The following is a 43,102-nucleotide window of genomic DNA, read 5'->3' on the forward strand; positions in this document are numbered from 1 at the left end:
CGGGTTCGCCGCCGGCCTGCTGCTGAGCGAGTTCCTCCGTACCCGGAACATCGGAAGCGCGGCGACCTCCAGCTGGGCGGCCCTTAAGGCCACCGGACTGGGGATGCTCACTGAATTCGGCCTGGCCTGCCTGGCAGCCAGCACCTGGGTGGTGGGTGTCTGGATCGCTGCCGCCGGCGGCTGAACGCTTGCAGCCCTGAGGCCGGAGGCGTAAAACGGCAGCATGATGGAGCACAGCGCTGCACGGGAATACGTCGGGGCGTGGATGGAAAACTACCAGACTGCCTGGACCAGCAACCGGCCCGAGGACATCCGCGCACTCTTCACCGGGGAAGCGCGCTATGAAACGCGGCCTAATGATCCCAATCCCTGGTTGGGTCACGACGGCATCGTTGAGGGCTGGCTGGAAGCCCGGGATGAACCCGCCAACTGGACCTTCACCTGGGAGTTGCTGGGAACGGACGAGGACACCGCGTTCGTGCAGGGTGTCACCACCTACTTAGGGGACCGTCCCACCTATGACAACCTGTGGGTCATCCGGTTTAACGGGGACGGCCGCGCCTCCTCTTTCACCGAATGGTTCATGGAGCGGGCATAAATCCCGACAAGGCGCGGCCTTTCCCGTCCAACTAGAGGCCCAGCCCTCCCAGCTTGTCGCCGAGGCCGCCGGGAAGTTTACCGAGCAGGTCTGCAGGGTTGATGCCAAGTTTGGACAGGAGCCCGGCGTGCTGCTCGGTATCCACCTGGTCCGGCAGTTCTGCCTCGGCCTGGGCGGCCTTGTCATTGTCTCCGTTGTTCCTGAGGAGTTCCAGAATCTGGGACTTGTCGATGTTCACGGGCTCTCCTTTGATGATGAGCGGAACTGCTAAGGGTCCTTACCACCCTTGCGGAAAATGCCTGCATGAACAAGTGGGCGCCGGTCTTCCCGTGCTGCCTGGGCTTCCCCGAATCACCCTGCGGCAGGCCGCCAGTGCCGCAGCAGCTCCCGGTTAACATGGAAAGATGACCGCCGGGGATACTGCACCGATCTATTGGGACAGCCGGGACCTCACCCCCTTCGGCCAGCCGCAACTGCGCACGCCGGTCCACGATCTGGCCGGGGGAGTCGGTGGCCTGCTGACGGGTGTGCTCGGGGCCCGGCACCCTGCCCTGTTGTCCATCGACGGGGAGATTCCCCGGCTCAAGCGGATGCTGCCCAAGCCGGCGAAGGTGGTCCACGAGGCGGTGTTCACCAGCCGTGAGCCGGAACGGCTGATCACCCTGGCCCGTGTCTACCCCGGCTGGGCGGGACTTTGCTACCTGATGTCCGGGCTGCTCGCCTACAAGCATGGCGGGTACCTCCGGGCTTCCGAGCTCCTGCAGCGCGGGCTCACCACAAGGAACGACGACGAAGCGAACCGCTACTCGTCCACCTACCTGACGCGCATTGTCACCAGGATCGAACTTGCCGAGCGGGTGGAGATCCCGGTCCTCTTCAGCGAGGAGTCGGTGTTCTTGGCCCTGGCCCATTCGCTGCGGGAAACAGGCCGCACCGAGGCGGCGCTGGACGCGCTTTCCGGCCTGCCGCCGTCGCTCCCCATGGCGCTCGCGAGGTGTTCGCTCGCGCTGGCCCTGGGCAGGAGCAGGACCGTGATCGACTGGACGGAGGGCCTGCTCAACGCCGACGACCTCTCCGCCGCCCTGCTGTTGGTTCGGGCGCGGGCACTGCGCCGCGAGGGGCGCCTGGAAGCGGCCAACCAGGCCCTGGCCGAGGTCCTGCGCCGGCGCAAAACACACATGACGTTGCGCAATGACGCCCTGACCGACCGCGCGCTGCTGCTCCTGGACTCCAGCCGGCGCTCGCTGAACCCCAGGGACTGGGGTCGGCGCCGCGTGGACCCCGAGCCGCAGAAGGAGATCGCCGCGCCGGTCCCCATCCGCAAGGACGAGGAAATGCGCCGGATTTGGGAGCAGGACTGGAAGAAGCTCAGCGACGACTAGGCGCAGGCAGCCAGTTCCGCTGCGCGGCGCCTAAGCGGCGCTGAACAGCGGCATGAGCTGATCACCGAGCAATGCCGCCCCCAGTGCCACCATGATGAGCCCGCTGGCAAGCGTCACAGCACGGGCGGTGCCCGGCCGGGTCTGCAGCAGCGTGCGGGACAAGAGGGCGACGGCGGTGTAAACGAGCCCTGCGAGCAGCACGAACGTCATGCCCAGCAGGCCCGACTGCACCGGGACCGGCAGGGGCGCTTCGGAGCTGACGAACTGTGGAACCAGTGCCACATAGAAGAGCAGGCCCTTCGGATTGATGCCGCTGGTGCCCATGCCCTGCAGGAACGCCCGCAGCCCGCTGGCGCCCTCGCTTCCTGCCCCGGCCGTGAAGCTGGCCGCGCGCCAGGAACGCAGGGTGCTGGCGCCCAGCCACATCAGGTATGCCGCGCCGGCCAGGGTGATCCACTCCAGGACGCCGGGCATTCCGGTGAGGACCGCGGCCAGTCCCGCCACCAGCAGGACCGTATGAAGCACGTACCCGCCGCATAACCCAGCCACCGCCGGCACGAAGCTGCGCTGCCGGAGCCCTGCAGCAATGGTGTACGCCCAGTCCACGCCGGGGGTGCAGGCCAGGGCGGCGGCCACCACTACGAAGGCCAGGAACAGCTCCGGATTCAAGGCGTCTCCCGTCTACCAATTCTTCTGGGGAAACTCTAGGAACTTTGACGCCGGAAGTGCTTGCCCTTTTTCGCTCCCTGCCGCCTCCCAACAGTAGGGTTGTTGCGTGATTGACCATATTGACAGGAATATCTTGCGCCACCTCAAGCAGGACGGGAGGATGACTGCCACCGCGCTCGCAGCCAAGGTCGGCCTGACAGTGGCTCCCTGCCACCGCCGGCTCCGCGACCTGGAGCAATCGGGTGTCATCCGCGGCTACAAAGCCGACATAGACCCCTCCGCCGTTGGGCTGGGTTTCGAGGCGATTGTCTTTGTGACGCTTCGCCAAGTCGAGCAGGCTTCGATGGAGATCTTTGAGAACCGGGTGGCGGGCAACCCGAACATCGTGGAAGCGCAGCGGCTGTTCGGTTCGCCGGACTACCTGCTGAAGGTCATTGCCGAGGACCTGCCTGCGTATCAGCGGTTTTACGACGCGGAGCTGACGTCCTTGCCCGGGGTTGAACGGCTGACATCCACGCTGGTGATGAAGAACCTGAAGTCCAACGCGGGACCGCCGGTTTAGCTGTTGAGCAGCCCGGTGGTGCGGTAAGGAATGACTTCCCGGAGGAACATGCTGGTGGAGGTGCGCACAATCCCCGGGCAGAGCCGGATCTCCTCGGAGACGCGGTAGAGGTCGTCAGGACTGGTGGCCACCACGCGGATGAGGAGGTCTGTATCTCCGGCCGGTGCATGGCACTCCAGGACTTCCGGAATCTCCCGCAGCGCTGCAATGGCCTCATTCAGGCGGCTCTGGTCCAGTTCGGCGCTCACGGATGCTGCCACCCCGCGGCCGAGCGCGCCGGGAAGCACCCTGCTGCTGTTCGGCCGCAGTGCTCCGGACGACGTCATCCGCTCCAACCGGGACTGCACGGTACCGCGGGCCAGGCCCAGCCGCTGGGCCAGCACCATGATGGGAACCCGCGGATCTTCATCCAAGGCCCTGAGGATGCGCTTGTCGGTGGGATCCAGTTCCTGCAATTTGCCCATTTCCTGTCGTGGTACGCGGCATGGACCAGTCAAAGTGATCAACGGCACTCCCGCCTGTTGCACCAACTGTAGGTCCCCTGCTGAAATGTTGGCAACGGAGAACGCCACCGCGGGCTCCTGCAGGCTACCGTTCCCCGGCACACCACCCGTAGGGCGCACACTGTTTCCCGCAAGGAAGCTGCCTTGATCGACTCTTGTTCACACCATGGTCTTTCTGCAAACACGGCAAGAGCCCCTGAACTACCGGCGCTCGGATTTCCGAAGTCAGCGGTAGCTGAGGGGCTCTTGTGTTGTTTCACGCAGGCAGACGGGCGCTGCGGGCAGCGCGCCCGGTGTGTCCGGACCGGCATAGGGTTGGTCCCATGACTTCCGCCGGCCGTTTCGCCCCCAGCCCCTCCGGTGAGCTGCATGTAGGGAATTTGCGCACCGCCATCCTCGCCTGGCTCTTTGCCCGGTCCACCGGCCGGAAGTTCCTGCTCCGCGTGGAGGACCTGGACCGTGCCCGGGCCGGCGCCGAGGCCGGACAGTTGCGCGACCTTGCTGCCGTGGGTGTGGCCTGGGACGGTGACGTGGTCCGCCAGACGGCCCGTGAACCGCTCTACGCCGCAGCGATCAACCGGCTGCAGGAGGCGGGCCTGACCTATGAGTGCTTCTGCACCAGGAGGGAAATCCAGGAGGCACCGTCCGCTCCGCACGCACCGCAGGGGGCCTACCCCGGAACGTGCCGGAACCTCGACCCCGCTGAGCTCGAATTCAAACGTTCCACCAGGCCTGCCGCCCTCCGGCTTCGCGCTGAAACCGGCGAATACTCCGTGCATGATCTTGTGCATGGAGGGTTCACGGGCGTCGTGGACGACTTCGTGCTGCGCCGGAACGACGGGGTGACCGCCTATAACCTTGCCGTCGTGGTGGACGACGCCGAGCAGGGCGTGGACCAGGTGGTGCGCGGTGACGACCTCCTCCCGTCAACCCCGCGCCAGGCATACCTCGCATCCCTGTTGCATATTCCGGCTCCGGAATATGCGCACGTTCCGCTGGTCGTTAATGCCGACAGCGTCCGGCTGGCCAAGCGCGATGGGGCCGTCACGCTAGCGGATCTTGAAGCAGCGGGACGGAGTGCCGACGCGGTGCGGGACCGCCTGCTGGAATCCCTTGGACTGCCACACGGACCCCTGGAGCGGGCGCTTGCTGTTTTTGACCCCGCGGTGCTGCCGCGGGAGCCATGGGTCTGGTCCGCCCCGTAGTCTGGAGGCATGCCTGAATCCCTGCACGCCCCTGCCGCCAGCAGTTTCACCCCCGAGACCGCCAGGGTACTTGCAGAGGTGGCGCACAACCGCCAAAAGGACAAATTGAAGCGCCCCTACAAGGACCACGTCCTGGCGGTAGGCGATGCGCTGGCGGACTTCGACGACGACATACGCATCGCCGGCTACCTGCACGACATTGCCGAGGACACCCCCATGACCCGGCAGGCCCTGCTGGACATGGGTGTCACCGAACGGGCCGTGCAGATCATCGAACTCCTCACCACCCGGCTGCACAGCAATCCGCACGACTACCAGGCTGTAATCCGCGAAATCGCACGGGACCATGATGCAGCCTTGGTCAAGATCGCTGATAACGCGCACAACTCCCTGCCGCAGCGCGTCCAGGCACTTGCGGAAAAGTGGCCGGACAAGCCGCCTGCCACGAAGTACCGTGACGCCCGCCCGGTGCTTTATGCGGCGGTCGAGGTGGAGGAGATCCGGAAAGTCCTGGCCCGCATCAATCCGTGGCTGCTGGAAGAACTGGACGACCAGCTCGACGAGGAAGACACGACTGACTACGAAAACCTGCCCTACGACTCCTAGCGGAAGCCGGGACCTATACCCTCCCCAGGGCGTCGATGTCCTCCAGGAACTCTTGGTGCACCTCCGGGCTCACCGTGGTGCGCGTGTCGCCGATGGCATCCAGGTAGTCCTGGGTGGAGGGCCCCTTCCGCACCGCCTCAAGGACGGAAAGCGTGCCGCCCGAAGCCAGACCGCCGTCGTCGTACACCGCCTTCTCCAGCGCCCGCTGGGAGGCGCTGCGGGCCGCGTACTCGATATCCGCCGGGGAGAAGCCCTCGGTGCGGTCCACCAGCAGTTCCACATCCACGGCGTCCACCACGGGTGCGGGGATGAAACGCTGCCACATGGCTTCGCGGGCCTGCCGGTCCGGGAGGCCGATGGGGATGACGTAGTCGAAGCGCCCATGCCGGAGGAAGGCGGAATCCAGTGCGCGGATGAAATTGGTGGCGCAGACCAGGAGCCGGCCGGGCTGTTCACGGAACGCGGGAATGATCTTCAGGAGCTCGTTGGTGACGCCCTGCAGCGGCGACGGCGGCTCGCCGGAGCGCTGCGAGGCGATTTCCTCCACCTCGTCGATGAACACCACGGCGTGCTCCAGCTCCGCGATTTCCAGGAAGGTTTCTCGCAGCGCCCCGGCCAGGCCCTGCGGGTCGGCGGCGAGGCGGGAAGGGAAGACCTCCACGAAGGGCCATTCGAGCCGGGATGCGATTGCTTTGGCGAAGGTCGTCTTGCCCGTGCCGGGCGGGCCGAAGAGGACGACGGCGCGCGGCGGCACCACGCCGAATTCATCCGCGAGGTCCGCCTCAGCCAGCGGCAGGACCAGCCTGCGCTCGAGCAGTTCCTTCTCCCGGCGCATGCCGGCGACGTTTTCCCAGAGGTCGCGGGCCAGCACCCGGCCGCCGAGCTGTCCGAGTGCGCCGAGCTCCTGGCGCTGGACGGGAATGGTGCGCTCAAAGTAGCGGAGGTTCTTCTTGAGGGCGAAACCGCGGCTCAGGAAAGCCTCCACCCGTGTTTCTGATTCGGGCATGAGGGCTGAAAGCTTGTTCAGTCCGTGGGGTGCCATGCGGTTTTCGACGGCGGCAAGAAGGGAGGTGCCGATGCCCCTGCCGCGGTATTCGGGCAGGGTGGCCAGGAATACGATCCAGCCCTGGTCGTGAGCGGCGCGTCCGATGGCGGCGCCCACCACCTGCTCGCCCTGCACCGCCACCACCGCGTGGTCTTTTTCACAGGACGCAAGCACCTCCGAGAGGGCGTACACGGGCTCCACCTTGCTCGACTTGAGGGTTTCCCAAAGATGCAGGATCCCGTCCAGGTCCGCCGAATGGAAATCCCGGATGCGCCAGTTGGTCATGGATTCTGCTCCTGGTGGTTCGTCGTTGAGCCAGCATGTTCTGCTCTGCCGAGCATAAGCGCTGACGCCCAGGGTGTGCGGCGTGTTCCGGAGTGTGTCAGCAGAGGCTGCAGCGCCGCCAGCTCTTTGAGTGGTCCCCGTACGAGGGGTAGCGTGTGTTCCATCTCACTTCCACCGCTGTCAGGAGCAACCATGCCACATCTGGGACGCAGGCTCGCTGCCGTCACTGCCGCGCTGGCGATGAGCGTGACTACCGGCGCCATCATCAGCCCCGCCGCTTCCGCCGATCCCCGGCAAACGGACAAGACCCCCACGGCCACCGGGTATGGCGGCGCCGTCAGCACCGTGGATCCGGAAGCGTCCGCGGCTGCCATCGAAGTCCTCCGCAAGGGCGGCAACGCAGCGGATGCCGCGGTTGCGGCAGCAGCCACCCTGGGCGTCACAGAGCCGTACAGTGCGGGCATCGGCGGCGGTGGTTACTTCGTGTTCTACGACGCCGAGAGCGAGGAGGTGGGCACCATTGACGGCCGTGAAACTGCACCTGAGGCGATGCCCAGGGACGCCTTCATCGATCCGGCCACCGGCAAGCCCTACCCCTTCCGCAAGCAGGCAACAAGTGGAATTTCAGTGGGGGTGCCCGGCACTCCGGCCACGTGGGAACGCGCACTGGAACGTTGGGGCAGCGTCAGCCTGGCGGAGGCGCTGAAGCCGGCCATCAAGGTGGCCAAACGCGGCTTCGTGGTGGACGAAACCTTCCGCCAGCAGACCCTGGACAACAAGGACCGCTTCGAACCCTTCACCTCCACGAGGGAACTCTTCCTGCCCGGCGGCGACGCGCCCGCCGTCGGGACCGTCTTCCAGAACCACGGACTGGCGGACACCTACAGGCTCCTGGCCAGCAAGGGCACGGATGCCTTTTATGAGGGCCGGCTGGCGGAGGAAATCGCCAGCACTGTCCAGGAACCGCCGATGGTTCCCGGATCCACGCTGCCGGGGCCGGCGGGGTTCATGACGGCCGAAGACCTGGATGACTACGAGGCCCTGGACCAGGACCCCACCCACGTCAACTACCGCGGCTATGACGTCTACGGCATGGCTCCCTCCAGCAGCGGTGGCACCACCGTGGGCGAAGCGCTGAATATCCTGGAGGTGTTCGACCTTCCCGGACTAAAGAAGGACGAGCCCGCCGTCCTGCACCACTACCTTGAGGCCAGCGCACTGGCGTTCGCGGACCGCGGCAAATACGTGGGGGACCCGGCCTTCGTGGAAGTTCCCACGGAGGAACTCCTGGACCCGGTGTTCGGCAAGGAACGTGCCTGCGAGCTTGACCCCCTGAAGGCGGCTGCGAAGCCTGTTCTTCCGGGGAACGTGGAATCGTACGACGGCGTCTGCCCCGTTGCGCCGGCGGCGCTCGCCGATGAGACGGACACCGAGAATATCTCCACCACAAACCTCACCGTCTCCGACAAGTGGGGCAACGTTGTGGAGTACACCCTCACCATCGAGCAGACCGGCGGTTCCGGCATTGTGGTTCCCGGGCGAGGGTTCCTCCTGAACAACGAGCTCACGGACTTCTCGCCCGTGTACAGCGAGACCGACCCCAACCGGATTGAGCCGGGCAAGCGGCCGCGCTCGTCCATGTCGCCCACTATCGTGCTGAAGGACGACGAACCGTTCCTGGCGCTGGGCTCACCCGGCGGCTCCACCATCATTACAACGGTGCTGCAGACCCTGATCAACCGGATCGATCTTGGCATGAGCATTGAGGACGCACTCGCAGCTCCACGCGCATCACAGCGGAACACCGCCAACGTCACTGCCGAGCCTGGTTTCATCGATGCGTATGGACCTGCCCTCACCTCACGGTTCGGCCACCAACTGACGCCATCCGGAGATGCCTTCACCTCGGCAGCCGAAATCGGCGCAGCCACTGCGATCGAATTCAGCCGTGATGGCAAGACCGTCACCGCGGTGGCTGAGCCGTCGCGCCGGGGCGGAGGGTCGGCGATGGTGGTGAAGCCCTCGCCTTAAATCGGCCCGTGCAGAGTAAACAACGACGGCGGCACGCCAGGTTCCGGAGGTGCAGAACCGGGCGTGCCGCCGTCGGGCGTTAGATAAAGCCTTACTTCTTGAAGGTCATCGCCGGCGGGTTAGCCACCACGGGGGAGAGTCCGGTGTGGCCTTCGCGGGTCTCCGCGATTTCGTGGATGCGTTTGCGGCAGGCGTACCAGCCGAAGACCATCAGGACCGAGGCGATGGCGGTGACGAGCATCGTCAGGGGGGAGTCGATGAAGACCATGACCAGCACACCGATGAGGAAGAGCAGGGAGAGGTAGCCGGTGTAGGGGGCGCCGATCATGCGAAAGGAGGGCCGTTCGAGCCAGCCTTTGTCGGCCCAGCGCTTGAGCTGGATCTGGCACAGGACGATGGTGGCCCAGGTCATGATGATGCCGACGGAGGCGACGTTGAGGACGATTTCGAAGGCCTGGGCCGGGACGAGGTAGTTCAGCGGCACACCCAGGAGGGACACGCCGGCGGTGATGGCGATGCCACCGTAGGGCACGCCCGCCTTGTTCATGCGGGAGGCGAACTTCGGGGCGGAGCCGTTGACGGACATCGAGCGCAGGATCCGGCCGGTGGAGTAGAGGCCGGCGTTGAGGGAGGACAGGGCGGCGGTGAGGACCACCAGGTTCATGATGACGTCCACGCCCTGAATGCCGATGGAGCCGAAGAACGTCACGAAGGGGCTGACGCCCTTTTCGTAGGAGGTGTAGGGCAGCAGCAGGGCCAGCAGGATCACGGAGCCGACGTAGAACACCGCGATGCGGAAGACCACCGAGTTGATGGCCTTAGGCATGATTTTTTCGGGGTTTTCGGTTTCGCCGGCGGCGGTGCCGACGAGTTCGATGGAGGCGTAGGCGAACAGGACGCCCTGCATGAGGATGATCATGGGCAGCAGGCCGTTGGGGAAGATCCCGCCGTTGTCAGTGATGAGGCTGATGCCGACCTGCTGGCCGTCCACGGGGGTGCCGAAGATGACGAAGTAGGTGCCCACGATGAGGAAGATGACCAGGGCGGCGACCTTGATCAGGGCGAACCAGAATTCCATCTCGCCGAAGACCTTGACCGAGACCAGGTTCAGGGCCAGGACCACGACCAGGGCGATCAGTGCCCAGGCCCATTGCGGGACCGCTGCCATCCAGGGGATGTAGTTGCCGAAGAAGTTCATGTACAGGGCCGCGGCGGTGATGTCCACGATGGTGGTGGTGGCCCAGTTGATCCAGTAGAACCAGCCCGAAACGAACGCCGCCTTCTCGCCGAAGAACTCCCGGGCGTAGGAGACGAACGAGCCCGAGGAGGGCCGGTGCAGGACCAGTTCACCCAAGGCACGCAGGATCAGGAACGCGAAGAACCCGCACACCGCGTACGCGATGACCAACGACGGGCCGGCCGCGTTCAGCCGGCCGCCGGCGCCCAGGAACAGGCCGGTGCCGATCGCACCGCCGATGGCAATCATCTGGATCTGCCGCGGCTTCAAATTCTTGTGGTAACCCTTGTCCTCGGCATGCAGCGCAGCCTCCGAAGCATGGGCATGACCGCCGTCTATCACGTGGTCAGGAAGGAGTGTATTCGTCATGGAATGTCCTTGGGGATCAGCGGTGGGGGATTACTTGCTCAGGTTCGCCAGGCGTTCGGGGCTGAGGAGTTCCTGGAGTTGGGTATTGGTGAGGAGTCCGTGCTCGAGCACTAGTTCCGCCACGCCCTTGCCGGTGGCAAGTGCTTCCTTGGCGATGGCGGTGGCGGTGGCGTAGCCCAAGTGGGGGTTCAGGGCCGTGACCAGGCCGATGGACTGCTCCACGGTGCGGCGGAGGTGGTCGGTGTTGGCGGTGATGCCCCGGATGCAGCGCGCTGTCAGCGTACGGCAGGCCGCCTCCAGGTGGGAAATGCTCTTGTGGAGGCTGTGCACAATGACGGGCTCAAACGCGTTGAGCTGGAGCTGCCCGGCTTCGGCGGCCATGGTGATGGTCACGTCGTTGCCGATGACCTCGTAGGCCACCTGGGAGACCACTTCCGGGATCACCGGGTTGATCTTGCCGGGCATGATGGACGAGCCGGACTGGACCGCCGGCAGGTTGATCTCGCCGAAGCCGGCCCGCGGACCGGAAGAGAGCAGGCGGAGGTCGTTGCAGATCTTGGAGAGCTTCACGGCCACGCGCTTCAGTACGCCGGAGAGATGCACGAAGGCGCCAACGTCCTGGGTGGCTTCAATCAGGTCGACAGCGGTGACCAGCGGCAGGCCGGTGATCTCGGCCAAGTGCCGGCATGCTGTTGCGGCGTAGCCGGCGGGGGCGTTCAGGCCGGTCCCGATGGCGGTGGCGCCGAGGTTGATTTCGTGGATCAGCAGCTCGGCCTCCGCCAGGCGGAGCCGGTCTTCGCCGATGGTGATGGCGTAGGTGCCGAACTCCTGGCCCAGGGTCATGGGTACCGCGTCCTGCAGCTGGGTGCGGCCCATCTTGACGACCGTGCGGAATTCCAGCGCCTTTGATGCGCAGGCTTCCTCCAGTTCGGCCAGGGCGTCCAGCAGTTCCCGGACCGCGAAGATGGTGCCCAGCTTCACAGCGGTGGGGTACACGTCGTTGGTGGACTGGGAAAGGTTCACATGGTCATTGGGGTGCAGCCGCGCGTAGTCGCCCTTGGGATGGCCAAGGATTTCCAGGGCCCTGTTGGCGATGACCTCGTTGGCGTTCATGTTCGACGACGTCCCGGCGCCGCCCTGGATGACGTCCACCACGAACTGGTCGATGAGTTTGCCGTCCAGGATGTCCTGGCATGCCTGCTCGATGGCGTCGGAGCGTTCGCTGTCCAGGAGCCCGAGTTCGCTGTTGGTGCGCGCAGCGGCCAGCTTGACTGCTGCCAGGCCGCGGACCAGGTGCACGTTGGATGAGAGCTTTTGGCCGGTAATGGGGAAGTTCTCCACGGCCCGGAGCGTGTGCACGCCCCAGTAGGCATCGGCTGGAACGTCGCGGTCTCCGAGCAGGTCGTGCTCGGAGCGGATGTCTGCGGGCACGGCGGTTTCGATGGTAGTCATGTGTCCTTACAGGGCTTCGTTGACGGGTGTGGACAGGAATTCAAGGGCCTGCAGCAGGCCCACGTGGCGGCCGCCGCCCAGGACGGGGGCCCTTTTGATGCCGGCAAGCGGCGCGGTATCCATGCCGTTTCCGGAGACAGCGGCCAGCGCCTCCAGCAGCTTGATGGTGGCGGGCATGCGGGCGCGGTCGCCGCCGTCGGAAATCTTTACGGCCACGGCGCTGCCATCGGCCAGGCCCACCAGCTGGACGCCTTCAAACCCGTCCTTTGCTACGGACCCGGGAAGCAGGCGCATCAGCTCGGTCACATCCCTGCCCTCCCCGGCCACCATGTCCGGGTGCCGCTGCATGCCGAGCCCGACGGCGGCTTCCGCAGGAAGTGCGTCAGCCAGCCCGCCGCCGTCGTGCCTGCCGGCACTGCCTGCGGCCTGCGCGATTAGTCCGAAAGCGCGGGCCATGCCGCGCAGGGTGAGGGCGAACAAGGGGGTGCCGCAGCCATCCGTGCTCAGGGCGAGCGGTTCCTCGCCGGTCAGTTCAGTGACTGTCGTTTTCACGATCTGCTGCAGCGGGTGCGACGGGTCCAGGTAGCCCTTCACGGGCCAGCCGTTGATGACGCAGGTGGCAGCCATGGCGGCGTGCTTGCCGGAGCAGTTCTGCGTGAGCTGGGTGGCTGCGCCGCCGTTCCGCAGCCACTCCTCCCGCTCAACCGTGCCGTAGGGAAGGTCGGTGCTGTTTTCGAAGTCGCTGACGCTGAGGCCGTGCAGTTCAAGGATGCGCAGTGCTCCCTCGCGGTGCTCTGCTGCTCCTGAGTGGCTGGCCGCTGCCAGGGCGAGGAGATCGGCCGGCAGCTCGAGGCCGGCGCGGACCATGGCCACGGCTTGGAGCGGCTTGAGTGAGGACCGGGGGTAGAAAGGTGCCAGGGGATCACCGGCGGCCGCCACTGCTGTTCCGTCTGCTGCCAGGGCAAGGGCCGAGCCGTAATGCACGCTTTCCACCAGTCCGTCGCGGATGGCGGCGACCAGGGGCGTGTGCTGCGGAAGGATCGGCAGGACCGGGGCAGGGGCGTGGGCAGCAGAAAGCGCAGGGGAGGGCATGGATTCCTTGGGGTGTGCGGTAGGTGCGTTGAACTAGCTGTTGAGGATGGATTCGAGGGCCAGGCCCACGGCGTGGAGGTGATGGGCCATGGCGGCGCGGGCGTCCTCCGCGGAGCCGGCCTCGATTGCGGCGAGGATCTGCTGGTGTTCGTTGTCGGACGCGTGCTGCCGGTCGGCCACCATGTTCAGGGTTTCTGACTGGTGCGCCAGGGCGCCGCGGATGTCCGCCACCACGCTGGCGAACACCTTGTTGCCGCTGGCCTGGGCGATGGCGGCGTGAAAGCTGGAGTCCAGGGAAACCCAGGACTCGGGATCGGTTTCGGTGGCCATGGCCACCATCAGGTGGCGAAGGGTTTCCAGTTCCTCCTCGGTCCGCCTTTCGGCGGCCATCCCAGCGGCGGGAACCTCGATATGGGGACGTGCCTCGGTCAGGTCGCGGGCGGAGTACTGACCGAGGGTGAGGTCATTGGCCACTTTGTCTGCTACGACGAACGTCCCTTTGCCTGTCTTCGTGACGGTCAGGCCCAGGGCGGTACAGGACCGGAGGGCCTCGCGGATTACTGATCGGCTCACGCCGTACTGCTGCGAGAGGGTGGCCTCGGAGCTGAGCTTGCTGCCCACTGCCAGCCGGCCGGACTCAATGTTCTGCCGAATGGTGTTGAACACCGCCTCGGCAGCGCTGAGCCGCGCGAGGGGAGCAGGCTGTCCTGCTGTCCGGCTGTCTGACAGGTTCACACTTCAAATATGGCAGGGGTCACAGGTGGTGTCAATGTGGCGGGCCAGCAAAAGGACTCGTGCCCTGTCACCGCAGCCAGGCAGTCCATTGGAGAGGAGCCGCATCCGGACCGCGAGGCCGTTGCGCGGGACGGCTTCATGACCACGTGGGAGGGCCGGCAGGAGGCTGTTTTCGTCGGGTCCTATGAGCATGGCTCGCCTGCAGGGTTTGACATGGCCCAGCGCTATCAGCGGGCCGGTTTCCTCAAGAAGAAGCGGGAGTCCGTAGGAAATCCTGCCCTCGTTGAGTAAAGCACGCACCGCTGTTTTAGCAGCAACTACATCATCCGATCGGTGGGTCCCCGCTTCCTCATTGGCTGCTAAGTGCGACAAAGTATTACCGGCCTGTGCTCGATTCGTACCACTTCAGCACCCGGAGGGAGCGGAGGGTGTTCCAACGGCTCGGCTTTCCATCGCCCGCCTCAAGGTCGAAGTGAACCTTCCCAGGGTGGGTATTCTCCAGCAACCACGTGCCGTCCCGATGCTGCTTTGACCGGACCAGCTCCGCTGCCTCCGCCAGGCGCCCGTCCGGAGGGGCACCGGTTGCGCGGAAGTAGTCGAGGCCTCGGAGGACGTCATAGAACCAGCGGGTGGGGTAGGAAAAACGCAGCCAGTCTTCACTGATCAGCTCACCCGTCGATTTCCGCCTCAACAGGCGGCGCTCCAGCAGGTACTCCTCCCCCCGTTGCCTCGCGGTCCCTGACTCCGTGGTTCCGTTGCCTGCCTGTTCGTACTCGAGCAGCCCCTCAAGGACGCAGATGGTGGTGTGGAAGGAGGAAAGTGCGGAACCCCGCTCGGCTTCACAGTTCCAGCCTCCGTCCGGAAGCTGTTCACCAACCAGCCGCTCCACCACGCTGTCCACGTTCTCGCCAAAGTAGGCTCCGAGTGCCACGGTCATGCCGTTGATGCACGGCTCCACTTCACCGGCAAAGAACGGCTGGTTGCCTTCCTCCCAGCGGCTGCTCTCCCGGACAAGGGCGATTGCCTGGCGGGCTTGGGGGCTTTGCGGAATGAGGCCAAAGTCCCGCAGGAGCAGCAGGCTGTAGGTGGTGGCGGTCCAAGGTTGGCCGGTGGGGTCGTCGTCCTGCGCAGGCCAGTATGTGCCGCCGTCCCACTGCCCGCCCGGTTCCTGCAGCGCCAGGAGCCGGGCACCCCAACCGTGGCTGGCAACGCGGTTCCGCTCGGCCGTAACCTCGTCAGCGCCGGCGCCGGTCAGATCACGCAGTACCTGCCAGCGAACGGCAGGATCGGAGTCAAGCAGCCAGCCGAGCACATCCCTCGTCACGATTATCAGGTTGGCATGGGGGTTAGAGGTGCTGGATGCCTGCCCGCTGCATGGCGTCCTTGTAAATGTCCACCGTCTTGGTCAGGAGTTCCTCCTGTTTGGCTTCGGACACGGCGAAGGCGCGGCCACCAAGGGCTGAGGCCTTGTAGATCTTGATGCCACTGTTCTTCAGGGACTGGTGGTAGGTCTTCTCATAGAGGGTGAGGAAGGTGGAAGCATCGGTGCCGTGGGCGATGATGGCCGAGACGCGCGAGTTGATTTTCAGGAATTGCCTGAACGGCCGGAGCCCGTCCGTCTTCTCCTGGATGCTGAGGGCGGAGGGCGAGCCCGGGTCGCGGACCCAAGGGTAGGCGTTCCATGGCATGACGTAGCGGGGATCAAGCTCAGCAAGCTCGTAAATCTGCGTGGCGCGACGGGCGGCCTCGTCGTCGTTGTAGTGGGAAACAAAACCGGACTCAGTGCCCTTGCCGGGACTTACCTGAAGGCTGACAATCCGGCACTCGTCCTCGTCGTGCACAGGGTCGATGTAAGGGACGACAGACCCCGGCTTCTTTTCCATCAATTCATCGCAAAGCTGCGTCACCTTTGCGATGTTCGGTTCCTGCAGCAGGGCCTTTTTCTCGTCCCAATCAATCGTCACGATTTCTCCCTCAGCATCAAGGCGTCCAGAATCAGGCGTCTCATGCCACTCTACGCTTCCGGCACTAAGGGTGGGCAGCCGAAGTTTCCTCTCCATTGTGTTGATTAGTACTGAACACAGCCGAATCAGGGGCCCGTCGTGCGTATTCAACGTATTTCTGATGGCGGTGTTTTCGACGACGGCGGATTGCCGGTTTTGCGCAAGGGCAGCCGCTCCACTGGGAGGTGCAGGCACATCAGAGTTGAGACCCGACGGGGGTGTGCCGGGAAGGGGTGGGGCGGTGGAACGGTAGGTGTGGCCGGTGGGGTCTGGAGCTGGACCGTGTGTCTGGCTCCAGGGACCGGCAGTGCCTGTCAGCCTGGCACTTCTTTCGTGTGGTTGCAGGCTTCGCAGAGGCCTTGGCCGTTGGGTGTGGTGGTTGGGCCGTCGTCGTGCATGGGGATTAGGTGGTCATCGTGCCGGATGGGCGCGTCGCAGTAGGGGGTGCGGCAGGTGTCGTCACGGATTTGCAGGAACCGGCGGAGTCCTGGTGGGAAAAGCCGGGCCTTGGAGTCCATTGCGATGAGTTCACCCGTGCCGGGGGCGGTGTAGAGCCGGCGCAGGTACGTGGCCGACTCCCGGCTGTTCGCGATGTCCGTGCCGGACGAGCCGGCGTCAGCCAACCGGGTGCTTGTGGGCCCGGTGGCAGCAGTTGCAGACGCTTTGGTCTTCGAGGCGCCTGTTCCCTCCAGCACAGCCCTTCTGGCCCATCCGGCGGGGACGATTCCGTAGCCGGTGAGCCGGGCAGGTTCGCTGTCACCCTGGAAGAGGGTGCGGTCCGTCATGACGAGCTGGACCTCGACCCCGCTGATCCCGCCGGGGGTGCCGGTGACGCGTTCGACGAGGGTGTCGGCCATGACCTGCCCCTTGGACCGCTCATCGCCCGAGGACCGCGAACTCTCGGCGTGCCGGGTGAGAGCCGCTAGGCGGCTACGCCCTGGGCGACCGGGAGCAGGGCAGTCAGGTACGTCATGGTGTCCGGCGCCGGGCGCAGTGATACAGTCCGGTCGGTCACGGCGTGGGCTGCCCGTTTCGCCACCGACCGCGGGTCCCGCCGGCACGCCGCGGCCCGGACGGCACTGATGATGGCCCGGTCCCCGGCGCCGTCGAAGGTGCCGGTATCGGCAGCGAGTTCCTCGTCGACCGCGCACCGGTCCTCAGCCGACAGGCACGCCGTTTCCTTCACCATCAGCGTGGCCCGCCACTCGTTCAGCTGACCTGACTCCAAGGCTGCCAGGGTGCGCGGCATCTCCGTTACCAACGCCTTCGCCAACCCCAGGAGCCTTCCGCCCCGGGCAGGGGACTCCCGCCGGGCCAGAGCAATCTCCGCCGCCACCCCGGCGCCCAGCTCATCAGCAGGCACCCCCACGGCCGCCTGCTCCCGCCTCCTGGCGAGGTCAAAGGCAACCTCGATTCGGGCCTGCTTCGCAGCCAAGGCCGACTTCGCATCCTCCAGCTCCCGCATCTGGTCGATCATCGCTGCAGCATCAGCGGCGGGAGGGACCGCGAGCAAGGCGAGACGAACACCGGCAACACCGGGCCCCGGCAGGCCTCCTGCCACTGCTCCCGCCGTCGCCACCGCCTTCATGCGGTAAGCCTTTCATCATGGGGCAGCGCAGGCACGAACCCAGACGTCTTATGTGGATAACCCGAGGCAGCCGGCGGTGCTGTTCAATGAAGGGATGCAGTTCGACAAGAGTGGCCTCAAGCTCGAAGGTTTTGCAGGATTCCGCTCCATCAATGCCCTCGAGTCAGGGCGGATCCCGCAGGGTACAGGAATTTTCGCCGTCCTGGCCCCCGAAGGATTCCAGCCCCGCTTCCTCCGGAAAAGTTCCGCCGGTGTCTTCAAGAAAAAGGACCCGTCTTTGCGGGAACCGGTACTGGCGGTCGAATGGGTGGACGGAGCCGCCGTGCTTTACATCGGGAAGGCCGGACCGGGGAGTAAGGGCAACCGCGGCCTCCGGCGGCAGATCCAGGAGTTCCTGGACTTCGGGCAGGGCAAGCCGCCGGGGCACTGGGACGGCCGACTGATCTGGCAGCTCGCGGAGGCGGGAGACCTGGTTATCGCCTGGAAGGAACTGCCCGTGGAGTACCTCAACCAAACCGCCGCAAATTACCACTCAGCCTTCATTGAGGAGTATGGAAAACTTCCTTTCGCCAACCTTGCCAGGGCACAGGCGTAAGGAAGCCAACCGACCTAAGCCGGAATCCGCACGTTCGCCAGGACAAGTTCAGTCACGCCGGACCGCGAAGCCGTTCCATCTCGCGGCGGTCCTTCTTGGTGGGCCGGCCCGCGCCCCGGTCGCGCTGCGGCAGGCCAAGAGCCGGGGCAAGCGGCCGGGGCGGTGTGTGGTCGGTGAAGCAGTGCGAGGCAGCCTCGGCACCCACGCGCTTGGCAATCAGCCGCCGCACCTCAAGGGTGCGCTCATAGCCCGGCATCCGGACGGTCACAGTGTCCCCGGACACCAGTGTTGCCGATGCCTTGGCCGGGCTGCCGTTCAGGCGGACATGGCCGGCACGGCAGGCAGCGGTGGCGGCGGAGCGGGTCTTGTAGGCGCGGATGGCCCACAGCCAGGCGTCAATGCGGACGCTGGCGGGGGAGGAAGGAAGGCTGGTCATGGCTGGCACCGAGTATAGCCCTGCGCCCGATCAAAGGGGGCCAGGCGGGAGTCAGTGCAGGCTCACTCCACGGTGACGCTGATCCGCTGCACCATGTTGTTGCCCATTCCCTGGTAGTTCCAGTTCTGCTCCAGCGGCTGGGTAGCGCCGGTGGCGTCCGTTGCCCGGCAGGACAGCTCATACTCACCCGGTTCGGCCACCCAGGGCAGCGTCCACTTCAGCCAGGCATATCCACCGAAAGCCTTTTCGAGCTGCGCCGGCAGCCACGTGCCGTCAATGCCCACCTCGACGCCGGTCACGGCGCCCGCGCCGGACCAGGCCCTGCCCTGCAGCAGCACTGGCCCGTGCTTCAGGATCCGCCTGCGGGTGAAGAAGTCCGGAACGCCCGGGGGAACCATCAACGAACGCACCCTTATCCGCGAAACCGGCGTGCCGTCGTCGTCCGCCGAATCCTGATAGCGGTAGGCCACCCGCTGCTGGTAGCCGGAAAAGGGCGCCGTGACCACCTCAATCGATTCCAGCCACTTGACGCTCGCCATGCCGTACCAGCCGGGAACCACCAGCCGAAGCGGGTAGCCGTGCTGGGGCGGCAGTTCCCTGCCGTTCATTTTGTAGGCGAGTACGACGTCGGCACGCAGCGCTTCACGGATCGGCAGGCTCCGCGCGTAATGGTGGGGGACGCCGCCCTGCACCCCGGCATCGGCGCCGGTGAAGACGACCTCCACAGCTTTCTGCAGCACCCCCGCCTTGCCCAGCAGGTAAGCGAGCGGGACGCCCGTCCAGTACGCGGTGCCCACGCCTTCCATAATCCAAGGCTGGCTTAGCGGCCTCGGGTTCAGAAGCGAACGCCCGTTGCCCGCGCACTCCAAAGTGACCGGGACCGTGATGGTCGGGTCCCTGCGCAGGGCGGCCATGCTCAGTTCCAAGGCCATCTCGACCGCACCGCTGATCCTCAGGTGCCAGGAGGAGGCGTCGATCTCGGGGATGTCGAAGTGCGTGAGGACGTAGTGCAGCCCGGGGGGAGTGACCTCCCGGCGGAGCGCTTCCAGCGGCATGGAGTGGTTCCGGGCACCCAGCTGGAGTTCCTCCCGGGTCAGCGGGCCAGTGGTGGGCGCTGCGGGCTGCACGGCCTGTTGGTGCGGGAGTCCGGAAGGAGCGGTGGACTGCAGGTTTTCGTGGGTCTGCTTCATGGCGGCGTAATTCTGTGCGGCGGGCTTCGACGGAGCTGGTGGTGCCTTTGCCTCAGGTCTACGCCCCCGCCGCCCGCCCGTCAACGCCCTTGGGAAACCAACTAAACGGGGGATGCATATGCTTCCTCCGCCGTCGCAGGCTGGCAGCTGCCGTGACCGCGAGGTCCGGCAGCTCCGCAGCTGACGTCAGGGGCCGCCTATGCTTCCCGCTTGGGCGGTGACTTGGTCTGCGCAGGGTCCCGCTCGGCGAGGGAGCCGATGGCGTCGTCGATCCTCTTGAGGACCTCCGCCTCCAGCTTCACACCGGCAGCCTCAACGCTGTCCGCAATCTGCTCAGGCCGGGACGCGCCGACGATGGCAGAGGCGACATTGGGATTCTGCAGCACCCAGGCCACCGCCAGCTGCGGCATGGACAGGCCGGCCTCCTCCGCGATGGGCTTCAGTTCCTGCACCCCTGCCAGGACGTCATCGCGCATCCATCGCTCGATCATTTTGGCGCCGCCCTTCTGGTCAGTGGCGCGGCTGCCCTCGGGCGCCGGCTGGCCGGGAAGGTACTTGCCGCTCAGGACGCCCTGGGCCATGGGGGACCAAACGATCTGCGAGACACCCAGCTCCTCAGACGTTGGCACCACTTCGGCCTCAATGACCCGCCACAGCATGGAGTACTGCGGCTGGTTGGAGATGAGCTGGAAGCCGAGCTCCTTGGACAGGGCGTGGCCTTCGCGGAGCTGTTCCGCCGTCCATTCGCTCACGCCGATGTACAGGGCCTTGCCCTGGCGGACGATGTCCGCGAAGGCCTGCATGGTCTCTTCGAGGGGCGTTTCAAAGTCGTAGCGGTGGGCCTGGTAGAGGTCCACGTAGTCCGTCTGCAGCCTGCGCAGGGACCCGTTGATGGACTCCATGATGTGCTTGCGGGACAGGCCAAGATCGTTTTTGCCCTTGGGGCCGGTGGGGCCGTAGACCTTGGTGAAGATCTCCAGCGATTCGCGGCGCTCGTTCTTCAGCGCCGCGCCCAGGACGGTTTCCGCCGCTGTGTTGGCGTAAACGTCAGCCGTATCGAAGGTGCTGATGCCGGCATCAAGGGCCGCCCGGACGCATTCTGTGGCGACGTCATTCTCCACCTGTGAGCCATGCGTCAGCCAGTTGCCGAACGTGATTTCCGAGACTTTGAATCCGCTGTTTCCGAGGTATCTGAATTCCATGGGCTTCACGCTAGCCCAGATGGTTGCTCAGGGTAAGAGCTGTTTGCCCTCTGGTCAGGAGCGCTTGTGCTCCACGTTTTTGGCTGCCTCTACCGCCTGGCTGAGTTGCTGGGGTCCTGTCAGGGATACAAGAGAGCCCGTGTCCAGCGGCGCCAGGGGGTGGGGAACCCGCGGTTTCTTGAAGGATCGCGGCTTCTCCTGCGGGGGACGGCTGTTGTCCAGCGCTGACTCCACCAGGGGCGCCACTTCGGCAACCTTTTCAGCTGGCACTCGGGGGTCGGGAAGGTCCCGTACCGAGAGTTTGATCTCCGGCCGGGCAGCGCGGGCCCGGGCCATTGCGCGGGCGTCAGCATCCGCGACGGCAGCGGCCCAGTCCTCTGCCAGTACCGGCGGCTCATGGCGGGCGGCGGTCAGCACCGGGTGGTGTTCGACGGCCGTACGCAGCGTGGACTTCATATGTCCGGGCTTAGGCGCGGCGCGCCAGTCCCGGCGCTTCTTCCGCGGTGCGGCCGCGGCAGCACCGCCGTCGGAAGTGTCTTTCCGGCCCTGGAGCCGCGTCCCATACAGCTGCACCAGCCGGAGGGAGCCCTTTCCGGAGCCCCTGCCAAACAGCGCCATCAGCACTACCGCTGCCAAGCGGCCCACTCCGGCCAGGACCAAGGTGATGACCCCCAGCAGGAAGAGCACCAGGAACATCAGGAAGGCGACTCCCACCGTGCCGAGGAAGGTCAGGTTGAGGATGAGCGTATCCGGATTTTCCACGTCATCTCTCCTCTCTGCCGGCAGCGTGACCCGCCCCGGTACCCCTCTGCCTGGGCGCCGGCTCCTTCTCCACCATACGGATTTTTGCCTGCCTGTGCCTTGTGCGTCGGCGGCGACGCCCCGGTTGTAGCGAAGCCGTTACCGGATATGACAGCATCCCCGTATGACAAAAGATGCGGGCCAGGAGAACTGCATGTGCCTGTCCGGGGAGCAGTACCCGCTGTGCTGCGGGCGGTTCCATTCCGGGCAGGCGGAAGCCGCCACCGCAGAGCAGCTGATGCGCTCCCGCTACAGCGCGTTCGTCATTATGGACGAGCCCTATCTGCTGCGGACCTGGCACCCGGACACGGTCCCGGCAGAGCTCGGCCTTGACCCGGACCTGCAGTGGCGCCGTCTGGACATCCTCTCCACCGCCCGCGGTGGTCCCCTGGACAGCGAGGGCACCGTCGAGTTCAAGGCATACTTCCGGGACGGCGCCGCACGGGGTGTCCAGCATGAGGTAAGCCGGTTCGTGCGGGAAGAGCGCCGGTGGTTCTACCTGGACGGCAAAGTCCTCGCCTGACGATGCCAACTTCCCTGACAGTGGCAACCCGCCGAAAGTTGGCACCTAACTCTCGGCGTGGGGAACGTCAGAGGCCATGGCTTGCGCGGCGGATTACTCGTCGTCGTAGTCGGTATCCGGCGTGAATCCCGCCCGGTCAACCTTGCGATGGAACCGCATGCCGGCAAGACCGCCCAGGGCCGCGCCCACCAGGGCCACCAGTGCAACCACAACTGCCGCGATGATGCTGGTGGTGGTCAGCTGCCCCTCATTAATAGGGATGCGCGGGAAGCTGTTCAGGTTAGCCAGCACATTGAATTGCTGTCCGAACACGAGTCCCAGGATCGATACCAGGACGGCAACGATCAGCGCCCAGATCCACACCATGACGCCCTGCTTAATGCCGTTGAAGCGCGCCATGCGTCCTGCAACGTAGCCGCCGCAGTAATAGGAGAGAAAGAGGATCAGCAGCAGGACAATGATGCCCACCAGGCCCACAGTGCCGGTGTTCGACGCTGCCTGGTTGACAGCCTCATTGACGTCCGTGTTGGTGGCGAGTCCCACTGCTGTTCCGGCAGCAGCCACCAAAGCAGTCAGCAGCACGGCCATGCCCGTGGCGGTGAGCCAGCCAAAGAAGGCCGAGCCAACCTTGATCCCGCCGAACTGTTCCTTCTCGCGCGCGACGGCGGTCTGCCGGTCAGTCAGCCCCGGGTCCACGGCGGGTACTGCTGCGGTGGGGGTGTAGTCCCGCTCGGCATACGCCCCGGAAGACCCTGAACGGTCTGCAGGCGTGCGGTCTGCGGGCACTCGGTCGTAGGTGGACGTAGGGGTGGTATCGCCTGCCGGCACCTGGTCGTACGAACGGGTGGCATCAGCATCCGTAGCATCGCGGTGGCTTCCGCTCCGGTCAACGTCCTCCCGGGCTCGCCTTGGGGGCAGGTTCTCTGGGTCTGTTGAGCTGCTCATGCATCCACTCAACCATCGGCCAGCAGAGATAGCAAGGATGCTTACTATATCGTGACAAGCGGTTTTAGCGGTATTTGCGGTGCAGGTTGTCCTTTCGGGAAGGCCCGGGCGAGGCATCGGCAATCCACGGACCTGTCCCCTCGGACTGGTCCAGCACGCCTTCCTCCAGCCACTTGTAGTCCCCGGCGAGGACCTTCCGGGTCAGGACGTGGTCGCCGTCGTCAGTGTTGCGCCATAGCTGGTCAAAGTACTCATCCACCCGCACCCGTGCCTGCTCGCAGTACGCCTCCGCGAGCTCGTAGGCGCTGGCAGCTTTCTGCGGCTCGGTGCGGAGCAGCATCTCTGCCCGGGTGCAGCAGGCAGTCATGGCGAACAGTTCTGCGCCGATGTCCACCACCCGGCCCAGGAATGCCTGCTTCCGTTCCAGCTTTGCCTGCCAGCGGCCCATGCCGTAGAACGTCTGCCGGGCCAGGCGCCGTGACGAGCGCTCCACGAACCGAAGCTGCTTGGCCAGCCGGCCGAACTCATTGTACGAGCGCGGGTCCAGCCCGGCGCCTGCCACCAGTTTCGGCAGCCACTTCGCGTAAAAGCCTGAGGCCCCGACGGCGGCCCTCGCCTTGTCCGACAGGCTTGCGTCCAGCGAGGCGAGGTCGCCGGCGGCGGCCAGGTGCGCGTCCACGGCTTCCCGGGCGATCAGCAGCCGCATGATCTCCGAGGATCCCTCAAAAATCCGGTTGATCCGCAGGTCCCTCAGCTGCTGCTCGGCAGGAACGGCGCGCTCGCCGCGTGCCGCCAGGGACTCAGCCGTCTCATAGCCGCGGCCGCCGCGGATCTGGACCAGTTCGTCCGCAATCCGGCAGCTGATCTCCGTGGCCCAGAGCTTGGCCAGGGCAGCCTCGATCCGGACATCCTTCTGGCCGGCATCCGCCAGCTCCGCAGAGAGCTCGAACACGGCGTCAAGGGCGAAGGCGGATGCTGCGATGAAGGCAATCTTCTTTCCCACAGCCTCATGTTCACCCACCGGCCGGCCCCACTGGGTGCGGGCGTTGGACCACTCGCGGGCGATCTTCAGGCTCCAGCGGCCGGACGCAACACACAGCGCCGGTATGGAGAGGCGGCCGGTGTTCAACGTGGTGAGGGCGATTTTCAGGCCCTGGCCTTCACGTCCCAGCCGGTTCGCTGCCGGCACCCGGACCTGATGGAACCGGGTCACACCGTTCTCGATGCCCCGCAGGCCCATGAAGGCATTCCGGTTCTCCACGGTGATCCCGGGCGAATCCATCTCCACCACAAAGGCGCTGATTCCGCCCTTGTGCCGGCTGCCGTCCGCGTCCGTGTGCGCCGGCACCACGGCCATCACCACCACCAGTTCAGCGATCACGCCGTTCGTGGTCCAAAGCTTCACGCCGTCCAGAAGGTAGGCATCCCCGTCGTCCGTCGGCGTTGCGGTGCTGCCCATCCGGGCAGGATCGCTGCCCACGTCCGGTTCCGTGAGAAGGAAAGCGGTGACGGCGCCTGCTGCACAGCGGGGCAGGTACTCGCGTTTTTGTTCGGGGGTCCCGAAAACCTTGACCGGCTCCGGCACGCCGATGGACTGGTGCGCCGACAGGAGCGCGCCCAAACTCGGGTGCACACTGCCCAGCAGGGCAAGGGCACGGCCGTAATACACCAGGGAAAGGCCCAGCCCGCCGTACTCCTCCGGGATCTTCATCCCGAAGACGCCCAGGTCGGCCAGGCCCCGAATGTATTCATCCGGAATTCTGGCGTCACGCTCAATGATCCGCCCGTCCATGCTGCCGGCGTATTCGGTGAGGCGGGCCATGAAGGCTTCGCCGCGCTCCACGGAGGCGGGGTCCGGGGCCGGCCAGGGATGGACCAGGCTGAGGTCAAAGCTGCCCAGGTACAGGCCTTTGGCGAAGCTTGGACGTTCCCAGCCTGACTCGCGTGCTGCCTCTGCTACCGCGCGCGCCTCGTCCGCCGTGACGCCGGCACCGATCTTGCCTGCGGGTACCGGGGTCTCCCCGGCCGGGGCGTCAGTTGCCGGGCCGGTGGGCGCCGGGATGCCGGTGGCAGGGCTTGTGGTGGAGGGGCTGTCCGTGGCGGAGCTCATGGGTCATCTCCTAGGCCGTATGGCCGGTGCAGCCATGGATCCGCCGGGGTTGGAGAACCCTTCAGCTGTCCCTCAAGATTACCCGCGGGTAAGTTCCGGTGCTAGGGGAAGCCTGTCCCTGGAACTCGCCGGCAACGTCCGCTGACGAGGCGCGGTGCACCAGCTTCGCCCAGCCGGCGTTGAGGCCGTGGACCACTGCCAGGAGCGTGGTGGAAACCAGGGTCCAGCTCAGCTTTCCCGCTCCCAGCAGCACCAGGGCCACCAGCCCTGCCGCCAGAACGAACGCGGCCAGGATGACGCCAAACACCAGTGTGCCGATGAACACTAGCGTGGCTGTTTCCAGTGAACTGAGATCGAACTGCATGGGTCCCCCTGCTGCGGCGTTGCTGTGGCTTTGATCAGTAGCAGAAGCGTAGGTGGAGAGCTGTTGTGCCAGCCAGAGCCGTGGGGCCCGGAAGCTGCTGTTGATATGGGATCGAAACACTACCTCCGGGTAGGTCACGGAGCGGTCGCGGCGGGCTGCGTTAACCTTGTAGTTGGCAGTTTTCCGTCCAGCGCTGCCGCCCCCGCCCCCGCAAACAGCCCAAGGAGAGTGTGTGCCCCGCTCCGCCAGGTCATCCGCTGACGCCATCAGCGCCCGGCTCCGGGACCTCGAACTCCTCACCAAGGGACCCGCCTGGGCCCTGACACGCTCTGCACCGTGGGTGATCGCGGTGTTGCAGGCATCCTTTACCCGCACCCGCCCGCAGCTTCCGCTCGAGGAATTCCATGCCGACGTCGACTCCTTCCTTGAGGAGCTGCGGCGCCAGGATCCCGGGCTGGGCGGCGGGGCAAACGGTAAGTCCTTTGGGGACGAATGGACGCGCCGCCAGTTCCTGACGCGGCGGAACCAGTCCGGCCAGATCGTCTATGAGGTCACCGAACCGGCGGCCCGCGTGCTCGCCTTCCTGGACAGCCTTTCCAGTGAGCGGTCCACCCTCAACGGTTCCCGGCTGGGCACGCTCCTGGGTGATGTGGAAAAACTCGCCAACGAAACCAATCCGGACCAGAGCGCCCGCCTTGAGTCCCTGGAAGAGGAGATCGAGGAACGCCAGCAGCTGATCCAGGACATCAGCAGCGGCGAATTTGACGGCCTGCTGGACGACGACGAGGCAGTGGAGGCAGCTGGAAACATCCTGGACCTCGCCGCGAGCCTTCCCGCGGACTACAAGAAGATGCGCGACCGGATCGAGGAGCTGGTGGGCGAGCTTCGCAACCAGATCATTGAGGAGTCGCTGACCAAGGGCGCCACCATGGCCCAGGTGCTGGAGGCCGACAAACGGCTCCGGCAGAGTCCGGAGGGGCGCACCTTCCGATCCTTCACCGCGTTCCTGGAGGATCCACAGCAGCAACTGAGGTTCCGGTCGGCCATTGGAGAGGTTCTCAGCCGGCAGTTCGCGGACGATCTCTCGCCGGAGGACCGGGAAACCCTGAAGAACCTGGTGGCGGAGCTGCGCCAGCAGCACAGCCAGATCCAGCGCATCTACGGCAAGCTCAGCGAGAGCCTGAACACCTACGTCCAAAGCGATGACTTCCGGCAGTCGGTCCGGCTCCGCCAGGTGCTGCGGGAAGCAGAGCAGGCCATCCGGTCCCTTCCCTACGAGCGGGAACGCCCGGGCCTGGTTCCCGGCCCGGTCCTCTTTAATGCTGGTTTTGAGTCGCTGTCCATGGTGAAGCTCTTCGATCCCGACGAGTTCGCGGCCCCGCCCAAACTCGCGGACCCCATAGCCTTCAGCGACTCCGACCGCGTGCGCTCGCCGAGGACCGCCAAAGCCAAGCCGGAAGTGGTGCGGCAGGCCATGGCAGGAGCTGCCACCCTTTCCGAGGCGTGGCAACAGCTGCCTTCCGAGGAGCAGCACATCAACACCATCCGCGCGCTCCTCTCGCACGCCCTGCACTCCGGCGCGGCCTTCAGTACGCAGGCTGTGGACACCCTTGACTTCGAACAGATAGACGGCACCACGCGCAGGGCCTACCTGCCGCTGGTTACGCTTCCAAAGGACCGACCATGACTGAAGAGATGACGACGGCGGCAGTTCCGGCCCTGGACCCAGCTGACCAGGCGGTGGCTGAGCAGGCAGATGACGTGGCTGCTGAACCGGCAGCAACCCCGGCGGGTGCTGATCGGCGATTCGAACGTGCAATCACTCCCCGTGACACCTTTGTTGACGGCGCCGCTCTCTTCCCCGGCGACACCGGCGTGCTTCCCATGAAGGTGCGGCAGGCGCTGGTGAAGCTCCTCAAGGGTCCGTACGTGGACGGCGGCCGTGACGAGAAGCTTTGGACGGTCCTGCTGGACCATCAGGTGATCCTCCGCAGCCGGCTGTCCGAGCTGTTCCTCACCATGGAGCTGGACCACGAGCGGAAGATCGCCGTCCTGCGTCCGGTGGATCCGGACGCCATCGGTGGCAGCGCCCGCTCCAGCATCCTCCGCCAGCAGCGTGCGCTCAGCCGGGTTGAGACCATCGTGCTGCTCCGCCTGCGCCTGCTGCTGGACCGGCACTTCACCGCCCAGACGGACCCCACCATCACCCGCGAGGAAATCGCCGAACTGGTGGCCCACTACCAGCCGGCAGGCCAGCAGGACGCGCTCCGGGACTCAGACGTGGTTACCCGGGCCATCACCAAGCTTCTGGCCCGCCAGCTCCTTCTTCCCACCGGGCTGGACGACACCTACACCATCTCCAACGCCCTGCCCCTGGCCCTCCCGTTCGGGAACATCGGTGACATCCCCGCCCACATTGAGGCCCTGGTGGCCGCCACCGCAGACCCCGCCGGCACCGAGTCCCTCCTTGACCTGGAGGCAGATCCGGTGGCTGGGCCTGCCGAAACCGAGGAAGAAGAAGCGGAGGCAGCCAAGTGAGTATCGCGAACATGCTGCCGATGGGCGATGCCACGAACCCTGGCCAGATGCGGCTGGCACTGGTGCAGGTGGTCAACTGGGGAACATTCCACGGAGCGCATACGATGCACGTGGATCGCGACGGGACGCTGCTGACGGGCAACTCCGGGGTGGGCAAATCCACCTTGTTTGATGCGATGCTGCGGGTTTTCGACGCCCGGCCCCGCTCAAACGAAGCAGCCGCCCAGCGTTCGGGCGGTGCCGTGGAGGACAAGCGGACCACTTTCACGTACATGCGCGGCAAAGTCGGCGACAAGGCCGTGGGGGAGGGCTCGGCCAGCGCCTTCCAGCGCCCTGGTGCCACCTGGTCCGCCGTCGCGCTGACGTTCGATAACGCGGCAGGCACCCGGGTGACGGTGTCAGCGCTGTTCGACCTGCCCAAGAACGGCACGGAGTCGAGCGTGGGCCGGTTCTACCTGATCGATCATGAGCCGCTGGACCTCGAGGCGCTGGAGGGGATCGCAGACAAGCGCTTCACCAAGGCCGCCCTGGAAACAATCTTCCCGGACGCCCAGGTCTTCGACGTCCACAAGGCGTTCGCGGAGCGGTTCCGCAGGTTGCTGGGCATCAGTTCTGACCAGGCTCTGCCGCTGCTGCGCGTAATCCAGGCCGGCAAGGGGCTGGGCGGCAGCGTCAACACCTTCTTCCGGGACCAGGTCCTGGACGCTCCGGCAACGCTGGCCGCGGCCGATGACGTGGTTGAGGAGTTCAGCAACCTGATGTCCATCCGGCAGCGGCTGGAGGATGTCCGGCAGCAGCGCGACCAGCTGGCTCCGGTCCCAGGACTTAACAAGGAATACGCGCAGGCGCTGCTGGACGCGAACCGGCTCCGTGACCTTGCCGGTGAGGAGTTTGAGGCCTACAAGCAGCAGCTGGCCGTGACGGTCCATCAGAAAACGCTGGCCCGCTTCAAGGAGCTGGCGCAGGCGAAGGCCAAGGAACTGGGAGCGGAACGTGCGGTCCGCGACAGCCTGGCTAAGGAACTGCGCGAGCTGGAGGCCGACTACAACAACCAGGGCGGCAATGCGATCTCCGCCATTGAGCAGTCGCTGGAGAATGCAAAGGTTGGCCTGAAGCTCCGCCAGCAGGTGGAGGAAGCTGCCCGCCAGGCCCTGTCCGACGCTGGTCTGCAGCTTGAGTGGAGTGCCGAGGGCTGGGAGCAGGCCCACGAGCAGGCAGCAGCCAGGTCCGCCGAGCTGAAGGACGATTCCGAGGCCCTGCAGGAACTTCGTTTCGAAGCCTTCGATGCCCACGCCACCAGGAAGCGCGAACTGGCCGCGGCTGAGCAGGAGCTCGTGTCGCTGAAGACGCGCAAGTCGCTGCTGCCGCCGTCAAGCATTGAAAACCGGGCAGCCATCGCCGCTGCCACCGGCGTCTCCGAGGACCTGATGCCGTTCGCCGGTGAGCTGATGGACCTGGTGGAAGGCGAGGAACGCTGGCGGCCGGCGGCCGAGCGGGCGCTCCGCAACCTGGCCACCACCCTGCTGGTCCCCGGCGAGCACTTCGCGGCGGTGACCCGCTACCTGAATGACCACAACGTCCGCGGCGCCCTCAGGGCGGTGGACGTTTCCAAGCCGCTCGCCGGCGGCGCGCTGGCGTTGGAGGACGTGCGCGACGGCGACCTGCTTACCAAGCTGGACATCCTCACCGCAGGCGTGGCTGCTGAAGCGGGCTCGTGGGTCCGCGAACGAATCGCCCTGGACTTCGCCTACCCCTGCGTGGAGCACCCGGACGAGCTGGCCGGGTTGGACAAGGGCCTGAGCCTGGGCGGTGTGGTCAAGCGCAACCGCCATACGGTAGAGAAGGATGACCGGTTCACCAGCCGGCAGGACTACGTCCTGGGCTTCGACAACGCTGCCAAGCTGGAACTGGTGGCCGGCCAGGTGGAGGACCTGCGCCAGGAAGTTGCCAAGGCGGCTGAACTTGCCCAGAGCCGCGAGGACTCGCACCAGGGCATGAGCCGCCAGATCGACGCCCTCCGCCGGATCGCGGAGGACCACCGGCCGTGGGAGCAGGTGTCCGCAGCAGTCGCGGCGGATGAGCTGGCCCGGCTTGAGCAGCGGCTCAAAGACGCCCTGGCCGCCCAAGCGGACCTGGAACCGCTGCGTGCCAGCATCGAAAACGCCAGGCAGAAGCACCAGTCCAGCACCGAGGCCGCAGCTGTCCTGCAGAGCGAATACAAGTCGCTGGACCGGCAGCTCACCACTGCGGACTCCCTGCTGGAAGCTGCGCGCAACCGCCTGGCCCAGGCGCCGCCGTCGGACGCTATCGTCACCGCGCTGGAACCCTACTTCGCAAATTTCGGCGACGTCAGCGAAATGCATGAGCTGGACAACCTCGCCAACCGGGTGCGGACCGAACTGCTGGGGGAGCTGCACACTGCAGAATCCCGGGGGCAGGCCACCGCCGAGCGCCTCACGCGCATTTTTGAAGGGTTCGTCCGGGAGTGGGGCAGCGCCATCTCCGCGGACCACGGCACCACCATTGGTGCCGCCGGGGAGTTCGAAACCCGGTACCACGCCATCGTGAGCGACGGCCTGCCGGCGCAGGAAGCGGAGTTCCGGCAGTTCTTCAACCAGCGCACGCATGAATCGTTCAGTACGCTGCTGCACCTGCTGGACGAGGAACGCCGCTCCATCACCAGCCGCATCCTTCCGCTGAACGGCATCCTGTCCCAAGTGAACTTCCACGAGGGCAGCTATCTCGAGCTGGACATCAAGCAGACCCTGCCAGCCACGGCCAAGCAGTTCAAGGACGCCATCCAAAACGCACTGAAAACCCGCCACACCCGCCCGCCCAAAACAGAGGCGCCCGGGAAGGAACGGGACGATGACGCCGAGCTCACCGCCCGCTACAAGTCCCTGGAAACGTTGGTGAAGCGGCTGGGCTCGCAGGCGCCCGAGGACCGGCGCTGGCGGGCCGAGGTACTGGATGTACGCGGGCACCTGTTCATCCAATGCAAGGAGCACCGCGAGGTGGCGGTGCCGGCGTCCGGCAAAAAGGGGGGCGCAAAGAAGACCGAGGTCTTTATGCACGCGGACACCGGCTCCATGTCCGGCGGCGAACGGCAGCGGTTCACGGCCTTCATCATGGCCGCGGCCCTAAGCTACCAGCTGGGCATTGCCGAGCAGGGCTTCACCACGTACGGCACCGTGATGATGGACGAGGCCTTCGTTCTGGCGTCCGAGGAGTTCGCCGGAGCCGGTATCAAGGCGCTGCACGAGTTCGGGTTCCAGCTGTTGCTGGCCGCCCCCGAAAACGTCATCGACCTGTCCCGGCACCTCGGCTCGGTCACGGAAATCCTCCGCGACAAGCGCACCAACCGCTCCGGCGTGCTCACCGCGCCGGTGATCAAGCCGCCGCCTGGGGAGCAAGGGAACTGGCGGTCGGAGGCGAACCCGGTGGACATCGTCCTGCGCTAGCTGTTACCTGTGGAGGGGCTTTATAACAAATCGATGGATATATTGTCCGGAGGCTGTTGAAAGGTGTTGTCCTGGTGCCATGCTGATCGGCATCAAACACTCGCCTTCATCCTCCCGCCGGGAAGTTGTGGAACGCTGGGTCCCGCAGCTGACGCCTGATGAGTTTGACGGCCTTCCCCTGAAAGGCACCAGAAATGCGCCCAGCACGCCGCGCCACCACCCACGTGGCGCTCACCGCCGTCGCAGCCCTCACCCTCGCTGGCTGTGCGGCTGATACCTCGCTGGAAAGCGCCGGTTCCCAGGCCCCCGGGGCAACAACACCGGTGTCCGCAAGCCCCGCTGCATCCGTCGTTCCCCCCGCTACCTCTTCCCCCGTTCCCGAAGGACCCCTGACCTTCACCTTCGCAGACGCCCGGCTGTCCATTGCCCACCCGGAGGGCTGGCGCGTGGAGCATGAGCAGGTTTCGACGTCCCCCGCTGTTGAGACGGCCACCGTCTACGATGCCGACGGCAAGGAGCAAATAAACATCTACTACAGCCAGGTTGGTGACGTTACCGCCGGCAACGTCTCCAGGACCATAATCGAGACGGATCCGGTACCGGGACTGATCGGGGCTTCTGTTCCCACGCCCAGTTCGTCCTTCTTTATTGATCGCGCTGACGGCGTTACCCACTACAGGATGGGTCTGACGCCGGGATTACCCGTCTCGCCTGACGGGCAGGTGCAATACGGCCTCGTAAAGCTCGGCGACCGCATCTTGACTGCAGATGTGCTGTTTACCGAACCGCGCTTTACGGGCGATGAGGCGGCCCAGGCCTGGTACTGGAGTGATGAAGGCCGGGCCCTGAAGTCCGTGCTCATGAGCTTTTCCTACCGCTGACCCGACACATGATCCAGGGGGTTTTCTTGAAAGGTATTTCCATTCGTTGCGCCCCGCGTGCGGTGTTCCTGCTCTCGGCGACCGTCTTAGCCGCGCTCGCCGTGACGGGCTGCATGTCCAGCACATCGGCCGGGAGCAGTGGTACATCTACAGCCGCCGCGCCCCAGTCGGCCTCGGCAAGTAAGCCCGCCGCCAGCGCTTCCTCTGCCGTCAGTCTTCCCCCAGCCGCTGCCCCCACCACCACTTCCAGCCCGCCTCCCGCGGCTGCCAGCCAGACCCCCGCAGTGGCGGGTCCGCCGTCGTCCGCTACGGTTCCCGCTGCTGCGGCGCCGGTGACGTACACCTTCCCCGACGGCCGGTTGTCTTTTGCCCATCCGGCAGGCTGGCGGGTGGAGCCGGCCGGGGATGCAGAGTCCCCCTCAGCGGTGAACTGGACCGTGTATGACGCCAGCGGAAGCGAGCGGGTCCGGATTTTCTACAGCGAGGTGGGTGGTGCTGCTACCGGTCCCCTCACCAGGACGGTGTTCTATTCGGAGCCAGTACCGGGATTGCAGGGGCATTCGGGTCCTGCCGTCGTCCATGCCTCCTTCTTTGTCGACAATATTTACGGCGAGCCCCACTACCGTATGGCCCTTACGGGGGGTGCGGCCGTTTCCCCGGAAGGCGGACAGGCTGCTGACGTTGTCATCGTAGGGGGCAACCGCGTTCTGGCGGCAACCGTGGTGTTCACGGGAGGGCCTTTCGCCGGCGACGATGCTGCGAAGGTCTGGTTCGGCGGCGAGGAAGGCCAGGCCCTGAAAGCATTGCTGATGAGCTTCTCCTACCGCTGACCCCTTTAATAGGAAGCCCTCCTCCACTTCACGTGGGGAAGGGCTTCCTCTTTTAATGTGCTCCGGCTATTTGGCCTGCACCCGGGCCAGGAACTGGGCGGTGCGGTCCTTCAGCCCTTCAATTTGGCGAAGGACCACGGCGGCCGGGTCGGGGTTGATCTCGTTGGCCGGCGGTTCCTTGCGCACGTTGCCGCAGCACAGGAAATCGGCGCAGATGAGTGTGCCCACCGTATTGCCGTCCCGCCCGGACTGCCCGGCGCGCTTCGCTACCCAGAGGAGCACGTCCTCCTTGGAGAACACGTCCCGGCAGAGCTCGCAGAGCACAGAACGGTTCTTGCGGGCGCCGCCTTCGGGTGCGCGCAGCATGATGCCGGTGAGTCCCTTTGGCCCCGGAACTACCAGGTACCCGCGAAGCGGCATTTTTTCGTCCCGCCACCCCAGGAAATCCAGGCTGTCCCAGTCGAGGGAGTCGAAATCCTTGGGCAGGTTGAGCTTGGCGGCCTCCGAGCGGCTCGCGTTGATGAACGATGATCGGATCTGTTGGGGCGTGACTGATTGCATGGCAAAACTCATCGTTCCCGGTTTCCCCATCTCTTCTTCTGGTCTCCGGCGTCAGCGAACTGGACCGGCAGTGCCATCCTGCCAAAAGGGGCAATGCCTGTCCAAGGCAGCGACACACCTAACTGACTGTGCTCTTCGTCACCTTGCGGAATAAGTTACGAAAACCTTGCGTAATGGGCTGGAGGGTAGGCTAGCCTTACTTAGGTTTGCTTCATTCACCTAAGGAGTTCTGTGACATCCCCCCTTTTCACCGGGCCCAACGCCTCCCGGCGCACGCTGTTCAAATCCGCCGGCAAGGCTGCCGCCGTCCTGGCGGCGGCGGCCCTTACCCTCTCCGCCTGCTCCACGGGCCCCGCATCCTCCACCACCGAACCGGGTGCTTCCAGCTCCAGCAGTTCGCAGTTCCCCGTCACCATTGAGCACGTCTACGGCGAGACCAAAATCGAGAAGCAGCCGACCCGCGTAGCCACCGTCTCCTGGGTCAATGACGACGTCGCCATTGCCCTTGGTGTTGTACCGGTAGGCCTGCCCAAGAACGAATGGGGCGGCAACGAGCAGGGCTCCACTCCGTGGAAGGACGCGGCACTTGAGGACCTCGGCGCCGGCTTTGGCTCCGACAAGGCTCCCGCCCAGTACTCCGAGGCGGACGGCATCAACTTCACCGAGATCGCCAAGATCACCCCGGACGTCATTCTCGCCGCCTACTCCGGCTTGACGGAAGAGGATTACAAGAAGCTCAGCGAAATCGCCCCCGTGGTGGCCCACCCTGAACTGGCTTACGGAACGTCCTGGCAGGACTCCACCTCAATCATCGGCAAGGCCCTCGGCAAGGACGCGGAAGCCGCCAAGCTGATCTCCGACATAGAGGCCACCATCAAGGAGAAGGTTGCCGAGTACCCGCAGATCGCCGGCAAGAGCTTTATCTACGGCAACCTCGAGCCGGCCTCCGCTGAGGGCGTCAACGTCTACACGGCCAACGACAACCGTCCGCGGTTCCTCTCCGAGATCGGGATGAAGCTGGCCCCGGTGGTGGAAGACAACTCCAAGGGCTCCAAGGAATTCTTCATCCCGTGGTCCGCGGAAAAGGCCAACGAGCTTGAATCGGACGTCTTTGTCACCTGGGTGCCGGACGCCGCCACCACGGACTCCATCAAGTCAGATCCCCTCCTCGGCCAGATTCCGGCCATCAAGAACGGCGCCCTGGTCGCTGATTCGGACAACACCCTCACGCTGTCCATCTCCGCTTCTTCGCCGCTGAGCCTGCCGTGGTCGCTGGACAAGTTCCTGCCGCAGCTGGCCACCGCAGCGGACGCTGTGAAGTAAGCGCCGTCCATGACGCACAGTACGACGACGGCGGCGCGCCAGGAGCCTGGATCCGGCACCTTGGTGCCGGCAAAGGGAGCAGCCGGCATTGCCCGCGCCGCAGGCGGGAAGCGCGCTGCCTGGCTGCTGGCCGCCGTCGTCGTACTTGCCCTGCTGGCTGCGGCCTCCCTGGCCATTGGGGCACGGGGGCTTCCGCTGGCCACGGTATGGCAGGCGCTGACTGCGTTTGATCCCGCCAACGGTGACCACGCCGTGGTCCATGCCCGCGTTCCACGTACAGTCCTTGGCCTGCTGGCCGGCGGTGCGTTGGGGCTGGCGGGCGCAGCCATGCAGGGCGTGGCCCGGAATCCGCTCGCCGACCCGGGCATCATGGGCGTCAACGCCGGAGCTGCCCTTGCGGTGATCACCGGCATTTACGTCTTCAGTGTCGGCTCACTCTCCGGCTACATTTGGTTCGCTTTCGTCGGGGCCGCAGCGGCCGCCGTCGTGGTTTACCTCATCGCTTCCCTCGGCAGGGACGGGGCTACGCCCGTGAAGCTTGCCCTGGCAGGCGCGGCGCTGAACGCCGGCCTGTACTCCCTCATGAACGTCATCCTGGTATCGAGCCAGGACACCTTGGACCGGTTCCGCTTCTGGCAGGTGGGCGGCATCGCCGGGCGCGACTGGTCCGTGGTGCTGTCCGGACTTCCGTTCCTGGCAGCTGGCGCCCTCATCGTGCTCCTGACCGGCCGCATCCTTAACAGCCTGGCCCTCGGCGACGACATCGCCCGCGGTCTGGGCCAGCGGGTTGGACTCGCCCGCGGCATTACAGCCCTCAGCATTGTGCTGCTGTGCGGTTCCGCCACAGCGCTTGCCGGGCCCATCGCTTTCGTTGGCCTGGTCATCCCGCACGCCGTCCGTTTCCTCACCGGCCCCGATTACCGCTGGATCCTGCCGTTCTCCCTGGTCCTGGCGCCGGTGCTGCTCCTTGGCGCGGACGTCATCGGCCGCGTTGTGCTCCTGCCGGGCGAGGTCCCTGCCGGCATCATGACAGCGCTCGTGGGTGCACCCGTTTTCGTCTGGCTGATCCGCCGCGGCAAGGGGGCAGGACTGTGAGCCTCACCAAAACTGCCAACGAGGTGACACTTCACGGCAACCCTGCGCCGAAACAACGGGGTTATTCGCCATCCCGCCGCCTGAACCGTACCGCACTCCTGGCCGGCGCCGTCGTTATTCTGTTTGCGGTGTCTGTCCTGCTCGGCAGCTACACCGTCACCATCCCGGACTTTTTCAAAATCCTGGTGGCGCACCTGACCGGCGGCGAAAAGATCCCCGGCGCCAGCTTTATCGTGATGGAGAACAAACTGCCGCGGGCTGTCATCGGGACCATGATCGGCCTCGCGTTCGGCCTGGCCGGCGCGTTGTTCCAGACGATGCTCCGTAACCCACTCGCCAGCCCGGACGTCATCGGCATCAGCTATGGCGCCAGCGCCGCGGCAGTCCTGGCCATCGTGGTGTTCGGAGCGTCTGGCGCGGCCGTATCCGGGGCAGCGCTGGCCGGGGCGCTGGGAGTAGCTGCCATCATCTACGCCATCTCAAGCGGCGCCATCCGCGGAACCGGCCGGGGTGATGCTGCCGGCAACAGACTCATCCTGTCCGGCGTGGGTATCGCCGCGGCACTCCACGCAGTAGTCAACTTCCTGATGACTAGGGCAGATATCCGCACCGCAGCAGATGCTCTCGTCTGGCTGAACGGCTCCCTGAACTCCGCCAGCTGGGACCGTGCGGGGGTCCTTGCCCTTGCGCTGCTGCTCCTGCTTCCCGCCACGGCGGCCATCGCCGGCCCGCTCCGGATCCTCGAGCTCGGCCCCGACGCGGCCGCCGGGCTGGGCGTGCGGGTGAACCCCACGCGCCTGGCGCTGGTGATCATCGCCGTCTCGCTTGCCGCGGTGGCGACGGCCACGGCCGGTCCCGTCTCGTTCGTCGCCTTCCTGGCCGGTCCCATCGCCCGCCGTTTTACCGGCAAAGCCAGCCTCCCGGCGTCGGCCCTGGTGGGTGCCCTCATTGTCCTCGCGGCCGACTTCGTGGCCGCCAACCTTGCCCCCCTGCTGCTGGACGGCACCGTCCTGCCCGTGGGCGTCATCACCGGCGCGCTCGGTGCCCCGTTCCTGCTGTGGCTCCTGGTCACGGCCAACCGAAAGGATGCCTGACGTGGCAGTTCTCGATGCCAAGGATCTGACGCTGAAATACGACCAGCGCTGCGTGGTGGACGGGCTCACCGCCGAGATCCCCGAGGGCAAGGTGACCATGATCGTGGGCGCCAACGCCTGCGGAAAGTCCACCCTCCTGCGCGGCCTGTCCAGGCTCCTCAAACCCGCAGCCGGAGCCGTGACCCTGGACGGCAAGGACATCCATGCCCGCCCCGCACGGGAACTGGCCCGCACCCTGGGCCTCCTGCCACAGCATCCCACCGCCCCGGACGGCATCACGGTCCGGGACCTGGTGGGCAGGGGGCGCTACCCGCACCAGGGCTTCTTCCGCAGCTGGACTGAAAAAGACGACGCGGCCGTGCAGCTCGCGCTGGAAGCCACCGAAACGCTGGACCTCGCCGGACGGGACGTGGACGAACTGTCCGGCGGGCAGCGGCAGCGGGTGTGGATCGCGATGGCCCTCGCCCAGGAGACGGATGTGCTGCTGCTGGACGAGCCCACCACCTACCTGGACCTCGCGCACCAGGTGGAGGTCCTGGACCTCATCACGGACCTGAACCGCCAACGCGGCACCACCGTGGCCATTGTCCTGCACGACCTCAACCTCGCCGCCCGCTACGCCGACAACGTGATTGCCATGAAGGGCGGCGCCGTGGTGGCAGTCGGCTCCCCGCTCAAGGTGGTGACGGAGGACCTGGTCCGCAATGTTTTCGGCCTTGAATCCCGTGTCATCCCGGATCCCGTCTCCGGAACACCCCTGATCATTCCCATCGGCCGCCACCATGTCCCCGCCAGCGAACTGGAGCTCGTTTCATGAAGACCCGCGACATCGCCTCCATGGAGCCCATGACCCTGGCGTTCGACGTCACCGTCTCCTCCGTGCAGCAACTCAGCCCCAACTTCCGGCGCATCACGTTCGGCGGATACTCGCTGCGGGACTTCGGTGTTCACGGCGACACCCTCGACCTCCGGATTAAACTCATGATCCCCTCCCTTGCTGCGGACGGGACCCCGCTGCCCCTTCCCGTCTTCGAGATGAGCTCCGCCGGCTGGTACCGGGAATGGCTGGCGATGGATCCCGCAGTACGTGGTTCCATGCGCACTTACACTGTCCGGCAGGCACGCCTGGACTCGGTGTACCCGGAGATCGACGTCGACTTCGTAATGCACTTCGACGACCACGGGAACGGCGGCCCCGCCGCCAACTGGGCCCTCAACGCCAGGCCCGGCGACGCGATCACCATCATCGGGCCCAACAACCGCGCCGCGCACTGCGTCACGGCGGAGATCTACTCAGGCATCGAATGGCGGCCCGGGCTGGCGCAGCGCATCCTGCTCGCCGGTGATGAAACCTCAGTTCCGGCCGTCTCCGCCATCCTCGAAAGCCTGCCGAAGTACATGACCGGCCACGCCTTCCTGGAAGTTCCCGAAGCCGGCGACTTCCTGGAGCTGACGTCACCCGCCGACGTCGAGATCACCTGGCTGGCGCGCGGTGCGTCCATTGGCCGGTCCCGGCCGCACGGCCAACTCCTCCAGGAAGCGGTCCGCAAGGCCGTCCCGGTGCCTGGCTGGGTGGGCATCAAAGCGGCCGACGGCGGCGCAGGCCCCGAGCCCGAAGACGTCAACGTGGACGTGGACATCCTCTGGGAGACGCCCGCACGGATGGAAACCGCCGAGATCCTGGCAACCAAAAACCCCGACATGCCCGCCGGCGCCATGCCCTTCTACGCCTGGATCGCGGGCGAAGCCGCCGTTATCAAGGAGATGCGGCGGTACCTGGTGCGCGACGTGGGGATTGACCGGAAGCAGGTCGCTTTCATGGGGTACTGGCGGCAGGGCAAAGCCGAGGGATAACTCCCGACGCTCTCTCACTTAACGCGGAGTTTCCCCCGACGCTCTCTCACTCGATGTGGGTTTTTTGCCAACGCTCCCGCACCTGCTGTTCATCCCGCCGTCGTTCCTTCTTATTGTTTGGCCGGTAATTTCGATCCGTGGTGCCTGAACCTTTGCTTCCTGATTCCGGGCGGCGGGTGTTTGTTGCCCTCGGAGATTCCTTTACTGAGGGGGTCGGGGACCGGGACGAGCGGCTGCCCAACGGCGTGCGCGGGTGGGCTGACCGGGTGGCGGAGAAACTTGCCAAGGCGCAGCCCGGATGGCGGTACGCGAACCTGGCGATCCGGAGCAAAAGGCTTCGGCACATCATCGACGAGCAGCTGGAACCCGCACTGCGGATGAAGCCCACGCTCGTCACCCTGTACGCCGGCGGGAATGACATCCTCGACCTCAAAACAGACATGACCGCCCTCATGGCCGAATACGAAAAACTCGTAGCGCTGCTGGCGGATACCGGCGCTACCCTGGTCCTCTTCACCGACTTCGACGTCAAGGTCTCTTCCCTGCTGGAACCACTGAAGAAGCGCAACAGCTTTTACAACCGGCAGGTCCGGGACATCGCCGAAAAATATGGCGCTGTGCTGGTGGACTACTGGTGCCTGGATGCCTTCCACGACAGGCGGATGTGGGACTCGGACCGGCTGCACATGTCCAAGGCCGGCCACAAGTACTTGGCCGGCCAGGTGCTGGACCAGCTGGGAGTGCCTCACAAGATCAGGCCGAAGGATTGGGAACCGCCCACGCCGCTGGGACTGCGGGAATGGGAGCGGCAGCAGCGGCACTGGATCCGGGACTGGGTTTTGCCGCTCTTCGGCCGCAAGCTGCGCGGCGTCACGCTGGGGGACGAGCTTGCCCCGCGCTGGCCCGAACCGGTCAAGGTACCGCGGAAAGGCGGGCTGAAGAAACTGGCCGCTGCCGCTTCCGCGGGGGCCGAAACGTCTTAGCTGTCCAGCAGGATCTCGTAGCCCGGAGCCACCCGGGCTGCATGGAACTCCATGATTTCGAAGTCAGCCACCCCGTTGGTGTTAAAGGGATCCTGCGCAATGCTGGCATCCAGGGTTGCCCGGTCAGCCTGGGACAACAGCAGTCCGCCGGTCCGGGGGACCTTACGGCCGGCAGCAATAAATACCCCGTCATCGAATGCCTTCTGCAGCCAGGCGATGTGGGCGTCATTGTGGAAGTCCACGATGTCCTGCGGAACGCGGTAGCTCAGGGAGACAACATACATGGCCCCAGCCTACCGGCCGCCCACTTTCGCACTTGAAGTATCAACCAGGCCCCTCTCGTAGAATGAGGGACATGACCGAACCCCGCTGGCTCAATGCCGACGAACGCCGTGCCTGGCTTGCCCTGGTCAGCATCAACACCCTGCTGCCCGCGGCCCTGGACACCAAACTGCATGCGGCGGGGAAGCTGTCCCTCTTTGACTACACCGTGCTGGCCATGCTTTCCGAGGCGGAGGGCCGCTTCCTGCCCATGAGCGAGCTTGCCGCCCGCAGCAGCGCGTCCCTGTCCAGGCTTTCGCACGTGGTCACCAAGCTGCAGAAGCGGGGCTGGGTGGAGCGCCGGCCTCATCCCCATGATGCCCGCGTCACCACCGCCCACCTCACTGAAGAGGGGATGGCGACCATCGTGGGGCTCGCGCCCGGCCACGTTGAGACGGTCCGGGACCTGTTCCTGGATGCCCTCACTGAACAGGATGTCCTGGACCTGGCCCGGATCGGGGAGAAGGTAGTGGGCAGGCTGGACGCCGACCACTGGATCCTCAGGGAAAACTAGCTCCTCCCCACCGGTTGGTTGCTCCCAGCAACTGATGGCAAACTATCCAAATGGATTTCACTACCCGGTTTGTCGCCCTGGGTGACTCATTCACCGAAGGCGTGGGCGACGACGATCCCACCTGCCCGAACGGCGTCCGGGGCTGGGCGGACCGCGTGGCCGAGCAGTTGGGTGCCTCTGACCCCAACTTCGGGTACGCCAACCTCGCCATCCGCGGAAGGAAGCTCCGCCAGATCCTGGCTGATCAGGTGCCCGCCGCCGTCGAACTTAAACCCACCCTGGTGACCATCTACGCGGGAGCCAACGACATCCTCCGCCCGAGGATCGACATTGACGATCTCCTGGTGGAGTACGACGACGCCATCGCCACACTGCGCGCCACCGGTGCCACGGTGGTCATGTTTACCGGCTTCGATGCACGGGGGTCGAAGGTGTTCAGCACCATGCGCGGGCGCACGGCCATCTACAACGAACTTGTCCGCGGAATCGCAGGAGACCACGGCGCGCTGCTGGTGGATTACTGGCGCTTCAGTGAGTACTACGACTGGGGCATGTGGGCCCAGGACCGGATGCACATGTCGGCCGCCGGTCACGCCAACATGGCTAAGCGGGTGTTGGAGGTCCTGGAACACGACCACACAATCGACATCCCGCCCATGACCCCTGTTCCCGAACTCAGTGGGCTGGATGCCATCCGTGCCAACGCCCGCTGGTTCCGTGAGTATGCCGGCCCATGGGTGGTTCGCAGGGTCACCGGCAAGTCCTCCGGGGACGGACTGAAGCCGAAGTATCCGCAACTTACACGGCTCTGATCGCAGGGCCCCCTTATACACCTTCCGGTGCCCAATTGGTCTTTAATTGTGCTAACTCGTAGACTTGGTAGGCGCTAAGTGCGCGGAGCGTGCGCAATTGCTCCGGTTGTCCGGTAATTTCTCCAGGGCGGCCGGTAGTTAGGGGCTCAAGTTGCGTGACTAACCGTTGCCCTTCTTCACTTTTGGGCCGCCCTTAGCAGCATGGTCCAGCAGCAGATATGCGGATCATTACATTCAATTCTTGAGGAGAAGTCATGGCAGCACACTGCCAAGTGACCGGGGCCGAGCCGGGCTTTGGGCACAGCATTTCGCACTCGCACCGCCGTAACAAGCGTCGGTTCGATCCGAACATTCAGAAGAAGCGCTACTGGGTTCCGTCCCTGCGCCGTAACGTCACGCTGCAGGTTTCTGCACGTGGCATCAAGACCATCGACGTGCGCGGCATCGACGCGGTCGTCGCCGACATTCTGGCTCGTGGGGTGAAGCTCTAGTGGCTAAGGACAAGGACGTACGTCCGATCATCAAGCTCAAGTCGACCGCGGGTACGGGCTACACCTACGTAACCCGTAAGAACCGTCGTAACGACCCGGACCGCCTGGTCCTGAAGAAGTACGACCCCAAGATCCGCCAGCACGTCGAATTCCGAGAGGAGCGCTAAACATGGCTAAGAAGTCAAAGATTGCTCGCAACGAGCAGCGCAAGGTCATCGTCGAGCGTTACGCCGCCAAGCGCCTCGAGCTGAAGAAGACCCTGGTTGACGAGAACGCAACCGACGAAGCACGCGAAGCAGCCCGCCTGGGCCTGCAGAAGCTGCCCCGCGACGCGTCCCCGATCCGCCTGCGTAACCGCGACATCATCGACGGCCGCCCCCGCGGTACCTTCCAGAAGTTCGGCATCTCCCGTGTCCGCTTCCGCGACATGGCCCACAAGGGCGAGCTTCCGGGCATCACCAAGTCCTCCTGGTAATCCAACCCCGCTGATACCAGCTGCTTGAGAAGGGCCGGCAACCTCACGGTTGCCGGCCCTTCTGGCTTTAAGGCTCGGCGCTCTACTCCGCTCCCGCTCTGTGAGCGGCGCGCCTGGCAGGCGGCATTGTCTGTGCTGCAGCACACAAAGGTGAGGCACGACGATGGAGGCCGCCCTGAGTGCCCTGCTGACCTCTTCTGCCCCGGGATTCCGGGGATTTTGCCCTCTCCGGAAGGGGGTTTGCGATGAGGCTTGTGGGGGTGTATTGTTTTCTAAGTCGCCGCGGGGGAGACAGCGAAGAGCTGGTAACCACGGGCGGCCAAACCCCAAAAAACAAGCCT

45 protein-coding genes and 1 pseudogene (1 of these 46 running past the window's edge) are annotated in these 43,102 nt (G+C 65.5%); 26 read left to right on the forward strand and 20 right to left on the reverse strand.

The window, feature by feature from the left end:
• On the forward strand, positions 1-184 hold the 3' end of the coding sequence (locus tag FDW84_RS13195) for a DUF456 domain-containing protein (protein WP_138609988.1). It extends 320 nt beyond the left edge of the window; the window shows 184 of its 504 coding nt (coding positions 321-504); its start codon lies off the left edge, out of view; it ends in the stop codon at positions 182-184.
• A 39-nt stretch (positions 185-223) separates the two neighbouring features.
• A complete protein-coding gene (locus FDW84_RS13200; RefSeq protein ID WP_138609989.1) occupies positions 224-598 on the forward strand; it encodes a nuclear transport factor 2 family protein in 375 nt (124 codons plus the stop codon).
• A gap of 31 nt (positions 599-629) precedes the next feature.
• On the opposite strand, the gene FDW84_RS13205 is transcribed toward FDW84_RS13200, so the two are convergent.
• Positions 630-836, reverse strand: coding sequence for a hypothetical protein (locus FDW84_RS13205; protein ID WP_138609990.1), 207 nt, complete (start codon positions 834-836; stop codon positions 630-632).
• A 166-nt stretch (positions 837-1,002) separates the two neighbouring features.
• Here FDW84_RS13205 and FDW84_RS13210 point away from each other — a divergent pair, with 166 nt between their 5' ends.
• Positions 1,003-1,980, forward strand: a complete 978-nt coding sequence (locus tag FDW84_RS13210) for a hypothetical protein (protein WP_138609991.1) — start codon at positions 1,003-1,005, stop codon at positions 1,978-1,980.
• 30 nt (positions 1,981-2,010) lie between these two features.
• Here the strand turns inward: FDW84_RS13210 and FDW84_RS13215 are convergent, their stop codons facing one another.
• On the reverse strand, positions 2,011-2,649 hold the full coding sequence (locus FDW84_RS13215; RefSeq protein ID WP_138609992.1) for a LysE family translocator: 639 nt from the start codon (positions 2,647-2,649) through the stop codon (positions 2,011-2,013).
• Between the two features lie 106 nt (positions 2,650-2,755).
• Between FDW84_RS13215 and FDW84_RS13220 the strand changes: the two genes are divergently transcribed.
• Complete coding sequence (locus FDW84_RS13220; protein ID WP_138609993.1) at positions 2,756-3,211, forward strand: Lrp/AsnC family transcriptional regulator; 456 nt, start codon at positions 2,756-2,758, stop codon at positions 3,209-3,211.
• Here FDW84_RS13220 and FDW84_RS13225 read toward each other — a convergent pair.
• The gene (locus FDW84_RS13225) at positions 3,208-3,675 is read right to left on the reverse strand and encodes an Lrp/AsnC family transcriptional regulator (RefSeq protein ID WP_138609994.1); all 468 of its coding nucleotides are present in this window, start codon (positions 3,673-3,675) and stop codon (positions 3,208-3,210) included. The genes FDW84_RS13220 and FDW84_RS13225 overlap by 4 nt on opposite strands.
• Before the next feature lie 362 nt (positions 3,676-4,037).
• Between FDW84_RS13225 and gluQRS the strand changes: the two genes are divergently transcribed.
• Both gluQRS and FDW84_RS13235 read left to right on the forward strand, forming a co-directional pair.
• On the forward strand, positions 4,038-4,919 hold the full coding sequence (gluQRS, locus tag FDW84_RS13230) for a tRNA glutamyl-Q(34) synthetase GluQRS (protein ID WP_138609995.1): 882 nt from the start codon (positions 4,038-4,040) through the stop codon (positions 4,917-4,919).
• A 9-nt stretch (positions 4,920-4,928) separates the two neighbouring features.
• Positions 4,929-5,525, forward strand: a complete 597-nt coding sequence (locus FDW84_RS13235) for an HD domain-containing protein (protein ID WP_138609996.1) — start codon at positions 4,929-4,931, stop codon at positions 5,523-5,525.
• Positions 5,526-5,538: 13 nt separating this feature from the next.
• Here FDW84_RS13235 and FDW84_RS13240 read toward each other — a convergent pair whose 3' ends face one another.
• Positions 5,539-6,855: an ATP-binding protein gene (locus FDW84_RS13240; protein WP_138609997.1), complete on the reverse strand. Its 1,317-nt coding sequence runs from the start codon at positions 6,853-6,855 to the stop codon at positions 5,539-5,541.
• Between the two features lie 192 nt (positions 6,856-7,047).
• Here FDW84_RS13240 and ggt point away from each other — a divergent pair, with 192 nt between their 5' ends.
• Positions 7,048-8,886 carry a gamma-glutamyltransferase gene (ggt, locus tag FDW84_RS13245; protein ID WP_138609998.1) on the forward strand — a complete coding sequence of 613 codons (1,839 nt, stop codon included), beginning with the start codon at positions 7,048-7,050 and terminating at the stop codon, positions 8,884-8,886.
• Positions 8,887-8,977: 91 nt separating this feature from the next.
• On the opposite strand, the gene FDW84_RS13250 is transcribed toward ggt, so the two are convergent.
• From FDW84_RS13250 to FDW84_RS13265, 4 genes are read right to left on the reverse strand one after another with little or no spacing between them, the layout of a single operon-like run.
• Positions 8,978-10,492, reverse strand: coding sequence for an amino acid permease (locus tag FDW84_RS13250; protein ID WP_138609999.1), 1,515 nt, complete (start codon positions 10,490-10,492; stop codon positions 8,978-8,980).
• A gap of 30 nt (positions 10,493-10,522) precedes the next feature.
• Positions 10,523-11,944, reverse strand: coding sequence for an aspartate ammonia-lyase (aspA, locus tag FDW84_RS13255; RefSeq protein WP_138610000.1), 1,422 nt, complete (start codon positions 11,942-11,944; stop codon positions 10,523-10,525).
• 6 nt (positions 11,945-11,950) lie between these two features.
• On the reverse strand, positions 11,951-13,036 hold the full coding sequence (locus FDW84_RS13260) for an asparaginase (RefSeq protein WP_138610001.1): 1,086 nt from the start codon (positions 13,034-13,036) through the stop codon (positions 11,951-11,953).
• A 33-nt stretch (positions 13,037-13,069) separates the two neighbouring features.
• Positions 13,070-13,771 (reverse strand): FadR/GntR family transcriptional regulator, encoded by a 702-nt coding sequence (locus FDW84_RS13265; protein ID WP_138610002.1) that lies wholly within the window; start codon positions 13,769-13,771, stop codon positions 13,070-13,072.
• Positions 13,772-13,780: 9 nt separating this feature from the next.
• Between FDW84_RS13265 and FDW84_RS13270 the strand changes: the two genes are divergently transcribed.
• A complete protein-coding gene (locus FDW84_RS13270) occupies positions 13,781-14,062 on the forward strand; it encodes a hypothetical protein (protein ID WP_138610003.1) in 282 nt (93 codons plus the stop codon).
• Positions 14,063-14,147: 85 nt separating this feature from the next.
• On the opposite strand, the gene FDW84_RS13275 is transcribed toward FDW84_RS13270, so the two are convergent.
• The 3 genes and pseudogenes from FDW84_RS13275 to FDW84_RS13285 all read right to left on the reverse strand — a co-directional run.
• Complete coding sequence (locus tag FDW84_RS13275; RefSeq protein ID WP_138610004.1) at positions 14,148-15,095, reverse strand: prenyltransferase/squalene oxidase repeat-containing protein; 948 nt, start codon at positions 15,093-15,095, stop codon at positions 14,148-14,150.
• A 22-nt stretch (positions 15,096-15,117) separates the two neighbouring features.
• The gene (locus FDW84_RS13280; protein WP_138610005.1) at positions 15,118-15,735 is read right to left on the reverse strand and encodes a uracil-DNA glycosylase family protein; all 618 of its coding nucleotides are present in this window, start codon (positions 15,733-15,735) and stop codon (positions 15,118-15,120) included.
• Between the two features lie 356 nt (positions 15,736-16,091).
• A pseudogene (locus FDW84_RS13285) lies at positions 16,092-17,251 on the reverse strand (HNH endonuclease); the annotation flags it as partial.
• A 205-nt stretch (positions 17,252-17,456) separates the two neighbouring features.
• Between FDW84_RS13285 and FDW84_RS13290 the strand changes: the two are divergent.
• A complete protein-coding gene (locus FDW84_RS13290; protein ID WP_138610036.1) occupies positions 17,457-17,957 on the forward strand; it encodes a hypothetical protein in 501 nt (166 codons plus the stop codon).
• Positions 17,958-18,009: 52 nt separating this feature from the next.
• On the opposite strand, the gene FDW84_RS13295 is transcribed toward FDW84_RS13290, so the two are convergent.
• The 4 genes from FDW84_RS13295 to FDW84_RS13310 form a co-directional block, all read right to left on the reverse strand.
• Positions 18,010-18,393 (reverse strand): RNA-binding S4 domain-containing protein, encoded by a 384-nt coding sequence (locus FDW84_RS13295; RefSeq protein WP_138133674.1) that lies wholly within the window; start codon positions 18,391-18,393, stop codon positions 18,010-18,012.
• 62 nt (positions 18,394-18,455) lie between these two features.
• Complete coding sequence (locus tag FDW84_RS13300) at positions 18,456-19,583, reverse strand: sulfite oxidase (protein WP_138610006.1); 1,128 nt, start codon at positions 19,581-19,583, stop codon at positions 18,456-18,458.
• Between the two features lie 197 nt (positions 19,584-19,780).
• Complete coding sequence (locus FDW84_RS13305; protein ID WP_138610007.1) at positions 19,781-20,785, reverse strand: aldo/keto reductase family protein; 1,005 nt, start codon at positions 20,783-20,785, stop codon at positions 19,781-19,783.
• Positions 20,786-20,839: 54 nt separating this feature from the next.
• Positions 20,840-21,547 carry a hypothetical protein gene (locus tag FDW84_RS13310; RefSeq protein WP_138610008.1) on the reverse strand — a complete coding sequence of 236 codons (708 nt, stop codon included), beginning with the start codon at positions 21,545-21,547 and terminating at the stop codon, positions 20,840-20,842.
• A gap of 163 nt (positions 21,548-21,710) precedes the next feature.
• On the opposite strand from FDW84_RS13310, the gene FDW84_RS13315 reads away from it, so the two are divergent.
• The gene (locus FDW84_RS13315; RefSeq protein ID WP_240721506.1) at positions 21,711-22,109 is read left to right on the forward strand and encodes a YchJ family protein; all 399 of its coding nucleotides are present in this window, start codon (positions 21,711-21,713) and stop codon (positions 22,107-22,109) included.
• Positions 22,110-22,202: 93 nt separating this feature from the next.
• Here the strand turns inward: FDW84_RS13315 and FDW84_RS13320 are convergent, their stop codons facing one another.
• The 3 genes from FDW84_RS13320 to FDW84_RS13330 form a co-directional block, all read right to left on the reverse strand.
• The gene (locus FDW84_RS13320; protein WP_138610009.1) at positions 22,203-23,054 is read right to left on the reverse strand and encodes a YrzE family protein; all 852 of its coding nucleotides are present in this window, start codon (positions 23,052-23,054) and stop codon (positions 22,203-22,205) included.
• Positions 23,055-23,118: 64 nt separating this feature from the next.
• Positions 23,119-25,164, reverse strand: coding sequence for an acyl-CoA dehydrogenase family protein (locus FDW84_RS13325; protein ID WP_240721507.1), 2,046 nt, complete (start codon positions 25,162-25,164; stop codon positions 23,119-23,121).
• A 61-nt stretch (positions 25,165-25,225) separates the two neighbouring features.
• Positions 25,226-25,528: a hypothetical protein gene (locus FDW84_RS13330; protein WP_138610010.1), complete on the reverse strand. Its 303-nt coding sequence runs from the start codon at positions 25,526-25,528 to the stop codon at positions 25,226-25,228.
• Between the two features lie 232 nt (positions 25,529-25,760).
• Here FDW84_RS13330 and FDW84_RS13335 point away from each other — a divergent pair, with 232 nt between their 5' ends.
• The 5 genes from FDW84_RS13335 to FDW84_RS13355 all read left to right on the forward strand — a co-directional run bounded on the left by FDW84_RS13335 (position 25,761) and on the right by FDW84_RS13355 (position 33,238).
• A complete protein-coding gene (locus tag FDW84_RS13335) occupies positions 25,761-27,215 on the forward strand; it encodes a DUF3375 family protein (RefSeq protein ID WP_138610011.1) in 1,455 nt (484 codons plus the stop codon).
• Complete coding sequence (locus FDW84_RS13340) at positions 27,212-28,066, forward strand: DUF4194 domain-containing protein (RefSeq protein ID WP_138610012.1); 855 nt, start codon at positions 27,212-27,214, stop codon at positions 28,064-28,066. The genes FDW84_RS13335 and FDW84_RS13340 overlap by 4 nt, the downstream gene beginning before the upstream one ends.
• Positions 28,063-31,527, forward strand: a complete 3,465-nt coding sequence (locus FDW84_RS13345) for an ATP-binding protein (protein ID WP_138610013.1) — start codon at positions 28,063-28,065, stop codon at positions 31,525-31,527. The genes FDW84_RS13340 and FDW84_RS13345 overlap by 4 nt, the downstream gene beginning before the upstream one ends.
• Positions 31,528-31,721: 194 nt before the next feature.
• The gene (locus FDW84_RS13350) at positions 31,722-32,408 is read left to right on the forward strand and encodes a hypothetical protein (protein WP_138610014.1); all 687 of its coding nucleotides are present in this window, start codon (positions 31,722-31,724) and stop codon (positions 32,406-32,408) included.
• Positions 32,409-32,521: 113 nt separating this feature from the next.
• Positions 32,522-33,238 carry a hypothetical protein gene (locus tag FDW84_RS13355; RefSeq protein ID WP_138610015.1) on the forward strand — a complete coding sequence of 239 codons (717 nt, stop codon included), beginning with the start codon at positions 32,522-32,524 and terminating at the stop codon, positions 33,236-33,238.
• 66 nt (positions 33,239-33,304) lie between these two features.
• Here FDW84_RS13355 and FDW84_RS13360 read toward each other — a convergent pair whose 3' ends face one another.
• Positions 33,305-33,799, reverse strand: coding sequence for an FBP domain-containing protein (locus FDW84_RS13360; protein ID WP_138610016.1), 495 nt, complete (start codon positions 33,797-33,799; stop codon positions 33,305-33,307).
• A 231-nt stretch (positions 33,800-34,030) separates the two neighbouring features.
• Here FDW84_RS13360 and FDW84_RS13365 point away from each other — a divergent pair, with 231 nt between their 5' ends.
• From FDW84_RS13365 to FDW84_RS13390, 6 genes are all read left to right on the forward strand, one after another.
• The gene (locus FDW84_RS13365; protein WP_138610017.1) at positions 34,031-35,122 is read left to right on the forward strand and encodes an ABC transporter substrate-binding protein; all 1,092 of its coding nucleotides are present in this window, start codon (positions 34,031-34,033) and stop codon (positions 35,120-35,122) included.
• A 9-nt stretch (positions 35,123-35,131) separates the two neighbouring features.
• Entirely contained in the window at positions 35,132-36,217 is a 1,086-nt protein-coding gene (locus FDW84_RS13370) for a FecCD family ABC transporter permease (RefSeq protein WP_138610018.1), read from the forward strand.
• A 23-nt stretch (positions 36,218-36,240) separates the two neighbouring features.
• Positions 36,241-37,311, forward strand: coding sequence for a FecCD family ABC transporter permease (locus FDW84_RS13375; protein ID WP_371419171.1), 1,071 nt, complete (start codon positions 36,241-36,243; stop codon positions 37,309-37,311).
• Between the two features lies 1 nt (position 37,312).
• Positions 37,313-38,128, forward strand: a complete 816-nt coding sequence (locus tag FDW84_RS13380) for an ABC transporter ATP-binding protein (RefSeq protein WP_240721508.1) — start codon at positions 37,313-37,315, stop codon at positions 38,126-38,128.
• Positions 38,125-39,165: a siderophore-interacting protein gene (locus tag FDW84_RS13385; protein ID WP_138610021.1), complete on the forward strand. Its 1,041-nt coding sequence runs from the start codon at positions 38,125-38,127 to the stop codon at positions 39,163-39,165. Before FDW84_RS13380 ends, FDW84_RS13385 begins: the two co-directional genes overlap by 4 nt.
• Before the next feature lie 137 nt (positions 39,166-39,302).
• Positions 39,303-40,148, forward strand: a complete 846-nt coding sequence (locus tag FDW84_RS13390; protein ID WP_138610022.1) for an SGNH/GDSL hydrolase family protein — start codon at positions 39,303-39,305, stop codon at positions 40,146-40,148.
• On the opposite strand, the gene FDW84_RS13395 is transcribed toward FDW84_RS13390, so the two are convergent.
• Positions 40,145-40,432, reverse strand: coding sequence for a YciI family protein (locus FDW84_RS13395; RefSeq protein WP_138610023.1), 288 nt, complete (start codon positions 40,430-40,432; stop codon positions 40,145-40,147). The two genes, FDW84_RS13390 and FDW84_RS13395, sit on opposite strands and share 4 nt — an antisense overlap.
• Before the next feature lie 71 nt (positions 40,433-40,503).
• On the opposite strand from FDW84_RS13395, the gene FDW84_RS13400 reads away from it, so the two are divergent.
• The 5 genes from FDW84_RS13400 to rpsN all read left to right on the forward strand — a co-directional run bounded on the left by FDW84_RS13400 (position 40,504) and on the right by rpsN (position 42,761).
• Complete coding sequence (locus tag FDW84_RS13400) at positions 40,504-40,983, forward strand: MarR family winged helix-turn-helix transcriptional regulator (protein ID WP_138610024.1); 480 nt, start codon at positions 40,504-40,506, stop codon at positions 40,981-40,983.
• Positions 40,984-41,033: 50 nt separating this feature from the next.
• On the forward strand, positions 41,034-41,795 hold the full coding sequence (locus FDW84_RS13405; protein ID WP_138610025.1) for an SGNH/GDSL hydrolase family protein: 762 nt from the start codon (positions 41,034-41,036) through the stop codon (positions 41,793-41,795).
• A 254-nt stretch (positions 41,796-42,049) separates the two neighbouring features.
• Positions 42,050-42,286, forward strand: a complete 237-nt coding sequence (gene rpmB, locus FDW84_RS13410; protein ID WP_018763944.1) for a 50S ribosomal protein L28 — start codon at positions 42,050-42,052, stop codon at positions 42,284-42,286.
• Positions 42,286-42,453, forward strand: a complete 168-nt coding sequence (gene rpmG / locus FDW84_RS13415) for a 50S ribosomal protein L33 (protein ID WP_003798558.1) — start codon at positions 42,286-42,288, stop codon at positions 42,451-42,453. Before rpmB ends, rpmG begins: the two co-directional genes overlap by 1 nt.
• A gap of 2 nt (positions 42,454-42,455) precedes the next feature.
• A complete protein-coding gene (gene rpsN, locus FDW84_RS13420) occupies positions 42,456-42,761 on the forward strand; it encodes a 30S ribosomal protein S14 (RefSeq protein WP_138133690.1) in 306 nt (101 codons plus the stop codon).
• Positions 42,762-43,102 lie beyond the last annotated feature (341 nt).

This window comes from Pseudarthrobacter sp. NamE5 (genome assembly GCF_005796225.1).
GTDB lineage: Bacteria > Actinomycetota > Actinomycetes > Actinomycetales > Micrococcaceae > Arthrobacter.

Coding starts and splice junctions, on each gene's coding strand:
- FDW84_RS13340 (WP_138610012.1), top strand. CDS start 27,212: ATGACTGAAGAGATGACGACGGCGGCAGTTCCGGCCCTGGACCCAGCT.
- FDW84_RS13350 (WP_138610014.1), top strand. CDS start 31,722: ATGCGCCCAGCACGCCGCGCCACCACCCACGTGGCGCTCACCGCCGTC.
- FDW84_RS13260 (WP_138610001.1), bottom strand. CDS start 13,036: ATGCCCTCCCCTGCGCTTTCTGCTGCCCACGCCCCTGCCCCGGTCCTG.
- ggt (WP_138609998.1), top strand. CDS start 7,048: ATGCCACATCTGGGACGCAGGCTCGCTGCCGTCACTGCCGCGCTGGCG.
- FDW84_RS13290 (WP_138610036.1), top strand. CDS start 17,457: ATGCAGTTCGACAAGAGTGGCCTCAAGCTCGAAGGTTTTGCAGGATTC.
- FDW84_RS13355 (WP_138610015.1), top strand. CDS start 32,522: ATGTCCAGCACATCGGCCGGGAGCAGTGGTACATCTACAGCCGCCGCG.
- FDW84_RS13235 (WP_138609996.1), top strand. CDS start 4,929: ATGCCTGAATCCCTGCACGCCCCTGCCGCCAGCAGTTTCACCCCCGAG.
- FDW84_RS13200 (WP_138609989.1), top strand. CDS start 224: ATGATGGAGCACAGCGCTGCACGGGAATACGTCGGGGCGTGGATGGAA.
- FDW84_RS13325 (WP_240721507.1), bottom strand. CDS start 25,164: ATGAGCTCCGCCACGGACAGCCCCTCCACCACAAGCCCTGCCACCGGC.
- FDW84_RS13405 (WP_138610025.1), top strand. CDS start 41,034: ATGGATTTCACTACCCGGTTTGTCGCCCTGGGTGACTCATTCACCGAA.
- gluQRS (WP_138609995.1), top strand. CDS start 4,038: ATGACTTCCGCCGGCCGTTTCGCCCCCAGCCCCTCCGGTGAGCTGCAT.
- FDW84_RS13270 (WP_138610003.1), top strand. CDS start 13,781: ATGGCAGGGGTCACAGGTGGTGTCAATGTGGCGGGCCAGCAAAAGGAC.
- FDW84_RS13295 (WP_138133674.1), bottom strand. CDS start 18,393: ATGACCAGCCTTCCTTCCTCCCCCGCCAGCGTCCGCATTGACGCCTGG.
- rpsN (WP_138133690.1), top strand. CDS start 42,456: ATGGCTAAGAAGTCAAAGATTGCTCGCAACGAGCAGCGCAAGGTCATC.
- FDW84_RS13330 (WP_138610010.1), bottom strand. CDS start 25,528: ATGCAGTTCGATCTCAGTTCACTGGAAACAGCCACGCTAGTGTTCATC.
- FDW84_RS13305 (WP_138610007.1), bottom strand. CDS start 20,785: ATGGAATTCAGATACCTCGGAAACAGCGGATTCAAAGTCTCGGAAATC.
- FDW84_RS13395 (WP_138610023.1), bottom strand. CDS start 40,432: ATGTATGTTGTCTCCCTGAGCTACCGCGTTCCGCAGGACATCGTGGAC.
- FDW84_RS13385 (WP_138610021.1), top strand. CDS start 38,125: ATGAAGACCCGCGACATCGCCTCCATGGAGCCCATGACCCTGGCGTTC.
- FDW84_RS13320 (WP_138610009.1), bottom strand. CDS start 23,054: ATGAGCAGCTCAACAGACCCAGAGAACCTGCCCCCAAGGCGAGCCCGG.
- FDW84_RS13250 (WP_138609999.1), bottom strand. CDS start 10,492: ATGACGAATACACTCCTTCCTGACCACGTGATAGACGGCGGTCATGCC.
- FDW84_RS13300 (WP_138610006.1), bottom strand. CDS start 19,583: ATGAAGCAGACCCACGAAAACCTGCAGTCCACCGCTCCTTCCGGACTC.
- FDW84_RS13210 (WP_138609991.1), top strand. CDS start 1,003: ATGACCGCCGGGGATACTGCACCGATCTATTGGGACAGCCGGGACCTC.
- FDW84_RS13240 (WP_138609997.1), bottom strand. CDS start 6,855: ATGACCAACTGGCGCATCCGGGATTTCCATTCGGCGGACCTGGACGGG.
- FDW84_RS13225 (WP_138609994.1), bottom strand. CDS start 3,675: ATGGGCAAATTGCAGGAACTGGATCCCACCGACAAGCGCATCCTCAGG.
- FDW84_RS13360 (WP_138610016.1), bottom strand. CDS start 33,799: ATGCAATCAGTCACGCCCCAACAGATCCGATCATCGTTCATCAACGCG.
- FDW84_RS13370 (WP_138610018.1), top strand. CDS start 35,132: ATGACGCACAGTACGACGACGGCGGCGCGCCAGGAGCCTGGATCCGGC.
- FDW84_RS13400 (WP_138610024.1), top strand. CDS start 40,504: ATGACCGAACCCCGCTGGCTCAATGCCGACGAACGCCGTGCCTGGCTT.
- FDW84_RS13315 (WP_240721506.1), top strand. CDS start 21,711: ATGACAAAAGATGCGGGCCAGGAGAACTGCATGTGCCTGTCCGGGGAG.
- aspA (WP_138610000.1), bottom strand. CDS start 11,944: ATGACTACCATCGAAACCGCCGTGCCCGCAGACATCCGCTCCGAGCAC.
- rpmB (WP_018763944.1), top strand. CDS start 42,050: ATGGCAGCACACTGCCAAGTGACCGGGGCCGAGCCGGGCTTTGGGCAC.